General features: G+C 41.1%; 45 protein-coding genes and 10 pseudogenes. 24 read left to right on the top strand and 31 right to left on the bottom strand.

The window, feature by feature from the left end; genetic code table 11:
• A pseudogene (locus FTU95_RS12635) lies at positions 1-110 on the top strand (IS5/IS1182 family transposase); the annotation flags it as partial.
• 156 nt (positions 111-266) lie between these two features.
• On the opposite strand, the pseudogene FTU95_RS12640 reads toward FTU95_RS12635, so the two are convergent.
• A pseudogene (locus tag FTU95_RS12640) lies at positions 267-487 on the bottom strand (IS1 family transposase); the annotation flags it as partial.
• A gap of 65 nt (positions 488-552) precedes the next feature.
• Between FTU95_RS12640 and FTU95_RS12645 the strand changes: the two are divergent.
• Positions 553-684 (top strand): diguanylate cyclase domain-containing protein, encoded by a 132-nt coding sequence (locus FTU95_RS12645; protein ID WP_289845708.1) that lies wholly within the window; start codon positions 553-555, stop codon positions 682-684.
• 17 nt (positions 685-701) lie between these two features.
• On the opposite strand, the gene FTU95_RS12650 is transcribed toward FTU95_RS12645, so the two are convergent.
• The 4 genes from FTU95_RS12650 to FTU95_RS12665 all read right to left on the bottom strand — a co-directional run bounded on the left by FTU95_RS12650 (position 702) and on the right by FTU95_RS12665 (position 10,745).
• Positions 702-1,934 carry an ATP-binding protein gene (locus FTU95_RS12650; protein WP_159139014.1) on the bottom strand — a complete coding sequence of 411 codons (1,233 nt, stop codon included), beginning with the start codon at positions 1,932-1,934 and terminating at the stop codon, positions 702-704.
• Between the two features lie 624 nt (positions 1,935-2,558).
• Positions 2,559-4,214, bottom strand: a complete 1,656-nt coding sequence (locus FTU95_RS12655) for an HNH endonuclease signature motif containing protein (RefSeq protein ID WP_180076388.1) — start codon at positions 4,212-4,214, stop codon at positions 2,559-2,561.
• A 793-nt stretch (positions 4,215-5,007) separates the two neighbouring features.
• On the bottom strand, positions 5,008-10,077 hold the full coding sequence (locus FTU95_RS12660) for a tyrosine-type recombinase/integrase (protein WP_180076389.1): 5,070 nt from the start codon (positions 10,075-10,077) through the stop codon (positions 5,008-5,010).
• On the bottom strand, positions 10,074-10,745 hold the full coding sequence (locus FTU95_RS12665) for a hypothetical protein (protein WP_180076390.1): 672 nt from the start codon (positions 10,743-10,745) through the stop codon (positions 10,074-10,076). Before FTU95_RS12665 ends, FTU95_RS12660 begins: the two co-directional genes overlap by 4 nt.
• Positions 10,746-10,938: 193 nt before the next feature.
• On the opposite strand from FTU95_RS12665, the pseudogene FTU95_RS12670 reads away from it, so the two are divergent.
• Positions 10,939-11,346, top strand: a pseudogene (locus FTU95_RS12670) (IS3 family transposase); the annotation flags it as partial.
• Between the two features lie 197 nt (positions 11,347-11,543).
• Here FTU95_RS12670 and FTU95_RS12675 read toward each other — a convergent pair.
• From FTU95_RS12675 to FTU95_RS12700, 6 genes are all read right to left on the bottom strand, one after another.
• Positions 11,544-14,984: a pyruvate carboxylase gene (locus tag FTU95_RS12675; RefSeq protein WP_218944672.1), complete on the bottom strand. Its 3,441-nt coding sequence runs from the start codon at positions 14,982-14,984 to the stop codon at positions 11,544-11,546.
• A gap of 131 nt (positions 14,985-15,115) precedes the next feature.
• A complete protein-coding gene (locus FTU95_RS12680) occupies positions 15,116-16,378 on the bottom strand; it encodes a carbohydrate porin (RefSeq protein ID WP_100535579.1) in 1,263 nt (420 codons plus the stop codon).
• Between the two features lie 161 nt (positions 16,379-16,539).
• Entirely contained in the window at positions 16,540-17,544 is a 1,005-nt protein-coding gene (locus FTU95_RS12685; protein WP_100535580.1) for a transketolase family protein, read from the bottom strand.
• A gap of 13 nt (positions 17,545-17,557) precedes the next feature.
• Positions 17,558-18,403, bottom strand: a complete 846-nt coding sequence (locus FTU95_RS12690) for a transketolase (RefSeq protein WP_100535581.1) — start codon at positions 18,401-18,403, stop codon at positions 17,558-17,560.
• A 15-nt stretch (positions 18,404-18,418) separates the two neighbouring features.
• A complete protein-coding gene (locus FTU95_RS12695) occupies positions 18,419-19,717 on the bottom strand; it encodes an MFS transporter (protein ID WP_180051107.1) in 1,299 nt (432 codons plus the stop codon).
• A gap of 76 nt (positions 19,718-19,793) precedes the next feature.
• Positions 19,794-20,543, bottom strand: coding sequence for an SDR family NAD(P)-dependent oxidoreductase (locus FTU95_RS12700; RefSeq protein WP_159516666.1), 750 nt, complete (start codon positions 20,541-20,543; stop codon positions 19,794-19,796).
• Between the two features lie 180 nt (positions 20,544-20,723).
• Between FTU95_RS12700 and FTU95_RS12705 the strand changes: the two genes are divergently transcribed.
• The 6 genes and pseudogenes from FTU95_RS12705 to FTU95_RS12730 form a co-directional block, all read left to right on the top strand.
• On the top strand, positions 20,724-21,611 hold the full coding sequence (locus tag FTU95_RS12705; RefSeq protein WP_159516677.1) for a LysR substrate-binding domain-containing protein: 888 nt from the start codon (positions 20,724-20,726) through the stop codon (positions 21,609-21,611).
• A gap of 1 nt (position 21,612) precedes the next feature.
• Positions 21,613-21,726: pseudogene (locus FTU95_RS12710) on the top strand (IS6 family transposase); the annotation flags it as partial.
• 106 nt (positions 21,727-21,832) lie between these two features.
• A complete protein-coding gene (locus FTU95_RS12715; protein WP_000364662.1) occupies positions 21,833-22,261 on the top strand; it encodes a transposase in 429 nt (142 codons plus the stop codon).
• Positions 22,258-22,593: an IS66 family insertion sequence element accessory protein TnpB gene (tnpB, locus tag FTU95_RS12720; RefSeq protein WP_000618090.1), complete on the top strand. Its 336-nt coding sequence runs from the start codon at positions 22,258-22,260 to the stop codon at positions 22,591-22,593. The genes FTU95_RS12715 and tnpB overlap by 4 nt, the downstream gene beginning before the upstream one ends.
• Positions 22,594-22,667: 74 nt before the next feature.
• Positions 22,668-24,314, top strand: a complete 1,647-nt coding sequence (locus FTU95_RS12725; protein ID WP_180076391.1) for an IS66 family transposase — start codon at positions 22,668-22,670, stop codon at positions 24,312-24,314.
• A 338-nt stretch (positions 24,315-24,652) separates the two neighbouring features.
• A pseudogene (locus FTU95_RS12730) lies at positions 24,653-25,274 on the top strand (potassium channel family protein); the annotation flags it as partial.
• 103 nt (positions 25,275-25,377) lie between these two features.
• Here the strand turns inward: FTU95_RS12730 and FTU95_RS12735 are convergent.
• The 16 genes and pseudogenes from FTU95_RS12735 to FTU95_RS12805 form a co-directional block, all read right to left on the bottom strand.
• The gene (locus tag FTU95_RS12735) at positions 25,378-26,457 is read right to left on the bottom strand and encodes an ArsO family NAD(P)H-dependent flavin-containing monooxygenase (protein WP_005093691.1); all 1,080 of its coding nucleotides are present in this window, start codon (positions 26,455-26,457) and stop codon (positions 25,378-25,380) included.
• A gap of 94 nt (positions 26,458-26,551) precedes the next feature.
• Positions 26,552-27,256, bottom strand: a complete 705-nt coding sequence (gene arsH, locus FTU95_RS12740) for an arsenical resistance protein ArsH (RefSeq protein WP_035337425.1) — start codon at positions 27,254-27,256, stop codon at positions 26,552-26,554.
• A 4-nt stretch (positions 27,257-27,260) separates the two neighbouring features.
• Complete coding sequence (arsB, locus tag FTU95_RS12745) at positions 27,261-28,301, bottom strand: ACR3 family arsenite efflux transporter (protein WP_005093695.1); 1,041 nt, start codon at positions 28,299-28,301, stop codon at positions 27,261-27,263.
• A gap of 5 nt (positions 28,302-28,306) precedes the next feature.
• Positions 28,307-28,780, bottom strand: coding sequence for an arsenate reductase ArsC (locus FTU95_RS12750; RefSeq protein WP_074382687.1), 474 nt, complete (start codon positions 28,778-28,780; stop codon positions 28,307-28,309).
• Between the two features lie 6 nt (positions 28,781-28,786).
• Positions 28,787-29,107, bottom strand: a complete 321-nt coding sequence (locus tag FTU95_RS12755) for a metalloregulator ArsR/SmtB family transcription factor (protein WP_005093699.1) — start codon at positions 29,105-29,107, stop codon at positions 28,787-28,789.
• Between the two features lie 192 nt (positions 29,108-29,299).
• Entirely contained in the window at positions 29,300-29,491 is a 192-nt protein-coding gene (locus FTU95_RS15175) for a thioredoxin family protein (RefSeq protein ID WP_354666952.1), read from the bottom strand.
• Positions 29,489-29,950: pseudogene (locus tag FTU95_RS12760) on the bottom strand (permease); the annotation flags it as partial. The pseudogene FTU95_RS12760 and the gene FTU95_RS15175, both read right to left, overlap by 3 nt.
• Before the next feature lie 286 nt (positions 29,951-30,236).
• Entirely contained in the window at positions 30,237-30,671 is a 435-nt protein-coding gene (arsC, locus tag FTU95_RS12765; protein WP_005093706.1) for an arsenate reductase (glutaredoxin), read from the bottom strand.
• Positions 30,672-30,850: 179 nt separating this feature from the next.
• On the bottom strand, positions 30,851-33,727 hold the full coding sequence (locus tag FTU95_RS12770; RefSeq protein WP_159516668.1) for a type I restriction endonuclease subunit R: 2,877 nt from the start codon (positions 33,725-33,727) through the stop codon (positions 30,851-30,853).
• Positions 33,728-33,755: 28 nt separating this feature from the next.
• The gene (locus FTU95_RS12775; RefSeq protein WP_159516669.1) at positions 33,756-34,667 is read right to left on the bottom strand and encodes a DUF5655 domain-containing protein; all 912 of its coding nucleotides are present in this window, start codon (positions 34,665-34,667) and stop codon (positions 33,756-33,758) included.
• Positions 34,668-34,684: 17 nt separating this feature from the next.
• Complete coding sequence (locus tag FTU95_RS12780; RefSeq protein WP_159516670.1) at positions 34,685-35,536, bottom strand: HNH endonuclease; 852 nt, start codon at positions 35,534-35,536, stop codon at positions 34,685-34,687.
• Positions 35,537-35,546: 10 nt separating this feature from the next.
• The gene (locus tag FTU95_RS12785) at positions 35,547-36,680 is read right to left on the bottom strand and encodes a restriction endonuclease subunit S (RefSeq protein WP_159516671.1); all 1,134 of its coding nucleotides are present in this window, start codon (positions 36,678-36,680) and stop codon (positions 35,547-35,549) included.
• Entirely contained in the window at positions 36,680-38,248 is a 1,569-nt protein-coding gene (locus tag FTU95_RS12790) for a type I restriction-modification system subunit M (RefSeq protein ID WP_159516672.1), read from the bottom strand. Before FTU95_RS12790 ends, FTU95_RS12785 begins: the two co-directional genes overlap by 1 nt.
• Positions 38,249-38,537: 289 nt before the next feature.
• Positions 38,538-40,100 carry a sensor domain-containing diguanylate cyclase gene (locus FTU95_RS12795; RefSeq protein WP_257220141.1) on the bottom strand — a complete coding sequence of 521 codons (1,563 nt, stop codon included), beginning with the start codon at positions 40,098-40,100 and terminating at the stop codon, positions 38,538-38,540.
• A 133-nt stretch (positions 40,101-40,233) separates the two neighbouring features.
• Entirely contained in the window at positions 40,234-41,133 is a 900-nt protein-coding gene (locus tag FTU95_RS12800) for a ParB/RepB/Spo0J family partition protein (protein ID WP_005093722.1), read from the bottom strand.
• 18 nt (positions 41,134-41,151) lie between these two features.
• Positions 41,152-41,937, bottom strand: coding sequence for a ParA family protein (locus tag FTU95_RS12805; protein ID WP_035337428.1), 786 nt, complete (start codon positions 41,935-41,937; stop codon positions 41,152-41,154).
• A gap of 903 nt (positions 41,938-42,840) precedes the next feature.
• On the opposite strand from FTU95_RS12805, the gene FTU95_RS12810 reads away from it, so the two are divergent.
• The 3 genes and pseudogenes from FTU95_RS12810 to bioD form a co-directional block, all read left to right on the top strand.
• Entirely contained in the window at positions 42,841-44,010 is a 1,170-nt protein-coding gene (locus FTU95_RS12810) for a replication initiation protein (RefSeq protein WP_005093725.1), read from the top strand.
• A 445-nt stretch (positions 44,011-44,455) separates the two neighbouring features.
• Positions 44,456-44,644: pseudogene (locus FTU95_RS15060) on the top strand (hypothetical protein); the annotation flags it as partial.
• Positions 44,645-45,096: 452 nt separating this feature from the next.
• A pseudogene (gene bioD / locus FTU95_RS12815) lies at positions 45,097-45,543 on the top strand (dethiobiotin synthase); the annotation flags it as partial.
• Here the strand turns inward: bioD and FTU95_RS12820 are convergent.
• Together FTU95_RS12820 and FTU95_RS12825 are read right to left on the bottom strand one after the other, a co-directional pair.
• Positions 45,521-46,903: an ATP-binding protein gene (locus FTU95_RS12820; RefSeq protein WP_159516674.1), complete on the bottom strand. Its 1,383-nt coding sequence runs from the start codon at positions 46,901-46,903 to the stop codon at positions 45,521-45,523. The pseudogene bioD and the gene FTU95_RS12820 sit on opposite strands and share 23 nt — an antisense overlap.
• Positions 46,896-47,570: a response regulator transcription factor gene (locus FTU95_RS12825; protein WP_005093734.1), complete on the bottom strand. Its 675-nt coding sequence runs from the start codon at positions 47,568-47,570 to the stop codon at positions 46,896-46,898. The genes FTU95_RS12820 and FTU95_RS12825 overlap by 8 nt, the downstream gene beginning before the upstream one ends.
• A 108-nt stretch (positions 47,571-47,678) precedes the next feature.
• Between FTU95_RS12825 and dsbD the strand changes: the two genes are divergently transcribed.
• The 4 genes and pseudogenes from dsbD to FTU95_RS15115 all read left to right on the top strand — a co-directional run bounded on the left by dsbD (position 47,679) and on the right by FTU95_RS15115 (position 51,597).
• Positions 47,679-49,616 (top strand): protein-disulfide reductase DsbD, encoded by a 1,938-nt coding sequence (gene dsbD, locus FTU95_RS12830; protein ID WP_053579074.1) that lies wholly within the window; start codon positions 47,679-47,681, stop codon positions 49,614-49,616.
• Positions 49,613-50,461, top strand: a complete 849-nt coding sequence (locus tag FTU95_RS12835; RefSeq protein ID WP_016659405.1) for a TlpA disulfide reductase family protein — start codon at positions 49,613-49,615, stop codon at positions 50,459-50,461. The genes dsbD and FTU95_RS12835 overlap by 4 nt, the downstream gene beginning before the upstream one ends.
• A 19-nt stretch (positions 50,462-50,480) precedes the next feature.
• Positions 50,481-51,221 carry a thiol:disulfide interchange protein DsbG gene (dsbG, locus tag FTU95_RS12840; protein WP_016659404.1) on the top strand — a complete coding sequence of 247 codons (741 nt, stop codon included), beginning with the start codon at positions 50,481-50,483 and terminating at the stop codon, positions 51,219-51,221.
• A gap of 64 nt (positions 51,222-51,285) precedes the next feature.
• Positions 51,286-51,597, top strand: a pseudogene (locus FTU95_RS15115) (DUF202 domain-containing protein).
• An 8-nt stretch (positions 51,598-51,605) separates the two neighbouring features.
• On the opposite strand, the gene FTU95_RS12850 reads toward FTU95_RS15115, so the two are convergent.
• A complete protein-coding gene (locus FTU95_RS12850) occupies positions 51,606-51,914 on the bottom strand; it encodes a metalloregulator ArsR/SmtB family transcription factor (RefSeq protein ID WP_005247061.1) in 309 nt (102 codons plus the stop codon).
• Between the two features lie 120 nt (positions 51,915-52,034).
• Between FTU95_RS12850 and FTU95_RS12855 the strand changes: the two genes are divergently transcribed.
• The 8 genes from FTU95_RS12855 to FTU95_RS12890 all read left to right on the top strand — a co-directional run bounded on the left by FTU95_RS12855 (position 52,035) and on the right by FTU95_RS12890 (position 57,021).
• Positions 52,035-52,451: a YeeE/YedE family protein gene (locus FTU95_RS12855; RefSeq protein WP_016659403.1), complete on the top strand. Its 417-nt coding sequence runs from the start codon at positions 52,035-52,037 to the stop codon at positions 52,449-52,451.
• Between the two features lies 1 nt (position 52,452).
• Positions 52,453-52,869 carry a DUF6691 family protein gene (locus FTU95_RS12860; protein ID WP_053579073.1) on the top strand — a complete coding sequence of 139 codons (417 nt, stop codon included), beginning with the start codon at positions 52,453-52,455 and terminating at the stop codon, positions 52,867-52,869.
• Between the two features lie 2 nt (positions 52,870-52,871).
• The gene (locus FTU95_RS12865; RefSeq protein ID WP_053579072.1) at positions 52,872-53,744 is read left to right on the top strand and encodes an MBL fold metallo-hydrolase; all 873 of its coding nucleotides are present in this window, start codon (positions 52,872-52,874) and stop codon (positions 53,742-53,744) included.
• A 68-nt stretch (positions 53,745-53,812) separates the two neighbouring features.
• Positions 53,813-54,595 (top strand): sulfite exporter TauE/SafE family protein, encoded by a 783-nt coding sequence (locus FTU95_RS12870; RefSeq protein ID WP_074382697.1) that lies wholly within the window; start codon positions 53,813-53,815, stop codon positions 54,593-54,595.
• A gap of 99 nt (positions 54,596-54,694) precedes the next feature.
• Positions 54,695-55,090 (top strand): rhodanese-like domain-containing protein, encoded by a 396-nt coding sequence (locus FTU95_RS12875; RefSeq protein ID WP_035337430.1) that lies wholly within the window; start codon positions 54,695-54,697, stop codon positions 55,088-55,090.
• A gap of 49 nt (positions 55,091-55,139) precedes the next feature.
• Complete coding sequence (locus tag FTU95_RS12880; RefSeq protein WP_005093752.1) at positions 55,140-55,475, top strand: carboxymuconolactone decarboxylase family protein; 336 nt, start codon at positions 55,140-55,142, stop codon at positions 55,473-55,475.
• Between the two features lie 28 nt (positions 55,476-55,503).
• Entirely contained in the window at positions 55,504-56,124 is a 621-nt protein-coding gene (locus FTU95_RS12885) for a class I SAM-dependent methyltransferase (RefSeq protein WP_005093755.1), read from the top strand.
• A 207-nt stretch (positions 56,125-56,331) separates the two neighbouring features.
• Positions 56,332-57,021, top strand: coding sequence for a GntR family transcriptional regulator (locus tag FTU95_RS12890; protein WP_005093757.1), 690 nt, complete (start codon positions 56,332-56,334; stop codon positions 57,019-57,021).
• 43 nt (positions 57,022-57,064) lie between these two features.
• Here FTU95_RS12890 and FTU95_RS12895 read toward each other — a convergent pair.
• Positions 57,065-57,171, bottom strand: a pseudogene (locus tag FTU95_RS12895) (IS5/IS1182 family transposase); the annotation flags it as partial.

Here is a 57,171-nt window from a genome sequence, read left to right on the forward strand (position 1 = left end):
TCAGAGGAATAGCAACACGATATGATAAGCTAAAGTGTAGCTATGAGGGGGCAGTTGTATTAGCTTGTATATTTATTTGGCTACCTTTATCGGGTAAATTCTATACTTGAAATGTCAACAGACCCTAATATTTAAAATTTTATCATTTGGTATATATTCTTGATTCTTATTAGGTTTTTCCTATAGATTCTAAAGAGAATTTTTTTAGATTTTTTCTTAAAATTTGTTTGAATTGAAGTGGTGGTGTTTCAAAAAGTATGCTGGGATTAAATGCAGCCATTATTGATGTGGAAGAAGGTTAAATCGAAAGCCTTAAAGTGGTTTTCTAACTTTTTCGAAAAATTACAGCTTCTCCTAAATCCACGCCTGAGCCGATGCCTGATTCTGCAATTATTACCTTCAATACCTACAGTAAAGAACTTACCAATCGATTGCTTATAATTTTAAAAGCAGTGACAAAACTGTCCCATAAATTACTCGAAATTCGCCTCCGACAAACCCGGTACGGTTCACTTACGAAAAAAGATTGAAGGGCACCTTTTTGTTCATCAGATTCGAGTGACTGCAAGTTTTGGGGCCGCCAAAATAGATGCAGAGTCCCAGTTAATGAGTGCTTTAGAAACCGCAGATCAACGTTTATACCAAGCTAAAAATAATGGCCGAAACAGAGTGTGTTTTAACTAACCTAAGTAGACTCCACTTTACTTATTTTCAGACAGCAACCAATCAAGAGCGTTCATTTTTACAATACCATTATAATTGGCTTCAGTCCCGATCGTGTCTAAGGTAAGTAAATACTTGGGATATGAATCAGAAATTTTCTGTAATGGACGTAACTCTCGGCTTAGTGTCTCCTCATTGAGGGTTTCTAATGCCACCTGATAATAAGTTAAATTCTGTAAAGTATCGACAGCAACAAAATCAATTTCATATTCATCAATCCGCCCTACATAGACCGTATAACCTCGTCTGACAAGCTCAAGATAAATCACATTTTCTAAGATATGACCTTGATCAGCATTAGCATCAGGCAACATAATGCGGCGCAATCCAACATCAACTAAATAGTATTTTTCAGAGGATTGTAATAACTCACGCCCACGTACTTTAAACTGTGCGGCGCTATAAAATAGCAAACTGTCCTGTAAGCCCCGAATATAGCGCTTCACTGTTTCAAATGAGATTTTAACCCCGCTTGAAACAAAGGTATTTTTAATTTTATTGATGGAAATGGGTGAGCCTGTCACGCTTGCCAAATATCTTGCGACACGCTCGAGAGAGTTAATATCGGCAGTATTTAAACGGGGAATAACATCTTTAAACATTACACTGGCATAGACTGCTTGCAAGTAATCATAGGTTTCCTGCTGGCTGGTCATGGCAAGCGTATAGGGGAAACTACTTCGCGTGTACATAGCATACAAATCACGATTGGATAATTGTTGGATGATCGGATTATTTTCAATATGCCACTGTTTAAACTCTTGGAATGACAAGGGTAAAACATGTTGCTCGATATAGCGTCCTGTGAGTAAAGTCGCAAGTTCTCCACTCAGAAAGAATGCATTTGAACCTGTAATATATAAATCGATATAATCCCGAACATATAAAGAGTCGACTACTTTTTCAAAATTGGTAACATGTTGTATTTCATCTAAAAAAACATAGTTTTTCTTGCTTTCATCAACTTTTGACAATACATAATCATGTAGTTTACGGTAATCGGTGAGTTCTTCAAATTCCATAAATTCAAAGTTGATGACAATGATGTTTTCGGCTTGTACCCCCTGTGCTTTTAGGTCTTGTTGAAACATCGCCAGCAAGGTGGATTTTCCAGAGCGACGTACACCCGAAAGCACTTTAATGACATCACGGTTTTGCCATGTATTCAGAAATTTTAAGTAGCTATCACGTCGAATATTAGTTTTTCTCATTGTTTCCACTTAAACTCTAAAGTTTTAATTAATTCTATCAAAGTTTAGATACTAAGTTAAAATATATTTAATTAAAAGGAAAGTTTCTAGTTCATGTGAAATATTTAAAATTCTAAACTGCTGTTATAGCAGTTTAGAGACGCTAATCACGACAAGCTCCAAGATACCAGGTCTACTCTTTAGACGAAATTTGATAGGTTTTCATCGATGAGATAATCCAAATTCTGTCTTTTTGATTATTTTCTATGTCATGTTATGTCATTGCTGCTACGACTTATTTGTCATATAAATTGAGTGAAAAGTAAATGGAATTACTATGTTAACTAGAGTGGAACTCATTTTTGTGGTGCTGATGGTGTCAGGCTTAATCTTGATTGCTTATGAAATGCTAAAAGGTTTATTCTAGGGCATCTACACATGATTTTTGATCAAAAAAAATGCCCAGAGAGGGATCAATGGGCAAAACTAAGGACCTTGACGGTCATTCAGAAACTACAGCTAGCTTCTAGCTATGATTCTGCACTTAATTAAAAAAAGCTACACTGGCTGAATATATCAAAAGTTAAATCATGTGATTTATCATTAATTAACACACTTGAGAAAATGAGTTCATCACTCTGCTGATTAATACAGTAATTCACCAAACAAATCCGCTCTAATCTCTTCCAGGCTCAGATCTGATTTCATTCTATTACAGAGTGGATGAACCAGCAGACCATTCTCTAGCACCCCTTGGCCACCTGCGGCTTTGGCAATCCGATGATCCGATTCAGTAGAATCGAGATAGATTAATCCATCACAAATGGGGCAAAAGTTATGATTACCCACCAGAAAATTGTGCTTAAGCAAATTTTTGGTTAATGCTGAAAAGGCCTTGGGCTTTGATCGAGAGATCGGGCTAATCGATTCAACATATCCGACTACATGCTCTACAACCCCATCATCATAATTACCCAAAAATCTTTCAGAATAAAACTCATTAAAGTTGATGTACTTGAAAGCCTTTGACATCGACAAAATAAAGGTGTTCAGGCATTCTTCATCTTCAAAATCGACATCCATTTCCAGGCTTAAACAGATAAAGGCTTTATAAACGATTTGTAGCCGATCATAGCCTTTAATCCCACTGCCGAACTTACCGACCGTTTCAGTGGTCGCCACTGGAAAATTGGCAATCAAGAACTCAATACTACGGCGGACACGTGTAAACTCTTTAAAGCTAATGGTTCGATGGTGAATCTGCATCAGGCTTTCATGAATTTCAAACACAATAGCAAACCATGCCAGAAAGGAAGTAATCTGAAAACGCTGGTCCTTATAAAAATATAAGAACGGATGTAAGCCCAAACTCGGAACCCCAGTATTTTTTACAGGAGTGGCCATTCTGCAAAGGACCGTAAACAGATGTGACATGATCTTTTCAACGCGTTCACCCTGATTCAGGCTCATGATATTATGAATCTGATCACCCGCGATGATATTCATGAGCTCATTGACCAAGCCAATTTTTTTGCCATGACTCATTTCAGTATCTAATAATATGGTAGAGAAAAGCAGCTGATGGATCTTCTCCCCCAACTCGATCAGCGAATTTAAACGTGTATATTGGAGCTCTTCCAAGTTAGATTTATTGTCATTGATATAACAACAGGCATAGATCGCATAATAGGCGTCACTCCCGCGACTTCTGAGATGATATTCCTCATATTTATCTAGACGTTTAGTATCTGAGTTAATCGATTGAAATACCCGTCGCGCATCTTCTGGAGTCCCCAGTACCTGCCGGAAACTGATTTTAATATCGCCTAATTTCGATTTTTTTTCTGCAAATTCGGCATCAGTACAAATTTTTTGAAAATCAGCAAGATCTCCTAAATAATTGCGGAGGTAACGAATATCTTGTTTTTGTTGATCATTGAAATTAGGTGCTTGAGGGACTTGCTCATCCGCAAAATATCTATTGATCCATGCATAAATACAGGAAAGACGATGTGCCCCATCAATAATGTAAATATTGCCGTGTATATCTTTCCAATACAAAATGCATAAATTGATGTTTTGATCTTCTGTGCAATCCTCAATAAAGTTTGCAATTTCTTGCACGCTCCAACATTCCGTAGAACGCTGGTTATCCGCCTTAAATAAACATTTGATGATTGGATGCTTTTCAAAATCAGTCAGTGCAACTTCAAAATTGTCACGCTGCATTGAAGGTGACATTTCTTCTGGCAACATGACTTTACGCTGAATAATATTGGTCAATAATCGTGTTGGACCCATTTTTATTTTCTCCAGACAACACTGTCCTACTTTCGCTCAAGTACGAAATTTGAAAGTGTATATAGTTCGATTTGGTTAAAGCGATGAATTAAATGACCGTCAATATTCAGTCAGCGCTAACAAAAGAGACCTAAGAGAAATGGGGGGATTAGATAATAAAATCTTCATGTTTAGTACCTGTAGTTTAGAGTTGACTATCTACAACCATCTTTTCCACGAGATGGAGGTAGACCAAACAGGGGTGGAAATACCGCACTACAGAAGACGGCCAGTCATAGACTGCCCTGCCTGGCCTACCATAATGGCAAACTAAGCATAATAAGCACAAAAAACCGCTAAAGCGGTTTTAATGCTTCTGTAGTAATTTTCAGGTTTCCACGCCCGATTACAGATTTTGCTGTAATGTAATTATCATATGGGTATCTTTTTCTTTGGTCAAACCGAATTAGAATTTTTTTATTCATTTTTAAATAAAAAAATATAAATCGATAACATATGGATCAAATTGAAAGCAAAGAACAAATCAAAGTCGCTGATTCCTAGGCCCCTTAGGTTGAACGATATATGCTTAGGCTATTTGCACAAGGAAGGATGCTATACGGCTTCTAGCAGCATATTAAATGCAAGGTATGATGTAGTCAGGTAAATGATATTTATGCACACGTAGCTGTCTTGAACAAATTCACAGAATTTGGCTGCACTTATACCCAAATTGTCACTTGAATTTAGCTCAATTAGGGTAGCGCTGTCTTTCAAAACTTTATGTAATAAAGCGTGCGTAAGTCATATTTACTTAAATTCTGATATGATCTCTAATCACCAAATATCGTACACTCAACCATGCTAGTACCCATCGCACGGCGCTTAATGACGCTTGTTGAGACATAATTCTAAAATAATCATATTTATTATGTTTCATCACTATCGGAAAAAACTGATGTTCTGTAAGGATTGAAAGCATAGGTTCATCCTCTGCCGTAAAATGCATCAATACTTTTGTTACATTACTTTCATACAACCATTTTTTTATTAACCAATTGTAAGTTTCTGATTGGTTTTGTTCTAAATAATCAAATCGCTCTAAAATCTCTTGTGCGAAATTAAAATCTACAGCCCTTAGTAATTCAGGCAAACGTGCTAATTTTCCTTGTGTCAAGAATGGATGTCTTCCTATATTTGAACCACGTTTACCTGAAGGAATGTTTGACATCGTAATTAAAGCTCTCTTCCAGGGCTCAATATCTAATTGTGGCTGCCCCTGTCCAGAAATAAGATACCGCTCAATATCTTCAATCTTTTGAAACAGTTCGTGTTTAATTACTTTACCCGTCGAATTCCCTCTTTTTTGAGCATAGATTACCCACCTCTGACTTTCTATTTTTTTGAGCACATATTTTTCGATGGTATCTCTCAACTCATATTTTAGATTACCATTGTGTTGGTTAATCGCTTGGAAATGCCTGAATAAATTACTCCGACTCATGACTCGCTTAAAAAATGCAGTATGTAAATTGGGTTGCTGTTGTTGCATGCTATAGGCATAAGTAGCTAGAAATAAGATATGAATATAATGCTTTAATGTTGTCGATTCATGTAAATGTCCAAGCACTCGACTAATCGCCTTAATCCCTTGCCCAACCTGTCCTTCATTGCCTACTAGCGTATTAAATTGCTCATTCGATGGCATCCAAGTTTGTAGCCATGGCAGTTCTATCGTCAGCGCTTTAAAATCCACCACTGTTTGCAAACACTTTAAAGTATATGCACTTGCAAACGTATGTCTTAAATGATGTAAGCTGAGATCAACATCTCCAGTGACTTTCTTTAATATTTGAGATATTTGATCAAAAAAAGTCCTATGCTCACTGTTCTCATCGGAAATTAATATTGAATCTTTTTTATTCTTATAAATATCATCTAATCCCTTTTTAATCGTCTGGCTTAATAAATTCATCGGAACAACACGTTCTGATCCAAGTGTTTTTAACTGATGCTCACCATAAGGACGAATTCTGAGCATATCCTCATCAATATCTAAGGGCCGTAAATGAAGCGCCTCTGAACGGCGTACACCCATCGCCGCAGATAAACGAAAATGACGCTGAATCTCTAGACGTAAAGCAGCATCATTCACCCCAGACTCTACAGATTGTAAGATTTGAACGATCTGCTGCACTTCATTTTTTGAAAAGACTTTAGCACTTGCTTGATGTGCTGCACGCTTGTGTAACTTTATCCGATCATCATTTAACTGAATTAAAAAATCCCTAAAGCGATTCCACGCTGCGAGATGCTTGCGGTGTGGAAAATGCTCTTGCGTCAACTCCATCCATTTTTGAAATACATCTTCATTAATCTGGCTATCTTTTGTTAAATCTTCTGAAAACCCCAATATACCTGCACTGACGATAGCTAAATGTAGATGAATCATATTTCGATTCTGTAGACTTAACTCTTCTGCATCACAGCGTAAAATCAACCATTGCACAAAGCATGTTAATAAATTGACTGAGTAGCGATTCGTTTTATTACTAGCAAGCTGTTTAAGCCAAATGCTTGATCTAGATTCACCTTTTAGTTGCTGAATCATCGCTAAAATATCAGACAAATGTAGTTGCTCATCGTCTATTTCTATTTCACTTTCTGGCTCAGTGCTATCTAAATTTGTGGTTAATTTTTCATATTCGAATAAGCGTAATAATTCATTTATTGAAAGATCTTCAGTCAGGACTTGGCCTGATATATAACCTGCAATCAACGGAGTGCTATTTAACATCACATTTTGCTGTAAAGCTTTCAACCATTGAGCTAACGATAGAGTTGACTTAACCCCTATTTGTTTTAAATATGTATTAAAACACTTTTGCCAAGCCGTTCTTTGTTGATTTCTTGGCTGTGCTAAAATCTCTTCTAATCGGGGCTGTAGATACTGTCGGTCTACTAAAATTAACGTCGAGACATAAGGACTTAACATTACTGTACGGCGTATCTTTGTCACAGATCTATCATTATTCACTGTCAGTTCAACGAGCCGACTATTCCCCATAGCGACTATATGTTGATCAGAAGCAATAAACTCCAACATCGCTTGTAAATGGCTCACTCTGCACAGTTGTGAATACATGGAGAGTACAACCAGCAAACGTCCTATTTCAACATCACAATTTTGATGTTCAGGTAAATGTTCTAAATCCTTCTGAATATGATCAAGTAAGTTTTGTTCTATATAACACCATGTACTAAAACTATTTTCAGATGTCAGCCATGTACGATGAGCCTTTTGAGGTAACTGAACGAATAAAGGAATTTTCGCTTCATCGCGAATATAAGCACAATATGCTTTAATCGCTTGAGGCAAATCAATATTTTTATTTTTAGCTAAATTTGAGGCTAATAGATGGCCAAGCTCTAAAGCTACTTGTGGCTCAGGATTTTCCTCAAAAATCAGCTGATAATAGGACTTATAGTCTGGGTTTTTCAGCCATTCTTTTACATCATTTTCTGAAAACTCTATTCTAAGCTTTGTCTCTACTTGTACTGTTTTAGTCTCTTGAGTTAAAACAAATGTAGGAACATTCTTGATTTTTAAAAAATCAAAATCTTCAATACACTCGAAACCTAATTGTTTTTGCAAGTTTTCTTGTACATCAAGCCACTGTTGTTTAAAGGCTGATACAGGAAATACGGATAATATATCCCATGGATGACGACCCCGTATCCAGTGCCCAAGTCCAGCGTCCTTGAACCTCCCAGGTAACTGATTACGATCAGAGCGAACCAACTTCCGTGCCCAATTTCTAATTAAATCTTCAATCTGATGAGGATCATACAGTTGCACAGCATAAGATGATAAATCAACACGTAGCTCAATTTGCTCCCCCAACATTCCCATCAAACCACGTAAACTTTGAATTTGTTTGATCAATGCTGGAGTCAATGGCACATAACGATCAGTTGATTCATTTTGATGATGCTTATCTTGAATCAAGGCCCAGCCTTGCTGACTGATCCACTTTGGAAAGGGTTGTTTAATCCCTCGACCAGCTGTGGCAAGATTTATCCATAATTCCGTATATGACATTAAGTACTTAAAGAACATCTGCCAATCTTTCTGTTCATTGGCTTGATATATATAATTTTTTATTCGTGCAATTTCATTTTGTATTTCAATAATCTTTATTCCAATTGGGCTACCCACCCGCTTATTGGAAGAGTATATATATTCAGGAATATTAATTTTTATCGTTCTTAAACAAGCAGCCCAGAGTTGCTCAAGTTGCCTCTGTTCAAAAGAGGCATAATGAATCAAGTTATCATAATTTCGACCTGATGCATTCGTCACTGCTTTAACGACAGCTAAATCACCTTGGCTATGATCATATAACAACCGTGGAAGAATATCTCGAATGCTTTTGAGGCTGATTTCTAGCTCTTTAGGTACACGGTTAATCAGTTCACTCGCGTCACGTTCAACTGCAATATGCTGTCTTGTAATCCCAAGATTTTTGACTTGACTCACCAAATCATTGAGTTCAATCGGTAAAATCAAATGTAACTCGTTGGTCCATGGCACGTGAAATTTAGATTTTTTTGGCTTTTTTTTGAGTATTGGTGTCCCAGCTAAAATACTCAATACATATGCAGATAAAGTATGATCATACTTAATAGTAATATTATTATGACCAGTAATATTATTATGACCAGTATTTTGACTAAAACTTGGCGCTTTAAATTCACCCACCGGACGTCCGGTGAGCAAGCTTAATATCAAAGCTAATTTTGCGCGTAACATCATGCTGGTATCTGTATGAGATGGTTGACAGAGTCTAAATACTTCTTGAATTGAATTTAAGGACAATCGCGATTTGGTCCAAACTAAACCAACATTTGCAGCTTCAATATGTTGAGAAGTCGACTTAGATGCATAAAACCCTCGAAGTAAATCGGATTGTTCTGCCAAAAAAAATCTAAACAAGGGCTCCAATGGTGTTTCATCTTCTTCAATCTCATCATGCTCAAATACATCTGAGACTAGACCACGATGAATTTCATCTACATCTTCTAAAGGTTGAATAGCAATACTTAATGAACCATATCGTTGCAGGATCAATTTTTTGTGCTTTATCCCTATACGGTGTAAAAACTCTCGACGTTTTTTGTTATTTTTTAGCCGATTATTTCGCCAGATTTGTGATAAAAATAGCTTTAATGCATAATAAATTTTATTTAATTGTTCATCATTATTATGAACAGACATTAACTGAATCAGTTGCTTCGGTGAATTTTGAAGCAGTGAAGCTTTTACATCTTCTAAAATCTGTGTATTACCAGCATCACCTAATAGCCTAATCGCTAAAAAGGCATTGTACACACGAGATCCTTTTTGGTCTTTCAGCTTTATGCTTCCATCACCCTTTAAATAACTACTATAAAGCTCAAGAGCATGTACCTTGTCTTGAAAATGAAAAATTTGCTCTAAAAACCAAATAATTACAGTATCAAAACTCTCATTATTATGATTTTCTCCTGCTTGAATCAATAGCAAATCACAAATTCCACTGTCTCCAGTGTATGGACGTAATGGCGTGGGTGTATGTCTGTTTCTATCTATTGTTTCTGAGAAAAAATGTGCATATTTCTTAGAATCCTGCAATCTACTAATGATCTTTAACGTATTAAGCTCATCACGAAATTCTGGTAATTCATTATCACCAATCAAAGTGAAAATTCGCTGACAAATGACAACGATACCGGCTAAGCTATAATGTGCACGTAATAAAAATAATGCTCGGAGGAGTTTTTGTTCTTCTATAGGGGTATTCTGGTTTATCCATTCTAGCAGTTGCTTAAAATAAATATTCATAGCCTACTCCTAAGACGATAAATCCATGCTTTTCCAAAGTCTGTTAAAGCTAAAGCAACTTCTGCCGTTGGCGCCAAACGAACAATTTGCTGCTGATATTTTTGATAAAGTTCCTCCAGTCGAGGTAAAAATACAGAAAAGTTAGCTAAATGAAAATATGGTTGCACAGACTTGCCCAGCTCTTTCACTTTAATTCTTTCTAATGGCAAAAGCTTCTGGGCGATATAACCAGCTAAAACATTTTCGATTAAAAAATTACCACTCACCACCGGTGATGCCCAATTAACCAATTCTTGAACAAAGGAAATCGGCAGCTTTTTCAAAAAATGCTGTGTATTTAAAAATAAAATCATTTCTTCTGGATCTAAACTCTTTAGTCGAAGTTGGCCTGCAACCACCATCTTGTCCTGTGCTTTATCCACTTTAGCCCAGTGTCTTCTTTTCACACTATCCTTTAGAGTTTTTACCTTACATAAGTCCCTATCGACAGCAAGCAGTAACTTACGATATATCGCGAGCAGTAGTAATGCTTGATTTTTAATTTTTTCTGAAAACTCCCGGCTCATTTCCTCATTGAGTAACATCATTTTCAAAACTAAAACTGGGCATGGTTTTTCAAACCTGCCTTCAGAAATTGTTAATGCATCAATGAGCAATGGTGTCATCATTTTTTTCTGCACAGGTAAGTTATTTTTAGCGTCACAATAGTAGAATAACACAGTCCCAAAATTAACAAAATTAAATCAAATAAATTTTATATTTAATAAAAAAGTATTTGATTTATATAATTTATTTACTAACTTTATTTTTACACCAATCTAAGATATTTAGCTTATCATGTCAGCCTATTTGCAACAGTGCCAACAAATCGTTGGCTATAGCTTAAATGAGCGTATGACGTCACAGCTTGTTTGTAATGCACTGAGTATGGCTATTGGCAATCATGAGCCAACTGAAGGCTTGATCGTTCATTCAGATAGGGGTAGTCAATATTGCAGTCATGAATATCGGAATATACTTGAAAAATATGGATTTCAGGGTTCAATGACTAAACGCGGTGATTGTTACGATAATGCACCGATTGAGAGCTTTTGGGGAATATTAAAAAATGAATTGGTTCATCATCGCAACTATCAAACAAGAGAGGAAGCTAAAGCAGATATTACAAAATACATAGAGCTATTTTATAATCAGCAGAGAGTTCAGAAAGGACTGGATTTTAAAACACCAAATCAAACAGCAGAGGACTTTTTTAAATTGGCTGCATAGAATCTCCCAAGTCGAAGTGTCCTGTTTTTTCAGCACACATCAAAATGGGTAACTTCCTATTTTTCAAGAGCTATGTCCGATCAAGTCTGAATTAATACATCTAATCAACAGATTTTTCGATCTCTAAGAACTTTTTAAGGGAACATCATCGACTCAAATCTCTATTTGCAACAGTGCCAAAATTATAACTAAATCTTTTAATTTAATATTAAAACTAAATCCATATTTTTAACCTGATTACCCACACCCATTAAAACTTCCTGAACCACACAGTCCTGATCAGCTTTAATCACAATCTCCATTTTCATTGCTTCAATGGTAAATAAGGTTTCACCTTTCCTGACAGACTGACCAAGTTTTACAGGTACTGTACTAATCATGCCCGGCATCGAAGCACCGATATGTTTTGTATTCTTCGGGTCTGCCTTTGAATGAGCCGTCGATTCTTTTTGGCTTGCCTGTTTAATCTGAACCAGACGTAACTGGCCGTTCAGCTCTACAAACAGATCAATCACTCCATCCTTGGCTTCTGAGCGGCCCAACAGTTTTATTTCGAGTACTTTACCGCGTTCAAGTTCGATTTCGACTGGACTTTGCTCTTTTAGACCATAAAAGAACGCTGAAGATGGAATACTTGAGACCGTGCCATATTTCATTTCGTGCTGCATAAAGTCGGTAAAGACTTTTGGATACATCAGGTATGACGCCAATTCTTGTTCAGTGACTAGTTTCCCAAACATATTCTCAAGCATTGCTTTTTTACCCGCCAGATCGGCTGGTGGCATAACTGCACCAAGACGGTCATTTAACGGGGCTGCACCTTTTAATACCTTGTTCTGTAACTTTTCTGGAAAACCATGTACTGGTATGCCTAGCTCCCCCTTAAACAGGGAAACCACCGACTCAGGGAAATCAATTTCAAGTTCAGAATCTTCAATATCTTGTGGACTAAGATTGTTCGATACCATATATAAGGCCATATCACCCACCACTTTAGAGGTTGGAGTGACTTTAACAATGTCACCGAACAATAAGTTAACTTGTGCATAGGCATCAGATACTTCCGTCCAGCGCTCTTCAATACCCATTGAACGAGCTTGTTCACGCAAGTTAGTATATTGTCCACCCGGCATTTCATGATGATAGACATCAGCTGTACCAGCACGCATATCCGCCTCAAACGGCTTATAGATATGGCGCACACCTTCCCAGTATGTCGAAAGCTGTTGCAGGTTGTTAGGGTTAAGTCCTGTGTCCCGATCTGTATTTTGTAAGGCCGCAACCACAGAGCCCATGCTTGGTTGTGAAGTGAGACCGCTCATGGCATCCATGGCAGTATCAACAGCATCTACGCCTGCCTCAATTGCTGACAAAATACTGGCTGCTGCAATACCACTGGTGTCATGGGTATGAAAATGAACTGGCAGTCCGGTTTCTTCTTTCAATGCTTTGACCAGCTCACGTGCTGCGGCTGGTTTGCATATCCCCGCCATATCTTTAATAGCCAGGATATTGGCTCCTGCCTTTTGTAGCTGCTTTGCCATATCAACATAGTAGTTGAGGTTATATCTGCGGTTATTGTCAAAGATATCGCTGGTATAACAGATTGCTGTTTCACACAACATGCCCGACTCTCGAACCGCATCAATAGCAACCCGCATGTTATCAACTGCATTTAGCGAATCGAATACACGAAATAAATCGATTCCACCTTGTGCTGCCTGTGCAATAAAGTGGTGAACCACATTATCTGGATAGTTGGTATAACCCACGGCATTAGATGAGCGAAGCAACATTTGAAATAAAATGTTCGGCACTGCTTCACGAAGTCTAGCTAAACGTTCCCACGGATCTTCTTTTAAAAAACGCATCGACACATCAAAGGTTGCGCCCCCCCAGCACTCTAGTGAAAATAGCTCACTGGCCATCTGGGAGTAATAAGGTGCAATAGCCAACATATCTGCGGTCCGCATTCGTGTTGCAAATAAGGACTGGTGGGCATCACGCATAGTGGTATCAGTAACCAATACACGCTTTTGATCTAGCATCCAATTTGAGAACCCTTCTGCACCCAGTAATTTAAACTGGTCTCGGGTTCCGCTTGGAATATTCTGATTCAAGTTAAATATTGGTAACTGTGCTGGAGCTGGAACTGTCTCAGGAAGCGGACGTCCTTTAAGTTCAGGTTGCCCATTGACGGTAATGTCACCTAAAAACTCTAATAACTTTGTCGCACGGTCCTGCTTAGGTTTAAGGTTAAATAATTCAGGAGTGGTATCAATAAATCGGGTAGTACAGGTACCTTGTGTAAATAGAGGATGTGTCACCACATTTTCTAGAAATGCCAAATTATTTGAAACACCACGAATACGAAACTCTTGTAATGCTCGTAGCATACGGGCATTAGCTTCATCCGCACTTGCACCACGAACCGTTACCTTAGCCAGTAATGAATCATAATAAGGCGTAATGACTGCACCAGTATAGGCAGTACCACTGTCTACCCGTACCCCAAAACCAGTTGCGCTACGAAATGCGGTCAAACGTCCATAGTCCGGCATAAAGCCATTTTTAGGGTCTTCGGTGGTGAGACGGCATTGTAATGCATGGCCTAACAGTTTAATTTGCTCCTGGGGTGGAATAAAACTGCTACCATCTCCAATCGCGGCACCTTCAGTCACCCGAATTTGTGCTTTAACAATATCAATGCCAGTAATTTCTTCTGTGACTGTATGCTCCACCTGAATACGCGGGTTAACTTCAATAAAATAGAAGTTTTCTGTTTCAGCATCCATTAAGAACTCGACCGTACCGGCGTGAGTATAATTTACTGCGCGAGCCAATCTTAAAGCGGCCTCACATATTTTATTACGTTGGGCTTCGGACAAATAAGGTGCAGGCGCACGCTCAACCACCTTCTGATTACGTCGTTGGACAGTGCAATCTCGTTCAAATAGATGCACAATATTGCTATGGGTATCACCTAATATCTGCACTTCTACATGACGGGCATGGCGAATCAGTTTCTCTAGATAAACTTCGTCATTGCCAAACGCAGATTTGGCTTCACGACGTGCAACAGTAATTGCATCTTCGAGTTCCTTCTCATGTTCAACCACGCGCATGCCACGACCTCCACCGCCCCAGCTCGCTTTGAGCATGAGTGGATAGCCTACCTCAGCTGCCAGTAACTGACAGTCTTCAATGCATTCAGGTAGTGCTGCTGTAGCAGGAATAACTGGCACACATGCAACCATTGCAACCTTACGGGCCATCACTTTATTGCCTAACTGACGCATTACTTCTGGTTTTGGACCGATAAAGCGAATGCCAGCTTGGCTACAAGCCTCTGCAAACTCAGGGTTTTCAGACAGGAAGCCATAACCTGGGTGGATAGCATCTACCCCTGCCTCAACTGCAATACGGATAATATCTTCAATATCCAGATAGGCAGCGATTGGTTTTTTCCCTGCCCCTACCTGATAAGCTTCATCCGATTTAAAGCGATGCAGGGCAAATTTATCTTCTTCTGCATAAATTGCAACTGTACGGATGCCCATTTCTGAGGCAGCACGCATGACTCGAATCGCGATCTCGCCACGATTAGCAATAAGTATTTTCTGGATAGGCTTAATCATTTATATACCCATTTATTTCGTAATATATTCATAATCTTATTAAAGATATTCGTAGTTTGGCGCTAAATATTTTTTTAGCTAGTAAAGGAAAAGTTCGTATTTCAAAAGCTGAAATAACAATTCATTAATTTTTAAAAAATAATTTTCGAACTGAAGCCTAGTACTAAAGCGTTATTTATATAATTGGTTGCACCTGGATGGATGATGTACTGCATATTTGGTCGTAGCATTAACCATTTAACAGGGAAGTAGGAGTAATTAATTTCGAAATTATATTCAGCATCTTCATTAATATTTGAATAGTTTGCACGGAATCGGTCGCTAACACTTATTCTGTTTATTGCTAATCCAAAAATATCATTTGCATGGGTATCTAAAAGACCAATATATTTCAAACCAACTTGTTGCATATTTCCAATTTTATTCGTAGTTTTATTATGGAAACTGAAGTTCATGAATCCATATAATCCTTGATTTGGTAAATTCCTAGACGATAACTGCTGTTCTACTCCTCCCCATACTCCATATGTATTATCTTCAGACTCTCCTGTTACGATGTCCTTTTGATTATCGGCCTCATCAGAAGTATTATAAAATGCTCCTATACGATATATTCCAGGCAAGTCATTAACTGCGTTTTTAGGCTGCCATACCAACTCGACAGGAATATTAAAACCGTCTGCATCTTTTGTATCTAGATTCCATCCTTCGTTTTCTTCCAAGTTTTTTGGGTTATATTCGAATACACCAAATTGAATAAAAGCTTCAGGATTAAAACTATATTTAGACATTACTGCCCACTGGCTTACAGGTGCATTAATCCATTTATTGCCTTGCCATTTCCCCATTTGTGCACCACAAAAAGAATTATTTTGAAAGTCACAAGACATCACATTGAAATAGGTTCCCATGGCAAAACGCCCAACTCGAATACTGGTAACTGCGTTACTGAAATTCTTTTCAATCGACAGTTCTGCAAGCCTTGTACCCGAATTACCCCGACCATAATTTGCCTGTACATTGGCCAATTGCGGTGCTTGCGGATCGGAAATCTGCTCTACTGATACACTTTGCCCTTGTCTTGCCATAATTAATACTCTGACACTCACCCCGTCTACATTTATCAATTTTTCTAAATCTAAAGTTGAACCGAGTGAAAACTGGCTAACATATGTTGGGTCTTGTCGTGGGGCATATCCACCATCTGCTAAATAAGCAATATCGAGATTGGAACTAGCATCAAATTTGATTCCTTTATCTGCTAAAGCTGTTCGTTTGCCATCCCAATCCCCTGTTAAATTTGTCCGATTTACATCAAATAAGTTCTCAGCAAAACAAGCTGTATTTGTTCCAATAAGTACACTAATAAGACATAAAAAATTACTTTTTTTCATTGCACAATCCCTGCAAATTTTGAATATAAGTTTCCCTAAACAGCTAATTGAATAAGCTATTTTGAATGATTAAATTGGATTAAAAGTGGTGTGATAAAATTGCAGCATGGCGGGACTCCTGTCATACACCATGCTCAATTCACTAACAGAGTTGGACTCTCTTAGGTTAAGTGATTTTTAATTTTTGCTTTAACGGCTTCTGTAGAAATACCATAACGATCATGTAGTGTTGGTAATGCGCCTGCATCTAAAAATGCATCAGGTAAACCAATCATATCAAAACGTGGATGTTGCCCATTTCTTAATAGCAAGGTTCCAACTGCTTCACCTAAGCCTCCAACCACAGAATGATTCTCAGCAGTTAAAACTGGACGACCTCCTTTAGCTACTTCGTCTAAAATGGTCTGTTCATCTAATGGTTTAATCGTAGGTACATGTAATACAGAAACCTCTACCCCTTCTTTTTCTAGCTCTTCCGCTGCCTCAAGCGCACGCATGGTCAGTAATCCGGTAGAAATAATCAATAGGTCTTTACCAGGCTTAATGACTTGGGCCTTACCCAATTTAAATTGGTAGTTATATTTATCCAGTACCAATGGAACTTGACCACGCAACAAGCGCATATAAACAGGACCTTGATGAGCAGCAATCTGCGGAATAGCCTGTTCAATTTCCAAGGCATCACATGGATCAATGATCATTAGATTTGGCATTCCACGGAAAATGGCAATGTCTTCTGTTGCTTGGTGACTTGGTCCATATCCTGTAGTTAAACCAGGAAGGGCTGCTACAATTTTCACATTTAGATTATCTTCGGCAATCGCCATACAGATAAAATCGTAAGCTCGGCGTGAAGCAAAAACAGCATAAGTCGTGGCAAAAGGAACGAAACCTTCTCGAGCTAATCCAGCAGCAGCGCTCATCAAGAGTTGTTCGGCCATTCCCATTTGAAAGAACTTGTCTGGATTTTGATTCGCGAAAATATGTAAATCTGTATATTTGGATAGATCTGCTGATAATCCAACAATATCATCACGCTCTTTCGCTAGTGCATTTAAAGCATGTCCAAATGGTGCAGACTTGGTTGGTTGCCCTTCTGCAGCAATAGAAGCAATCATGGCAGACGTTTTTAATTTTTTCTTAGGAGAGTTCGCTAATTGGCTCATGGATCTAGACTCCTTATTTGCCGTAATGGGTTAATATATTTAAAGCTTCATCCCATTCACGTTCATCCACGCGAATAAAATGTGTTTTTTCACGGCTTTCTAAAAATGAAACACCTTTACCCATTTTGGTATCGCAAATAATGACCCTTGGGCATGTTCCTTCGTGACTTTTCGCTTGATCGAAAGCATCAAGTAAAGCTTCCATATTGTTGCCATCTACGCGTTGGGTATACCAACCAAAAGACTGCCAACGATCTACAATCGGTTCAAAAGCTAGAATTTCACTTGAATGCCCATCGGCTTGCTGATTATTCACATCAATAATTGCGATGAGATTATCTAATTTCCAATGTGAAGCTGACATGACAGCTTCCCATGTCGAGCCCTCATTCAGCTCACCGTCTGATAGGAAGTTATAAACAAAAGATTCTGATTTCTTTTGCTTTAATCCGAGGCAAGCACCTACCGCAATGCCTAAACCATGACCCAATGAACCACCTGTGATTTCCATACCAGGGGTATACGTTGCCATGCCTGACATAGGTAAACGACTGTCATCAGAACCATAAGTTTCTAGTTCTTGAAGTGGAATAACTTTTGCTTCGATCAAAGCTGCATATAAAGCAATTGCATAATGACCTATTGAAAGATAAAAGCGATCTCGTCCTTCCCACTCAGGATTCTCAGGCTGATATTTCATTGCATGAAAATAAGAAACTGCAAGTAGATCAGCTGCACCTAAGGCCTGCCCAACATAACCTTGGCCCTGTACTTGTCCCATACGTAACGCATGTTGACGAATGTTATAGGCACGTTGCTGTAGTTCAGCAATACGAGCTTCTTTATTAATATTTGACATGATTAACTTCTCTTATTAACGATTAACAAGTTTTGCTGGAACGCGCGTTACCAGTGTGGCACCGACAAGTAAAACTGCTGTGATTAAGAACATACCTATGGCATTAGAACCTGTATTAGTCGTAATCCAGCCGATGAGAAATGGAGAACAAAATCCAGCGAGATTGGCAAAACTATTGATTCCAGCAATACCAGCAGCGGCTGAAACACCACCTAAAAAGTTGGTTGGCAACATCCAAAACAAAGAAGATGCAGTGAGTACACCCGATGCCGCAATACATAAACAAATCAGCGATAGGGTTAGATTTGAGGCAAACAATGTTGCGAAGGTCAGTGCAATTGCACCAGCACACATAGGAATAATTAAATGCCAGCGACGCTCTCTAAAGTGATCTCCGCTACGGCCTGCTAACAGCATTACAACTATGGCACACATATAAGGCAGGCTGGTCAACAAGCCAATATGCCAGTTGTCACTAATACCCGAGTTACGAATTAATGTCGGCAACCAGAAAGTAATTGCATATTGTCCCATTACGACACAAAAGTAGATTCCAGCAAGTAACCACAAGCGTTTATCACTAATGAAGTCTTTAATACTGCTATGCCCTTCTTTCTGCTGATTATCTTGTGAAATTTCTTGTTGAACTAAATTCTTTTCAGCACTTGTTAACCAATGTGCATCTTGAACAGAATCTTTAAGAACTGCGAGGACTAACAAACCAACAACCACTGTAGGTATAGCTTCAAGTACAAACATCCATTGCCAACCATGCCACCCTTGCACATTGTTCATTTGGTCCATGATTAAGCCAGATAGAGGCCCACCGATCATTCCTGAAATTGGAATCGCAATAAACCAAAGCACAGTCATACGGGCCCGACGATAAGAGGGGAACCAATATGTAAGATAAAGTAATAGACCTGGCGCTAATCCAGCTTCAGCAACACCAAGTAAGAAGCGTAAGGTATAGAATTGCCACTCTGTTTCAACAAATGCAAAACAGCCTGACAAAATACCCCATGTAATCATGATGCGAGCAATCCATCGTCTGGCGCCTACTTTGTGTAATACAATATTGCTGGGTACTTCACATAAGAAATATCCAATAAAGAAAATACCTGCACCGAGGCCGTATACAGCTTCACTAAACTGTAAATCACTCATCATTTGAAGTTTGGCAAAGCCAACATTTACGCGATCTAGGTAGGCACAAAAATAACAAAGCATTAAAAATGGCATCAGCCGAAATGCAATTTTCCGATATGCTGATTTACGAATAGCATCCGTATTAGATGAAAGTACAGTATCCATCATGCGAGTCCCTTTACACTTGGCCACAATATCCTCTCGTGACCATGATGTTATTTTAAATGTTTAACACTGAACTTTAGTGAATAAGCATGCCGCCATTTACATCTAACGTTATACCCGTTAGATAAGTAGATAAATCACTGGCTAAAAAGAGTGCAGCATTTGCAACATCTTGGGCTTTGCCTAAACGCCCAAGTGGAATTCCAGCCAGAATGTCATGACGTCGGTCATCATTCATCAGTCCGCCAGTAATATCGGTATGTATAAGACCTGGCGTAAGTGAGTTCACACGAATGTTATCTGCACCAAATTCACGTGCCATTGCTTTTGCCAACCCTAGAACCCCAGCTTTAGCAGCACTGTAATGAGGGCCACCAAAAATACCACCGCCACGTTGTGCTGAAACTGAAGATAAGCAAACAATACTTCCACTACCATTTTCTTTCATAGATGGAATCACGGCTTGCGACATAATGAGTGTGCCACGTAGGCTAACATCTAAAATTCGATCGTAATCATTACGTTTAATATCAAGTGTTTTTACAGGTTGGGTAATACCTGCATTATTGACCAAAATATCTATCTTTCCATATTGCTGAAGTGCTTGCTGAACAGCTGCATGTGCCTGCTCTTCATTGGCTACATTTGCAGCAAGACCCAAATGCCCTTCACCTAGTGCTTTTGCTGCATTCTGACTTTGGACAAGATCTAAATCTACAATAATGACTTTTGCACCGTGTTGCGCAAAGATTTCTGCTGTTGCACGCCCGATACCACGCTCAGATGCAGCACCTGTGATTAACGCTACTTTTCCTTGTAATAACATTTGTCGTTCTTCCTCATTCATTTATTTTCTTCCTAATTAGTCTCGCTGTTTTTATAAGTCGCAGCAATAAGGTTAAACTCAACTAGACATGAATAAAATTCATGTCTGTGATATTTTAGGTAGTGATTTAAAATAAAAATGGATTTTTATAGCATGAGTAGTGAAAAAAATTACAATCAGGTGCCTGCAATTAAAACCTTACAAGCTTTTGAACAAACTGCTCGATTAGGAAATGTGGCAAAAGCAGCAGAGGTTTTAAGTCTCACACCATCTGCTGTCAGTCATCAAATAGCAAAATTAGAAGAAATGATTGGTCAAAGTTTATTTATAAGAGGCGCACGAGGAGTTACTTTAACGCCTTCAGGTGAGCGTTATTATCAAGATGTAACGACTATCCTGCATAATTTGATGTTAGCAACTGAACAAGCATCAGATAAAAGCCCAAAAGATAGCTTATATATCCATTCTTCTCCTAGCTTTGGACTTCTGTGGCTATTGCCAAGATTGGAATCATTTAAAGAACAATATCCTCTTATTCAGGTGAATTTATCTTGCTCTTATGAAAACCTTCATTTTACGCGTGATAAAATTGATATTGATATTCGTCATGGTATTCCCAATTGGACAGGTGTCGAAATTAGAACCGTTCGAAGTGAAAAACTAGAAGTTCTTGCCTCCCCTAAACTACTTGAACGTAGTCCAGTAACTAAGCCTAAAGATTTATTAAAAAAAGAATTAATTTTATCAAAGTCTACTCTCGTGACATGGCCCCAATGGTTTGCTCACCAAGGATTAAGTGTTCCTGAATTTCCTTATACTTTTAGTTTTGATCGCTCTTACATGTCACTTGAAGCAGCCACACATGGACTCGGATTCGTCCTTGAAAGCAATTTACTTACCCAAAATTATTTAGAGTCAGGAAAACTTGTCAAAGTCTTCCCTGATGACTTATCCGTGCCCATATCCGCACACCACTTAGTTTATCCACGTACCCATGAGAACATTCTCAAAGTGAACCATTTTTTAAACTGGATTAATGAAGAAATTAACAAAAGTAGTGAATGGTAAAACTTTTAAAAGTATTGAAGTCATGCGTGCACTACGTAAAGGACAACCATCGTCATTCTATTATGGTCAGCCTCAGGGTGAAGTGTGTCTAATCAACAGGGTTTCCGGTCTCTAAGCACTTTTTAAAGGGAACATCATCGGTAAGCGTCCGCTGAACCCCACTTTTTCTAACTCATTAATACCGCGATAGTGTCCACTTAAATTTAAGTGGACACCTATTTATGGATTTAAAGACAGTTATAGACAGTGCACCAACGCTAAAAAAGCCCCGTCGAACCTTCACAGCTGAATTTAAACATCAACTTATTCAGCAATGCCAGCAGCCAGATACATCAGTGGCCAAGGTAGCAATGCAACATCAGATCAATGCCAATCTGCTACATAAATGGATTCGTCAGTCCAGATCAATGCCCCCTGCATTAAAAACCCCATCCATTCCACAGACTGACTTTCTTCCGGTCATTCTTCACCCGACGCCAGTCAAACAAGAAGCACCTCTACCACCTGTGCCAGAGAAGAAAGCTGTCGCTCATATCAGGATTCCATTACATGAGGCACCAAGTTCCGCAAGGGATCAGATGATCGAGATCGACTGGCCGGTGGAGTCAGTAACTGAATTACTGTTGCTGATCCAGGGTTTGACTCAATGATTCGTATTGATGAGATCTGGTTGTCTACCCAGCCGATGGACATGCGTGCAGGGATGGATACAGCCATGGCTCAGGTGCTGAGAGCCTTTGGCTACATCAAACCGCATTGCGCTTACCTGTTCTGTAATAAGCGTGGCCATCGTATGAAAGTGCTGGTGCATGATGGACTGGGTATCTGGCTGTGTGCCCGGCGGCTGGAACAGGGGAAATTCCACTGGGCTAAAGTTCACCAGGGTGAAAGTATGGCGATCAGCCCGGAGCAGTTACAGGCACTGATCCAGGGTTTGCCCTGGCAAAGAATCGGACTGCAGCAAGTGGTAACAATGCTCTAAACCAGGCTCATCCATTCTGCTATTCTCCAAACGTTCTATTTCCTCTGCATCATGACCTCAGGCATACTGCGGTCATGAATACGCTGCCTGATTTAAGCCAACTGACCCATGAACAACTGCTGGAATTTACCAGACAGTTGGCGATGCAGCATCAGTCTCTGGCACAATCTAAACAACAACTGGAACAATCAAATCAGCAATTAGATGCCAGAGTTCAACATCTTGAAGTCACCAATCAGCAATTAGATTCTAAAGTTCAACATCTTTCTATTCTCAATCAAAAATACGAGCATGAGCTTGCACTATTTAAACAGCATAAATTCGGCAGTAAAAACGAACATCTCACCGCAAAACAAATCCATCTCTGGGATGAAGCGGTTGAAGAAGATATTGCAGCGGTTGATCTGGAACTGGAACGGCTAAATGCAGATAAAACCAATGCAGCTGCACAGAAAGCCCCAGTCAACAAACCTAAACGTCGGCTGTTGCCAGATCATCTACACACCCTCCGTATTGAGCATGAACCTGCATCAACCCAATGTGCTTGTGGCTGTACCTTGCGTCGTATCGGTGAAGATGTCAGTGAAAAACTGAATTTCAGACCGGCACAGTTCTATAAGGAACAGCATGTGCGTGGTAAATGGGTCTGTGATCAGTGTGACACTCTGACTCAGCAAGCGATGCCAGCCTATGTGATTGATAAAGGCATTGCTTCACCTGAATTGCTTAGCCATGTGCTGGTGTCAAAGTATGCCGATCATTTGCCTTTGTACCGTCAACGTCAAATCTTTCTACGCGCAGGTGTTGATCTGTCTAGATCAACGTTATCTGACTGGATTGGCCGCTGTGGGGTGGAACTGGAACCTCTGGCCAATGCCTTAAAACAGGTGGTACTGCAACAGCAGGTGATCCATGCAGATGAAACACCGGTGACGGTCATGCAGATGGGTGAAAATGAGAAAAAGCCCAAAAAAGGTTATGTCTGGGCCTATGCCACCACACAGTACAATCCAGTTCAGGCAGTGATCTATGACTTTCAAGATAGCCGTTCTGGCCAGCATGCTGAAGACTTCCTGAAAGGCTGGCAGGGTCATTTGGTCTGTGATGATTACAGTGGTTATAAAGCACGCTTTAGATCAGGTCAGGTCATTGAGGTGGGCTGCATGGCACATGCACGTCGTAAATTCCATGAACTACATGTGACCAAGAAAAGTCAGGTCGCTGAACAGGCATTAGTGCTGATTCAGAAATTATATGCGATAGAAGCAGAACTCAGGAAAAAGACCGATGGTACGGCAGAACAGCGCCGCGAATACCGACAACAGCATAGTCAACCGGTGATGCAACAACTGTATGAATGGCTCAACCAACATTATCTGACGGTGCCATCGAGTTCTCCAACCGCCAAGGCCATCAATTACACTCTGAAGCGTTGGCCAGCTTTAAGCCGCTATCTGGATGATGGCAATCTACCTATAGATAATAATTGGGTGGAAAACCAGATGCGACCTTGGGCGTTGGGACGTAAGAATTGGCTATTTGCAGGTTCGCTGCGCAGCGGTCAGCGAGCAGCCAATATCATGACATTAATCCAGTCAGCAAAGCTGAATGGGCTGGATCCGTATGCCTATTTAAGTGATGTTCTGAAAAGGTTGCCGACACATAAAGTGACCCAAATAGAAGAATTACTGCCACACCGCTGGAAATCCAACTCAAATTAAAAAATAGGCATGGGGTTCAGCGGACGCTTACCATCATCGACTCAAATCTCTATTTGCAACAGTGCCTCTCCGACAATCTTGGTACAGTTCAACTTGATGATATATAAATTTTTACCATATGGTAAATTTTTATTTTAAATTAAATTTATTGAAACCAAAATCTAGGTGACTTTTATAAAATAAAAAATCTAAAAAAAGTGACCAAAACAACATTAAATGATCTAAATTGATCAAAACTTTAATTCATAAAGACTCATATACTACCTTTTAAATCATATGCTTATAATTATTATCACTTGATGTAATGAATCTCGGTGACCTTGCCAAGGTTGGGAAATATTAATTTCTTTGTACATCTGGATTTACGCTACCTGCGAATCCTTCGATTATTCAGATTACTCAAATTAACCCGTTATTTTGTCTCCCTGCAGATTTTATTGTGGGTGATCAAGCGCGAAAAAGGCTCATTTCAGGCAGTTATTTTTATCCTGCTGATCATGATCATCATTGCGGCGGCTGGGGTATATGTGGTTGAAAACAAGGCACAACCGGAAGTCTTTAGCTCCATCCCTGCGTCCATGTGGTGGGCGGTGGTGACGCTGACCACAGTCGGCTATGGCGATGTGACACCAATCACCCCCTTAGGCCGCTTTCTGGGGGCTTTAATTACCATTTTAGGGGTAGGTCTGGCAGCACTTCCTGCGGGTATTCTGGCCAATGAGCTGAGACAACGCAAACACAAGCTGGAATTAAGATTTCGTGAACTGCTTGATGACGCAGAAATTGACTTGATTGAAGATCAAGAAAAAATTGAAACTTTACGTAAAGAAGTCGGGCTGAGCACAGAGCAAATGCAGGATATCCTGTTAGAGCTTATTCATGAGCGCAAGAAAGAACAACTCGAGCAGGAAAAAAACAAGTTTCTTCTGCCCGCATTGTGGGCATAAGTTACCTGATTAAAAGGTAGCCAGATCATCGCGAGCATCAGACCATAGGATATGATACTTGTTGCAGGCAGATGCTATTCACTCAATTTTTTCGTTTGAAGCAGGATCAAGTCATTTCAATCTAAAAACGCAGCGATTTCATCGGCCACTGCCCTGGATGTCCGGGAAACTCCGACCAGCGTCGCCGAAGCAGCACCGGTCCATTCCCCATAACCGACCAGCCATAAATTCGGCAGCTGAACCGAGCGGCCATCCTTCACTGCGATGGTCTGGTCCTGCTGGATAATCCCGAGGCTGCTAAGATGATTCAGCGCCGCCTTAAATCCGGTACACCAGATCACTGCATCCACTTGCGCGGTGCTGCCATCTTCCCACATCACGCCATGTTCGGTAAAAGCCGAAAATGGACGCTTGCTCTGTAAAACGCCTCGCTCACGTGCCTCTTTGACTGAATCAATCATGACAATATCGCCCAGACCACCAATGGGCTGCTCGATCTTTCTACCTTGCTGCTGGGCTTTCAAACGCTCGGTCGCCCTTAAGAACAGGACACGGCCATCAACATCATCTGCCAGAAATTGCGGCGGTGTCTGGGTGATCCAAAGCGTTTCAGCTACCTGGGAAACCTCGGCCAGGATTTGCGCACCGGAGTTGCCACTACCCACGATCATGACTTTCTTGTTTTTAAATAACTCAGCATTTTTATAATCTGCTGAATGAAGTTGTATACCCTGAAAATGCTCACGACCTGCATACTCGGGAATAAATGGTTGGCTCCATGTCCCTGTAGCGCTTACCACCGCTTTGGCTTTCCAGGATTGTTCCCCGGCATAGACCTCTAAATATGTCCCTTTGTTTTCCACGCGCTCCACATGCACCGGACGAACTACAGGAAAGTGATAGCGCTGCTCATAGGCGGTCAAATAATCGATCACCTCATTGCGGGTCGGATAGGTCTGTTCGGTCGCCGGCATCATCCAGCCCGACAGCGAACTCCAGCTATTCGGGGAGAAAAGACGCAAGGACTCCCAGGCATGCTGCCAGGCACCTCCAGGCTGAGGCTGATCATCCAGGATGATAAACGGAATATTCTTGCGCTTTAAGAAATAAGCCGTGGACAAACCGGCCTGTCCAGCACCGATGATGATCACATCTGTTTCGATCTGTTTTATGTCCAAAGCCTTTTCCCCTTGCATTTTTCTGTCGTTCTTGATGCAGCATCCCGCTTTTTCAGCGGGTTTCTGCTGATTTCTCTGATTGACCGGACAGCCTGATCAAGCAAATTCAGTCTTACAAACTGCGCTGATTTACCCGTTTGGAAAGCTCTTCAGCCGATTCCTTGCGTTCTGAATAACGATCTGTCAGGTATTTGCTTTGACCACGAGTCAGCAAGGTAAATTTATACAGTTCTTCCATCACATCCACAATCCGGTCATAGAATGCTGATGGCTTCATTCGTCCATCTTCTTCAAATTCCAGGAATGCTTTTGGAATTGAAGACTGATTTGGAATCGTGATCATCCGCATCCAACGCCCCAAAACACGCATCTGGTTCAGACTGTTAAAGGACTGTGATCCCCCACTGACTTGCATCAAGGCAAGGGTTTTTCCTTGAGTGGCACGAATTGCGCCCCCTGCCAGTGGAATCCAGTCAATCTGGGATTTAAAGATGGAACTCATAGAACCATGTCGTTCCGGTGAACACCACACCATGCCTTCTGACCATGCTAAAAGTTCATGCAACTCTTTTACTTTTGGATGCTCAGTATCCGCATCTTCAGGTAAAGGAAGCCCTTTAGGATGAAAGATTTTTACTTCTGCCCCAAAATATTCAAGGATTCGACCAGCTTCAAGAACTGCAAGGCGACTGTAAGAACGTTCCCGATTAGACCCATAGAGCAGTAAAATCCGAGGAGGATGAGCTAGTTCTTTGGCTTGGACTTTTTCAAAGGTGGGTTGTTCAATAAGATTTGGATCTACGTTAGGCAGGTTCATCATATCAAGCCTCTTTAAAATATTTCTTTCTTAGCCACAGTGAAACACTCACTAAAGCAATTAACACAGGTACTTCAACCAATGGCCCAATAATCGTGGTAAAAGCAACCGGCGAAGCAATACCAAAAGTTGCAATGGCGACTGCAAGTGATAATTCAAAATTATTTCCAGCCGCAGTAAATGAGATTGCAGCAGTTTTTGGATAATCATTGCCCATCCATTTACTCATAAAGAAGCTAATAAAGAACATGGCCACAAAGTAAATGATTAAAGGAATCGCGATGCGTAAAACTTCCAGTGGAAGACTCACAACATCACCCCCTTTTAAGCTAAACATGGCCAAAATCGTAAACAGCAAAGCCATTAAACTCAGCGGGCTGATTTTTGGAATGAACCTGGTTTGATACCATTCCACGCCTTTTTGTTTCACCAAAATTAAGCGCGTTAAGAAACCCAATAAGAACGGAATTCCAAGATAAATCAGAACAGCATGGGTAATGGTCCAGAAGCTAACATTGATCACTTGAGCTTCAATACCAAAATATGGCGGAAGGAAGGTCAGGAATAACCAGGCGTAGGTACTGAAGAATAAAATCTGGAAAATACTGTTAAACGCCACCAATGCTGCAACATATTGGTTATCACCACAGGCCAGACCATTCCACACCAGTACCATGGCGATACATCGAGCTAAACCAATCAGGATCACGCCTGTCATATACTCTGGATAGCTATGCAAAAAAATCACAGCCAACGCAAACATCAGTACCGGAGCAATCAACCAGTTTTGAATTAAAGATAGCGTCAGGGTTTTTTTATCCTTAAACACTTGTGGCAAGGTCGCATAATCCACTTTTGCCAGGGGTGGATACATCATCAGAATCAGACCAATCGCGATTGGAATATTGACTGAATTAATACTGAATTGATCCAGAGCAACCGATGCTTGAGGAAAAAAGTTTCCTATTGCGATGCCTAACGCCATGGCAATAAAAATCCACAGCGTCAGGTTGCGATCTAAAAAGGACATGCGTTTTTCAGACATGTGACTTACTCAACATTCGAAATTTGATTAATCGCTGCAATCAATTGTGAGCGAGAAAGTTCATCTACGTTCAGTTTAAACAAAGTATCCAGGCGACGATTGATATGTTCAACAGTGTTCATAAAGGCTTGCATTTTTTCTTCTTTATCCACCTCTAAATGTGACGGATCAGACAGGCCCCAGTGCGCCTTGATCGCTCCGCCAAGATAAAGAGGACACGCTTCCTGTGCAGCCGCATCACAGACGGTAATCACCACGTCTGGCTGATACTGTTCACAGGCATCAATCGTCTTGCTGGATAAGCCTTTAGTCGACAAGCCCAGATTGTGCAGGGTTTCAAGCGTCAAGGGATGCACCTGACCGGAAGGTTTGCTGCCAGCACTGTAAGCGACCCAGCCTTCTGGCGCACGGCTATTGAACAACACTTCAGATAGAATGCTGCGGCAACTGTTCCCCGTGCATAAAAACAAAAATTTCATGAAAACTTACTCGCAATGGCTCTGAATCGATAGAGCGGAAGAATCAAATAAAACCGGAACGTCACTACGTTTCAGTACGTCCAGAATTTCAAAGCACCAGGCCGGTAATTGCGGATTGAGGCTGTAGTACACCCACTGGCTTTGCCGACGATCGTTGAGCAGACCGCAAGACCGCAACAAGGCCAAATGCCGTGAAATTTTTGGTTGGCTTAACTGCAGTTTATCGGTCAGATCACAGACGCATTGCTCTTTATTTTCCGCAATCAGCAGGACAATACTGAGACGTGTTTCATCAGATAAACATTTAAAAAACTGAACGTGGTCCATAGCTGCTCCCCTTCTATTATGCAAATATATACATATCCATATATATAGTAAATAGTACAAGTGAAAAATTATATCTGGATCAGGATATCACAGCCAGAAAGCGCTGGATTTAACAGTTTCCCTCTTCTTCCAATATAGAAAAACCAGCGACTTGAACCACTGGTTTTCTTCGCTACAACTTTAATTTTGAAGTTATTTATTTTTCTCGATCAGTTCCGCGATAGCCTGAGCTTCCAGAATTTTACCACTCGATACGATTTTACTGTCAATCATCAGACCCGGTGTGCTTAACAGTCCGGTTTCGGCAATCTGCATCATATCCGTGACATACTCAATGTCCGCTTTGACACCGGTGCTTTTCACTGCTTCTTCAGTTGCAGCCAACAGGGCCTTTTTCCAGTTAAAAATACTGGCCAATAAAATAATCGAAGCCAGATCGACTAAGGGAGATGAAATCAGAAAGGAAAAGGTCACCCCCACAGGCAGTCCGGCACGGGTAAAACCGATAAACAGCGGAATGGAAGAACAGGAACAAAATGGGGTAATGGTGCCGAGCAAGGCCCCCATGATATTGGCTTTGATCCCGGTCATGCGTCCCAGAATCTGCCGGGTGCGTTCAGGCGGAAAATTACTCTGGATATACGACAGGCTATAGATCAGGACTGAGAGCAGAATAAAGATCTTAAAAACATCATAAATAAAGAAGTGAATACTGCCACCGAGCCGGGTCACCACCGATAAACCGAAGACATTTTCGACCAGCCAGCGCACGCCTTCCGAGAGCCAGGTCATTTTAAGCAGCACATCATTCAGCCAGGCAAAAATCGCGATTATGCTTTCCATTTAAAGCTCCTGGTTTTAGGGGGATGAGATCAGGTCGATGCACTCATCGGCAGATTTTTGAACCATTGACCTGCGCAACAGTTTCCAGTCGGTAGCCTGTGTAAGATTTGAAAAATGGTACTCTCTGTCAAAACCTGATACGGGGAAACTGCCTGCTGATGATCCAATTCCTTTATCCTTCAAGAACCTATTTCATTCAGTATGTAAATGATATGGATCATCGTCCATGTGTTTTTCAGATAAAAAAGCTCCAATCAAGTTGAAGCTTTTTCGTAGGGGGGACACTTTATTTTACCCGATTGCCCTGTTGATCCACGATGATTTCACCGTCTTCTTTGGCAAAGGCTTTTAATTGTGGCGAAGGCAGAATATCCAGTACCACTTCCGATGGGCGGCATAATCGGGTTCCAAGCTCGGTAACCACCAACGGGCGGTTGATCAGGATCGGATGTTGCAGCATGGCATCAAGCAGTTTCTCATCGCTCCAGCCGGCATCATCTAGATTCAGCTCGGTATAGGGATCGACATTTTTACGGAGCGCATCTCTTACCGATAAACCTGCATCAGAAATCAGTTGAATCAGCTCATCACGAGAAGGAGGCGTAACTAGATATTCGATCACTTCAGGCTCAATTCCCGCATTGCGAATTAAAGCCAGCGTATTGCGTGAGGTACCACAGGCTGGATTATGATAAATTTGGACTTTTGGCATTTGATCCATGAGCTTTACTCTTATCAATGAATCATAGCTTTATATATGAATATACGCATATTCGCAATATAAAATATATGTGTTTTTCAGATGTAACCTGATATGAGAAGTCCAAAATCATTTGAAGCAGTTTCAAAATGAATAGTCTCTTCTAGCTCTAGATTATTGGATCACTTCACAGGCTGCTGTTAAAACCCCACATAAAACTTTTCAATCAGCTTTCGGGTCTTGACCAGCAGATTACTCAACACATTTTCCCGTTCAAACAGCTTCACTTTAAAGTTCAGCAAGTCTTTCAATTCTTCCTTACGTGGTAAACGTTTGGTGAACTCGTAATGTTCCAGAACTTGCTTCATTGCTTCTGGTTTCAGGTTTTCTTCTGTACAGAGGTACTGATAGGCCTGTTCTTTTTCAGCATCCCAGAACTGAGCAAAGGCCGTTTGTACGCTCTGGCCATTGATCATCTTGGGCAGGTTTTCTTCAATAAACTTCTGGATCAGCGCCTGCTTGTCATACAGGGTGATTTCATTGCCAATCAGGTCATAGACCTGAGCTTCATACTTCTTACGTTTGTCTTCATCATCACTATTCACAGCCAGTTGTAGCAGGTTGATGATATAACCAACATTGATCCGGTCACTGTGCAGTAAGTCCAGCTGAAAATCGACATCGTCCAGTACCGATACTTTTTCTTTTTTAGTGGTCTTGCGTACATCACGACATAGATCGGCATACTTGGACGCAAAGTTGGCAAAATGCTGTTTATCCAGTGCAGTCTGGTCCTGATCATATTCAATAAAGGTTTGCAGCTGGGCGTTGTAACGCATCACTTCTCGAAAGGCTTTAATGAACGCCAGCTGCTGATCTTCAGTGATGAGTTCGTCGACACTTTGATAATCAGGGGTAATATTTAGTAGCTTCTGTACTGCCACTTCATAGTCCTGCTGAATTTCTTCATAACTTGGCACCAGTACCACTTTTTGCGCTTCTTTATTGGAAAATAATGCCAGTGCTTCATCAGTGGCGCGTTTCAGGTTACGGAAACAGATGATGTTGCCGAAAGGTTTTTTGTCGTTAAAGACGCGGTTGGTTCGCGAGAAGGCCTGAATCAGGCCATGGTATTTCAGGTTCTTGTCGACATACAGGGTATTTAAGGGCTTGGAATCAAAACCGGTCAGAAACATATTCACCACAAGCAGGATATCAATCTGTTTCTTTTTGACCCGATCGGCAATGTCGCGGTAATAGGCATAGAACTGGTCGCCAGAATTGTAGTTGGTCTTAAACTGCTGGTTGTACTTGGCGATATAACGGTCCAGCTTGTCGCGACTGGACGGATTGATCTGGCTGGGAATATCGGCTGCTTCTTCATGGATCAGCCCGTTTTGCTCATCTACTGGGACTGCTTCATTGGCGGCATAGGAGAAAATCGTCGCAATCGTCAGCGGTTTGAACAGTCGGCCCTGCTCTTCATCCTGTTGCTGTTTCTCGGCCTGAACCTTTTCAAACACTTCATAGTACTGGGTCAGGGTATCGACCGAACTGACACAGAACATCGCGGTAAATTCACCATTGCGAGTTTTGGTCGGATGCGTATCGACAATATAGCGCGCAATCATTTCCAGGCGCTGTGGATTGTCGTAGAGCTCCCGGGTATCAATGCCTTCGACATCATCGTCATAGTCGAGGTTGTGCTGCATGCCCTTGGCCGTGTATTTACCCCGGTAATCAATCTGGAACTGCAACACGTTACGATCCCGGATCGCATCGACAATCACATACTGGTGCAGACACTGATTAAACAGATAATCCGTGGTGAGTTTGAGGCCGGCTTTAGACTGACTGTTTTCCTCAAAAATCGGCGTTCCGGTAAAACCAAACATCTGCGCATTGCTGAAGAACTTCTTGATATTCTGATGGGTCTCACCAAACTGGCTGCGGTGACATTCATCAAAGATAAACACCACTTTCTGGTCTTTGAGATAATCGATGTATTCCAGATAGCGATCCGTGCTGATGGCGCGATTGAGCTTTTGAATGGTGGTGACAATCAGTTTGTCATGGCGTTGATCCAGCTGCTTGACCAGAGTATGCGTGCTATCGGTGCTGTCGACACTTTCGGCTTTAAAGGCATTAAATTCGCGTGAGGTTTGCGTGTCCAGATCATTACGATCCACTACAAACAGGACTTTTTCCACATCCGGCATTTGCATGATGATCTGGCTGGCTTTAAACGAGGTCAGGGTTTTGCCTGAACCGGTGGTATGCCAGATATAGCCGTTCTGATCGGAGTTTTGCACATGCTGCACGATTTTCTGCACTGCATAAATCTGATAGGGACGTAGCACCATCAGGCTTTTCGTGGTTTCTAGCAGCACCATGTATTGGGTCAGCATTTGGGTCAGATGCTGCTGATTGAGAAAAGCTTCGGCAAAGTCGACAATTTCATTGATGTGTTTGTTATTGACATCGGCCCATGGAAAGGCAAACTCGATGCCTGTGGTGCCGTTAGAATAATAACGGGTATTGGCACCATTACTGATCACAAACAGCTGGATAAAACCAAACAGACCTTGTCCAGCCCAATACGCTTCACGGATATAACGTTGGGTTTGGTTAAAGGCTTCGGCAATTTCCATGCCACGCTTTTTCAGCTCGATCTGAACCAGTGGCAGACCATTGACCAACAGAGTCACATCAAAACGGCTGGTTCTGCCATTATAGTCGCGGTGATCAATGGTGATTTGATTGGTCACCTGATAGATGTTTTTGCTGGGGTCATCTGACAGGAAAAAGATGTGCTTACTTGAACCGTCATCAAATTTGACCGGGAACAGATCACGCAAATTCTTGGCCCGTTCAAATACCGTTCCGGTATTCAAAAAGCTGATGACCTGTTTCCATTCAGTTTCAGACAGTGGTGCAAGTCCATTAGCGCGTTCAATTTGAGTTTTCAGGTTAGACAGTAGCTGGCGTTCGTCCTTGAGCGTGACTGAGGCATAACTTAATTGCTGCAGCTGGCCAATCAGTTCGTTTTCAAGTTGGTATTCGCTTTGTACTGTCATTTCCTTCCCCTCTAAAATCTTAAATTATTCACTTCAATGTCTGTTTAATTAAACTCAAGATATATTCTAAATTTTCTGTATCTGACACGATCACCTCACAATCGCCATTGCCCCAATGTCCAATATTGGTCACATCTTTCGCGAGCTGTTTCGGGTCATCCAGTTGATTAAAAGGCATATTCAACCATATACGAATTTGCTTTGTCCCAATACTCATATAGACATAGTTGCGCTTACCCTTACGGAAGGCGATATACATTTTCTTAGGATGGATATCTAAATCGGTAGTTAAGCCCAGAATTGAGTCCCTGAATTGCTCATATAGCTCTTTGATGTCATCGGACTTATCCGCCAAGTGATAGGCTTCATCATATTGCTGAATTTCTTTGGCAATCTTTTGAATGTCTTCAGACTCAACCTTTTGCACTTGCTTTATTGAAGGCGCTGATTTGGCTTTCTGCAATGGATTGACAGAAACAATTCCACCCTGATAACGTTTGATTTCCCACAGCTCAATACCTAAATCTTTAAAGTTGGTGGACTGCTTTTGATAGTCGGTAAAGCTCGGTGAAACAAAGATGATTCGGCTTTGTGACCAGTCGACATCGTGACGTTTAAGCTGTTTGCTCTGGCTCTCGTTGTACTCCACGATAAAATCTGCCTTATAGTCGAGCATCAGATTCAGATAAGAAACGCCTTGATCAATCACGCTATAATTGCGTTCACGCTTGTATTCGATAATTACGAAGGCCTGACTTTCGGGATCGAAAGCCAGTGTATCAATACGGTTATTTTTAATGGTGAATTCAGACTTGATGAATTCCAGACCTGTAAAACTGTAAAGATTGTTTTCAAACAGGGTTTGAATTTCTCTTTCCAAACGAAAAGGATCTTCTGTAAGTTCTACTAATGACTGTGCTTGGGTTTGATAAAGCTGCATTAAAAATCTCGAATTATTTATTCTGCAAATGTTTGTCTAAGTGGATTACTCAAAGAAACGCTATATAAGAGTTTTAATCTCTTAATTGTCATTGGAATACCATTTTCGGTTTTATGGAGCATGGCATGACAGTTCGGGCATACAGGTCGAAGATCCTCTTTAGGATCTACTTCATACTCTTCGCCAATCGTGTGCAAAGGCTTAAGATGATGTATGTGGATGAAATCTTTAGCAAATGAGCCATACATATGTTCAAAGCTTAAGCCACAGACATAACAGCGTGTTCCATGAATTTCTATACATTTAGCCCTTGCTTCAGGATTACGCTCATATTTATTCACTAAAACCGTTTGCTTAGCTCCTTCAGGAAAGGTTTCATTTTCTAAACCTGCTTCATCGGGATAGTCGGTATTCACACTATCAGTTTTAAACTCATTAAAAATGTGAGTTAAAAAAATGCGGATTGGATCATTTGAAGCTTTATCTCGATCTGTGCGACGGCCTTGAATAGGAGCATCAGGAATTAAGTTTTCCTGTCTGAAATATTCAAAAGACAAAGTGGATTTATCCACTTTGTTTAACTTTTCAAAAATAGAGTATCCACCTAGATAACTTTCAATTTTCTTTTTATCCGACCAAAATACTTTCTGCGCTACTGGGTATTCTGAGTTTTCCGCATGCCCCAGAACTTTGAATTGATACATCACCTTTGAGATGGGTTGGGTCACATATACATGAACAATATCATTGATTTGTAACCCTTTACCTTCACTAGTGGCTGAATTCTTCCAATAAATCTGCGGCAAAGCATCATAAGCTGCTTCTAAATCAAACTCAGCATAATTCACGGTTACTAGCCAATTTGCCATAACTTTCCCCCTAGACAAACATCTGCTGCAACAAGCCTTTTTTCCACTGTTTCGCTTGTTCAATTTGCTGTGCCACAACTTCAATTTTTTGGTCAATGGCAGATAAGAAATTGGCGATTTTGGTTTGTTCTTCAAGGCAAGGAAATGGAAAAATTTCATTAGAAACAATGTCAGAATTTAGATTAACTTGAGTCCCTGACTGTCCATACTGATACCAATTCTTTTCAATGTACTCTAAATAATAATAGGTATATTCATGCCAAGCTTTTAGTTCACTGAATACAACGAAACCATCATGAATGCAGACATCAAAACCTGTATAAATTGGTTTACCAATCGTTGCACAGATACTCATAATAATATTACCTTTAGGAATAAATCTGCTTTTTTGAATTCCTTCATTTGATAAATATTGCTCTGTTTCTACGAGTATTTTTTTACTTTTCGAAACATCTGAAATGCGTACCCAACCTACTTTTGATTCTTCATCAAACCATTTGGCATCTGTAATTGGTCTAGGTGAAGCACCTCTTTTAATATTAGCAATTTCACCAATTATTTTTTCCTCCCACTCCCCAAACTCACTCCCATCATCTGCTTTAAAACGAATTTGCTGACTAAACAGCTTTTGCATCATGCCTTGTTTGTGTTGGCTCAGCAGCTCATGTTTTTGGGTGAGTTGGCTAATCTTTTCATCCACTGCGGAAAGAAAAGAAGCAATTTTGGTTTGTTCTTCTTTGGATGGGAGATAAATATCAACATTATTAATCGAGGTTGTATTTAAACTAGGCACACCAGTTGCTTCATTTAATCCAAGCCAGTTCACTTGCAAAGCGTGTTGATAAATGAATAAAGGATAAATATTCTGCTTAATTTCTGAATAAAAAAGAGTATCTACTGTCCAAAATTTTTCATTTACATATTTTGGTTGATCAATTGTACCTTTACGACCGATAAGAATACTTTCACCATCGTATAGGTATTGATTGACATAACGCATCACACCGCCTGTGCCGTAAACAGGTATTTCTCCATCCTCAAGTAATTTATGATCTTTACCATATTTAATAGTAAGTACATCTTTATATTTTTGCGCAGACCAATCCCCATCAAATTCTTTAAATCTTAACTTAGGCGCAGCCATTACTTCACCTCCGCAAAAGGTGAAACAATGCCTAGCTCTTTGCAAAAATCTGCAATGATGGCATCGGTTTTTTGGCTGTCGTGTTCCAAAGCTTGAAGCTGTTGGGCAATCGCATCTAAATCAATCTCGGCTTCCGCTTCAAAAGTATCCACATAACGCGGAATATTCAGGTTGTAATCGTTATCTTTCACTTCCTGCAAGGTCGCCACATGCGCATACTTTTCAATATTTTCACGCTGTTCAAATGCCGCAACAATCTTATCCAAATGCTCAGGCAATAACTTGTTTTGATTCTTCTGCTTTTCAAAATCATTGCTGGCATCAATAAACAGAATATTGCCGCTCTGCTCACGGTTTTTCTTCAACACCAAAATACAGGTCGGAATAGACGTGCCATAGAATATATTGGCGGGTAGACCAATAATCGCATCCACCACGTTCAACTGTTCAATCAAATACTGACGAATCACGCCCTCGCTCGAACCACGGAACAAGACGCCATGCGGTAACACCACCGCCATAGTGCCGTTGTCATCCAGTTGATACAGCATGTGCTGTACAAAAGCCATATCGGCTTTAGAACTTGGCGCCAGTTTGCCATACGCAGCAAAACGTTCATCTTGTAAAAATAACGGATCGGCAGACCATTTTGCAGAAAATGGCGGATTCGCCACCACCGCATCAAACTTTTTATCTAAATGTTGCGGACGGGTTAAAGTGTTTTCCTGCTTGATGTCGAACTTGGCAAAATGCACATCATGCAGAATCATGTTCATGCGCGCCAAGTTGTAAGTGGTACGGTTCATCTCCTGACCATAAATCATATCCACATCTTTGACTTCACGTTTTACCCGCAGCAACAAAGAACCTGAACCGCAAGTCGGGTCATAGACTGAACGTAAACGCTCCTTGCCTTGGGTGACAATCTTGGCCAGTAAAGTCGATACGGTTTGCGGGGTATAGAACTCACCAGCTTTCTTGCCCGCACCTGAGGCAAACTCACCAATCAGGTATTCGTAGGCATCCCCCAGTACATCGGCTTCGGTATTGGAAATATCAAAATCAATATCATCCAGATGACTGAGGACTTTCGCCACCAGTGCATTACGGTCGCTGGCATTGTTGCCGAGCTTGGTCGAATTCAGATCCAGATCTTCAAACAGATTGGCAAAGTCATCGGCAGAATCGGTACCTAAGGTACTTTGCTCAATCGATTTTAAGGTCGCAGTTAAATCATCCAGAATGAATTCGCCCTGACGGCCACGCTCAGCCAGGGTATGGAATAGTTGTTTTGGTGTGAGCGCATAACCGACTTCAGCAATGGCATTCTTTTTGATTTCTTTGATATAAGGCACATGCTCAGGATTGCTTTCATCCAGCTCAAGAAAGCTGACTTCTTCGCCATCCAGCAATTCATTAGCAAAATTAACCGACTTTTCCGACAAATACTTAAAGAAAATAAAACCCAGAATGTAATCACGGAATTCATCTGCCCCCATGGTGCCGCGCAAAGTATTGGCAATATTCCAGAGTTGTTTTTGTAGCTGTTGCAGTTGCACCTGGGTCATTGTTATAGAATTCCAAATAAGTAAATCATTAATAAAATGATTTTACCTAAAATTCTAAAACATGCAGCAGTAAAAAGGTGGAAAAGGACATGAATTGTCGTGCTTAATTCACTTTATTTATCCATTAAAGCTCCCCAGACAGACCAATATGCCAAATTTTACCAGTGCATGCTCGGGCACAGACTGAAGCTGATCTCGATTAAAGCTCATGTAACTCCGCAAGGTCACTGTGCTGAACATGCTTGAGCAGAAAAAGATTTAAAAAATCAAGCCTGTTTGTGCCGACATTTTACTTGGCTAATTTTTGCGTCATACGAACACAGTTCCGCCCATTATTTTTCGCTTCATACAGCTTATTATCTGCCATTTTAAAAACCTGTTTGACGCTTACTGAATCTCTCGGCCAGAATGCGATACCCACGGAAATGGTAACTTCTTTGATTCCTTCAATTTGACTCACTTGCATACTCGTTCTGAGACGTGCTGCTGCATTGAAAGCAACACGAATATCGGAGGTCATCATCAATACGATAAACTCTTCCCCACCAGTGCGACAGCAGAGATCATGACTTCTGAAATTTTTCTGCATTAAAAAAGCCAATCGCTTTAAAACCTCATCTCCGCGGTCATGTCCATAGCTATCGTTGATCTTTTTAAAGAAATCAATATCGATAGCGAGTACCGCAAAATGAGTACCCGTACTGATTAATTCATCCAGAAGATATTGCATGCCACGACGGTTATAAAGGCCAGTCAAGGGGTCAATATTGATATGTTGGCGTAATTCTGAGATCTTGTTATTAAATGTTTTGGAGCTCAAAAGTAGCGAGGCCCTAAACTTGAATACCTCAAAATACCAGGGATCAACCTGACTGATTTTATCCTGAATATCATTTCGATTTAACATACTGGCCATTTTCGCCAAACGATTCAGCGGCGAAGAAATAAATAGCGACATCCGCCAGACGATAAAGAAAATAAACAGATAAAAGATAAATATGCCAATAGAAACTTTTAAAATTAATTCATTGGCCTGTTTAAGAAGTTCATCCGTAGGTTGCTGTGAAACCACAATCCAGTTCACACTGGGAACATGTGCAAAACCGGCCAGGTTATCAATCCCCAAGCTATTCGTTAGACGGACGGATCCTTTCTTGTTTTCATTGATATAGTCAAGACCAGTATTATTTACAATTTTTTCGCCAATCCGACTCGAATCTGGATGGAAGATAATACGGTTCTGCTGATCAATCACATACATATAACTTTTTTTGAAATCAAATTGATTGAACAGCATTTCACTGATTAAATTATTCTTCTGCAGATAAATCGTACCGCTGATAAAGCCCTTATAATTTTGATTCACATCGTAAATAGGCTGTGATATCAACACAACCAGATTTTTTTTGCTTGACCAATAGGGTGCCGAAATATACGCCTTTTTGCTTTTAAGTGATCCAACAATACCCGCTGTATTATAGGGCGTGTGGAATTTTAGGTCTAATGATACTGGTGCATAAGCAAGTATCTGATTTTGCTGGCCCACCATAAAAACACTGTTAAAGTTATTCGACTGGTTTTTGAGCCGTTTGACTTCAGCCTGTCGCAGTGGCGTATTGTAAAAGTTTTGCCCTAATTGCTGAGCACTATACTGCAACTCCTGCAACATATTACTGACATCACGATTCACCCCCATCGCAATCTTGGCTGCGTATTTTTCATTTATAGAGAGTGAATTCTGAATTAGTTGCTGTTTAACCACATAATTCAGAATAAACAGGCTAATCACAAATAAAAAGGAAACGCTGAGGATCGTTGAAATCAGAATCAGCTTGCGTAAATTCAGATTCAAAGATAAAAGTATTTTATATAACAACTGAGCCCCCAGGTACCTTAGGTTGTATTACTCTATTTAATGTAACTTGAAATCCTCTCCGACCTAAATTGAAAAAAGCGCTGTAGCAAGTTGCTACAGCGCTTTAATTTTATTTTTTCAGCATTTTTTTCAGCAAATTTTCCAGCTCTTGTAAATTTTGCTCATCAAATTCACTCATTTTTAATGACACTTTTAAAATGTTGTGATCAAACTTGATATTCCCTGCGACTTTTCCATCATATTCAATTTTATGCACGATTGACGTTTTAATTGGCTCTTTGTTTTCTTTCGACTTTAAAATTTTTTCTGCCAATAAGGCCAGTTTTGTTTGCTCAACTTCTTTTTTCAGTAATTTCGCCCAAGCTTCTAGCAGTGCTTTTTTAGCATTACTGTAATTCTCTTCATAATCTGAAAGAAACTTTTTCACAGCTGTGGCGGCAGTGCGTGCCAACAATGTCGGTTGTTGTTCTAAATCGGCAATCAGTTCTTTCGGTAATTTTTCGAAAGATAGATATTTATACATATCCTCTCGATTCATGCCTAATGATTTTGCCAGCTTTTGCTTGTTCTTTTTTAATTTCTCATCCAGAGAACTCAGACCGACATAAATTTCATAATCTGTTAAGTCTTCCCGTTTTAAATTCTCAGCCAAGGTTAACAGTGCAACTTCTTCATCTGATGCATCGATGACAATCACTTCAATGGTGTTTTTATTGAGAATTTGATGCGCTTTCAAGCGTCGTTCACCTGCAATTAACTCATATTTGTCCTGTACTCGCCGAACTGCAATCGGCTGCAATAATCCAATCTCCTCAATCGAGGCTGCTAAATCTTCAATATCTTGCTGATTGAATATTTTTCGTGGCTGATTGGGACTAGGTTGAATGTCTGTAATTTGGACATTACGACGTAATTCTTTCACATCGTTGACATGCTCTTGCTGAGCTTGTTGATGCTTTTGAGTATTTTGCTGAAGACGTTGTGCCAACAATTCTTTTGTACTTACCATAGGATTCTCAGAGTGCCTTTATTCAACACGATTGATGATTTCTTTCGCTAAATCTTGGAACGCTTTACGAACTTTAGAATTTTTATCTACGCGCAACAATGGCTGTTGTAAAATTGCTGCTTGATTGACTTTCGTACTCATTGGAATGGTCGTTTTTAACAATTCGCCGACCTGGCTTAAAGCTTCATCTCGTATCAGTTTACAGACGTTTTGACGTTCATCATGTTTAATCAGCAAAGCACCTAACAGTTTCAATTCGGGATTGACCCGTCTTATTTTACTTAAATGGTTAATTAAGTCAGTGACACCATATAGGCCATATTGTGAACCGGATTCAATCGGCACCATAACATGGGTAGATGCAGCCAAGGCATTACTGGTCAGAAGTTTTAGGCTTGGAGGACAGTCAATCAGGATGAAATCATATAATCCGTTTAATAATTCCAACTTGTTAGAGAGCTCTTCAGAGGGTCTTGGGGCATCATCTTTAAGTTGGTCTTCTGTTTTACCTAAAGTAAGTGAACCATAAATTAAAGAAACATTTTTAAAATTGGTTTCTTCTTGTAAGGCATCAGACAATAGGTTCAAATCACCTACCAGTAATTCAGCAGAAGTGGTTTCAACCTCACTCGGATGTCTTAATCCGATATGTAAACTTGCATTGGCTTGTGGATCTAAATCAATCACCAATACTTTATGCCCCAAGTCTGCTAGCTCTGCAGCCAGATGAACAACCGTGGTGGTCTTCCCGCAACCACCTTTATGGTTTGCTACAGCAATAATTTTAGTCGATTTATTTGTCATATCAGACCCCATTCGAATGATCCTAATATAGTGGAACTTGTAGCAACTTGCTACACTTTATTTGAATGATATTAAAGTACGAATCAATATCGGCTAACAAAGAAAACAAATTAAAGTTTTATATAAAATATAGCTAGCTAATTATAATTAGTATTAATTAATATAATTAAGTAATTATAATTAGGACAATTTTTCCCTTTTTAAAACAATATCTTACGTCTTTAAAGGTGGAAGGTTTGTCACCGAAAAGTGGAAGGTTTGTCACTGAAAGGTGGAAGACTTGTCACTGAAAGGTGGAAGACTTGTCACTGAAAGGTGGAAGAGCTGTCACTGAAAGGTGGAAGACTTGTCACTATGGTGGAAGACTTGTCACTGGTTTAAAAAAAAACATGAAATTAAGTTATAAAAATATTTAAATTCAAAACTTTAATCTGTTGATAAGTATCATGATCTGACTTTAAAGGTGGAAGACTTGTCACGCTTATTTTTATACTTGTGGATAAGTTATGTTTTCCCTTTAAAAATTGCAAAAAAAAGTCCGATTTAGTACTTGATTCTCTCTAAAGGTGGAAGCTTTGTCACTGAAAAGTGCTAAACCAAATGATTTTTTCACTTATAACGGTATTTTTGGCCACAAAAAAATGCAAAGAAAACGATTTAAGCTCTTCTCAGTTGATAAAAGTGGAAAGCTTGTCACTAATAAGTGGAAATTTTTTCAAAGTTTCCACCTTTGGGTTAAGGATTAGGCTAAATCTAAAAAAATGATGACATGCTTTCCACTCTTGATCTTTAGCACATCCTTTTAAAGGGATAAGCACTTAAAGTGAATCTGTAAGGTGAAGATGTTGAATGTTATTCCACTTTTATGTATAAATAGGGGGAATAACTTTTAATTTTTCACTTATGAGCGATTTTAACGAAAAACAAGAAATAGAATATTTACCTTATTGTATCGGCAATATTCGACAGAATGGAGTGGTGAGTACCAGTAACCGCTTAATTCGCCCTATTGAATTGTCTTCTAATGAATATAAGGCACTGCTTTATGCAATGGCGGTTGCAAACTATGGTGAAAAAAATAACCAAGATCGTGAAATTACCGAGAAAACCTATATCTATCTGCATAAAGAAGATTTGGGGGAATTGTTAGGACTCAATAAGAAGAATTCCATTAATGTGGCTATTGACCGGATTTATAGGGAACTTTCATCTCGGGTTGCTCATTTTGTAATTGAAGAGCCTGTAGATGACGTCAAGCGTAAAGTAAAAAAAGTCCATTCTGTGGTACCGATTATCCGGGAACTGCGCTGGGAAGATGATGCCAAAAATGCCTTACAGATTCGCTTTACCAGTGAAGTGCTGCCTTACTTCACCCGTCTGGCCAGTGGGAATTTTACCACTTACCAGTTGAAAGATTTATTTGCTTTAGACTCTGTCACAAGTATGAGTCTATATTCTTATATTGTTAAAAATGAATTTAAGTATGCGAATCTCGACACCTATGAAGTTGAACTCACCTTAGAGAATTTAAAAGCGTTGATTGACATCGGTGAAAAAAAATATGACCGTTGGGTAGATTTTAGGCGTTATATTCTGGATAAAATTGTTGAAGAAATTAATACTAAAACCAGTTTGCAGCTAGAATATGACACTATTAAGAAAGGCCGTCCTATTGTGGGTGTGCGGTTTAAAATTATGAGTGGAGATACTGAAGCGGCTCTCCCGCAATTTAACGAAAAGACTCAAATCTATTTGGATGTAGATTTTGATGATAATGCCATCGTGAAAGAGTTGGGGGCAAAGTTTGATATGACCGTACGTTCCTGGTATATCTATGCCAATGATCCGAATTATACGCAGTTCAGCAAGTGGTTTAAGATCGAAGGCTGTTTAACCGATTCTCAGGCGAATGTTATTGTGAACGATATTATGTTTCAAATGGATTTTGCTGTGGCCGGTGCATCCATGAATGATTTCAAGAAAGAGATGAAATATAAGCTCAAAAATGATCCGACTTTTGTTCAGGAAAATCGCGAGCGTTTGAATGAGATTTTTGGTAAAGAAATTATTTAAAAAGTGTAGCAAATTGCTACAGCGCATTGAAAAACATTCCGAGTGAATGATTTTTTTTTGCATGTCTGACATTTTTCGCAAATAACTAGAATATTTCTGGTACATCTTTTTAGTGAGATTAGCGGGCGCTCATTGGGAAAATGTCGCAGTTCGGACTTGCTACATCTTGTCTAAAATACAAGTGAAAATACCTAAATTCTGAATATCTAAAAAGTGTAGTAAGTTGCTACACTTTTTTCTTGGGGTCAAAAACTTACTATTATTCACGCCATAATCCCACGAAAAACTATGTCTTTTGCCACCTTCTTACGATGGCATGATTGAAAATTTTAGGCGAAATCACTGGATTAATGAGTTCGTGATTTGGACTGTCATAATCATGCCCAGGTGCAACAGCTACAAAAAATCTGGAATATTGCCAATACCTTGACTGGCATCATAGAGGGAGAATTTGAAGCCAGAGACGATAAAAAATGTACTGGAATATTACGAGTTCTCCAAGCATTTGTTGCGCAAGGAAGAACTTAAAGACTCGCCAAATTATAAGGTGAAGCTATTTGAACGGGATAATGTGTTTAAACATCTGCTGATTAGAACACAGCAGTTGATTGAAAAGTTTTATGTGGAGTTTTAAAAACAGCCCGTGATGTGATCCGGGACAGGATGGGATCATGTTACAGCAGTGAATGATTATCTGGAGGCATCTCAGTTCATGGATTTAACTGAAGGTATCAGCGCTTATGTCAGTTGAAAGACTCCTTCGATTTACAGGAATTTTGCCAGCCATATAGTGTCTAAAAGCAATCGATTGACTTATGCCAACGGAAAAAGAAAGTAAATAGTAACAGCTCAAAGAGGCATGATGCCTCCTTATTTATTTTGTATGCTAAATAGCCTAAGTATGGCAGGCCATTACTCAAATAGAAGAAAAGATTTTAGCAGTGATTCAGTGCAATGACCGGGATTTATCATATAGAACGGAGCAAAAAGGGACTTGTGAAAGCGTACCAGTAATCACTTCTATTTTTTTGAGCTTATTTAACAACATCCTCAATTATTTTTTAAATTAAGTTGCACTCAGGTGGCAAGCTGACCATGCCAGAAATCTTTAGCTATCCGGCCTCACCGCATCTGGCATCTGAACTGGATCGGCGTTCAATCGATTTCGAAAAAATTCAGCAGGCAGCCACTATACTGGCCGAGCGTTATGACCGGGTTCTGCTTGAAGGAGCGGGTGGATTAATGGTGCCGCTGACCCGGGACATGCTGACGATCAATTATATTGCAGCGCATCACTACCCTGTCATTCTGGTGACTTCAGGCCGTCTGGGCAGTATTAATCATACTCTACTGAGTCTGGAGCTACTCAAACAACGTGAAGTCACGCTTTATGCTGTGGCATTTAACCATGCTGATGACCACCAGGATCAAACGATTGCGATGGATACCATTCAATATTTAAAGGAGTATCTGACCCGGTATTTTCCAACAGCCGTATGGCTGGATATCCCTAAGCTTGCATGTCAAGCTTAGACACGCCGTACTTTATTTCAATGCTGAGCCCACCATAGGGTCGACGGGCATTGAAAGAGAGCTGATAGCCATATTGTTTTAACAGGTTAGCAGTTAATGCCAGTCCTAAACCATGGCCATGCTGCTGAGCAGATTTGCGCCAGAAGCGTTGTCCTAAATGTTGAATATCTTCTGCTGTAAGTTGCTGGCCATTATCTTCAATCACCAGGCAACCAGACTGCATGGAAATCCAAATCTGTTCAGCCTGTGCATGCAGCAGTGCATTCTCAAGCAGATTTTTCAGTACGGTATACAGCACAAATTCAGGTAGCTGAATTTCGCCTAGACTTTCCCAGTTCACCTGTATTTTTTTGTTCATTTCTGGATAGCGTGTACCTAAGTCTGCAAGAACTTTCTCAAGTGTGGGGCGAAGCCAGATGGCCTCAGTCATTTCCTGGAGACTGTTTTCTGATTGGGTCAGCAATAAAAGCTGCTCGAGTAATAGTGTATAACGCCGGATACTCTCATTGGCCTGCTGCAAATTGTGCTGAATGGATTCAGGCAGGTTCTGCTGCTGACCGATCAGCTGTGCCAGTTGTACATGGGTTTTAATTGCGGTCAGGGGACTGCGTAATTCATGTGCAGCATAGGCACTAAAGGCTTTCTCCTGTTGCAGACTGTCATTGAGTTTCTGAATCAACTGCGTGGAATTGTTGACAAAAGGCTGTACTTCTTGGGGAATGCTTGCAGGCTTGAGCTGCATTAAAAAATCTGCCGCCTCTGAATAGCTAAGGTTTTTCTGGTTCAGGTATTGACTGAGCTGATCCAAAGACCGGAACTGTCTGCGGATAATAAAGATGATCAGGGCAATACAGATTAGCAGTGAGAAGACCAAGGGAACCAGTACGGACTGTAGAATCTGCTGTAGTAAGGTATCCCTCAAGAACATACGTTCTGCCGCCACCACCTGAATATCACCACGACGCAGGACATAACTGCGCCATTCCGTATCACCCTGCTGCCAGGTGCTGAATCCTTCTGGTCGCTGGCTTAAATTTTGGGGGGCACCGCGTGTTTTGGCAATGACCTGATTATCTAACGAGATGTCAGAGCTAAAAAGAGAGACTTCACAGGCAATTAACTGGTTTGCATCATCATTCTTGGCTAATTTGGATAAGGTTGCATCCCCCAGACTATCCAGCGGTAGCTGCTGAATCAGCCGGGCAACCATTTGCGCAGATGCCGATAGGCGTTGATCCAGCGTGTCTTGTAAACGTTGTTTCAGGTCAATATACAGCCATGAAAATACCGCACTCCACAGCACAATAAACACGGCCAAAAGACTCATGGCCAAACGCCATTTCAAGCTGTGCTTAAACATGACGATGCTCAAACGGTTTGAAAATATAGCCCACACCACGAACGGTCTGAATCAAGTCTGGATGTAGTTTTTGTCTCAGGTGATAAATGTGTACATTCAGGGCATTGCTCTCGATAGCGTCCTGAAAACCATAGAGCTTGTCAATAAGCTGTTCATTTTTCAGGATCTGGTTGGGGTGGCTCATCAGGGTTTCCAGCAGGCTGAATTCACGGCGAGATAAACTCACGGCCTGGTCTTGGTAGGTCACAGTCTGGGTATCCCGATTCAGAACCAGGTCATCAAATTGCAGTGTATTCGAGGCAAAGCCGCGGTGGCGACGGGTGAGGGCATGAATCCGGGCAATCAGTTCCTCCAGCTCAAAGGGTTTGGTCAGGTAGTCATCGGCACCGGCATTCAGGGCCTGAACACACTGATCGGTCCGCAGCCGTGCCGTCAATACCAGTACCGGGAGATCAATCTGGTCACGTCGCCAGCTGTGCAGCAAGTCCAGGCCATCCTGATCCGGCAGGCCTAAATCCAGTAAACACAAATCGACAGCACTATGCCGGATAAAATAATCTGCAGCACGTGCGTGACTGACATGCTCCACTGAAATATTCAGATAGTTCAGAGCAGCACAAATGCTCTGTGCGATATAGGGATCATCCTCAACCAATACAATAAACATAGAACATCCTGATCAAACTGCCATTATTTTATAAATGATTTGGGCTGTTAATGTTGTCTTAATTTTAGTTTTTCAATAATGCAGTCCTAACAGGAGGAGATCAGCTGGATGTTGAAGTGGATATTGGGTGCCGTGATCGGCGGTGGAATCATGACGGGAACTGCACATGCAGACTTTTTACCACCGGATCAGGCTTTTCAGTTTCAGGTGGTTTCTACAAGTCAGGATCAGGCAGAGCTTAGCTGGAAAATCGCAGAGGGTTATTATCTGTATCATGACCAGCTTAAAGTGTCTCATCAGCAGACCCCAGTCAAGTTGGCATTGCCCAAACCTGAAGACAAAGATGATCCCAATTTCGGTTTGACTCAGGTGCATTATGGGCAAGTCAAAACCAATATGAATGTCCAGCCCAACCAGCAGTTTGCGGTGCAGTGGCAGGGCTGTGCAGAAAGCGGTTTATGTTATCCGGTGCAACGCACCACAGTAAAAACTGATGCAGATGGTTTATTTCCAGCGCAAAACTTGAGCAAGCCTCAAAAGCTGCTGGCCAGCACTACACAGCCAGAAGCAAACGAAAAGATTTTGACTACTCAGAAAGATGAGCTCCAAGCTATAGGGCAAACTCAAAGTACAGATCAAGCACTGGCTGAAGAAAAGGTGGAGAAAGTGCAAGTCGCTGCAGTTTCCGACCCTGTCGTGCAGCCTGAGGTGGAATTAACAGAGAAAAACGACCAGCTTATTACAGACCCTAAAAATCAAACTTCATCAGCAGGCATGAATGACCAGTGGAACAATGACCAGTATTTTTTAAGTTTGCTGTCGAAACAAGGTCTGTTGATTAATGCTCTGATTTTTCTCGGGCTTGGCATTCTGCTGGCATTTTTACCGTGTTCTTTACCTTTAATTCCAATTTTAACGGGAATTCTGGTTCAGCAGCACCGGGGCTACCGTGCTGCACTGATTGCGCTGGTCTTTGTTTTGGGTATGGCACTGGTCTATGCGGTCATAGGACTTGCTGTGGCACAGCTCGGTTACAGTTTTCAGCGCTGGTTTCAAAGTCCGATATTCATCAGTATTTTCAGCATTCTGTTTGTTTTGTTCGCGCTTAATCTGTTCGGAGCATTTCAGCTGTCCTTACCTCAAGGCATGTTACAGCGGCTGGATCAATGGCAGCAAAAGCAGAAGGGTGGCACGCTGATTGGTGCTGGTCTCATGGGCATGATCGCGGCACTGATTGTCGGGCCATGTATGAGTGCACCGTTGGCCGGTGCCTTAATCTATGTGTCTCAGCTTAATCAACCGATTTTGGGTGCCAGCTATCTGTTTGTCTTAGGCCTTGGGCTGGGCTTGCCACTATTTATCGCAGCTGTATTTGGGTCCCATCTTTTACCCAAACCTGGCATCTGGATGGATCGCCTGAAGTTTAGTTTTGGCTTTGTCATGCTGGCCCTGGCCTTGTATTTTGCCCGCCCCCTATTGCCCGGCATTTTATACCTGAGCCTTTTGGGTGTAGTACTGATCACCTGTTCAGGCTACTTCTTGTTCAAGATGCTGCCCCATGTGCATCGGTCTGTATCGAAAATAGTCCTGATGCTGCTCAGTGGTTTACTGGTCTTTGCAGGAGGCATGCAGCTCTATCATGTCTGGAGTCAGGTACAGGTCGCCCATGTGGAATCACGGCTTGAATGGCAGAAGGTCAGTACAGCCGCAGAATTGCAACAGGTTTTAGCCAAACATCCTGCACAGCCAGTGGTAATTGATGTGTATGCGGACTGGTGTGTGGCCTGTCAACCGATTGAAAAGGAAGTGATTCCACGTAGTGATGTCCAGACGGCTTTACAAAATGTGGTTCGTATCAAATTAGACCTGACCCACTATCATCCAAGTCAGGATGAGCTGCTAAAAGAATGGCAAATCCTCGGTCCACCCACCTTTATATTTTTAAATGCAGCGCATCAGGAGCAGCGTGAGTTGCGCTTGACCGGAAGCTTTAGTGCGGCACATTTACTAGGCACATTGCAGCAACTACAAGGGGAGCAACTATGATGATTTCCAGTGATGCGCTGCATCTGGGACCTTTGATGTTGCCCTGGACACTCATGATTGTTGCCACTGGCTTGATGCTGTTATCTGCCGTCCTGTTTGGATTAGCCAGAAAGTATTCATGGTCTAAACAGCTGCTTGGACAAAGTCAGGATTTGCTCTGGAGCAGTTTTCTGCTAGGGATGCTGGGTGCACGTCTTGTTTTCGTTCTACTCAATGCCGAGCTGTATTTTGTAGCCCCCATCGACATACTGAAAATCCAGGACAAAGGTTTTCATTTATGGGGCGGGGTGCTGATAGGTACTTTATGGTATGTCATTCGCAACAGACAGTTGCAGACCCGATTCAAAGCCATCTTGCTGATCATCTTTGTACTCTGGGTCGGGCTTGGGCTCGCGTTCAAATCCAGTCTAAAAACTGAAGCAGCGTTTCCTGATCTAGCCTTTGCTGGACTAGAACAGGAACGTCTGGGTACAGATAAGATTCCACTCAGCCAATTCATTGGCCAGCCCACGGTAATTAATTTGTGGGCGAGCTGGTGTCCGCCGTGTCATCGCGAAATGCCGGTATTGGCCAAAGCAGCCAAGCAGCATCCTCAAGTGAATTTTGTCATGCTGAATCAGGGTGAGGAGGTAGCCACCGTAAATGCCTATTTAAGAAAACATCAGTTTCAATTTAAACATGTCCTGCTGGACCCATATGGTGAACTGCCACAGCAGCTGAATAGTTTTGGCCTGCCAACGACGCTGTTTTTTAATGCTCAAGGCCAGCTGGTCGAGCGGCATATGGGGGAACTCAGTCCGGCCATGTTGCAGCAATATTTAAACAGAATTTCAGATCAACCTTAAAAAAACGGAAGGACTTAGTATGAACAGAATTTACCGGGTACTGGGTGCAGGCATGTTCCTGATCATGAGCATGCACACGCAGGCGAATATTAAACAGAATATTGAAAAACAGGGTTTTGTGTTTGTAAAACAGATTCCGGCACCGCAAGGAATGACCGGTTGGGTGGGGCATGAAGACCAGTACTCCAATACAGTATTTATCTCCAACGATGACAAATATTATATCAAGGGCGAACTGTTTGATGCGCAAGGGAAAAGCCTGTCCAATGAGCAGATTGAAAAGCATATGAAAAAAGCGGTATTGGATGATGTCTGGAAAACCCTGGAAAAATCGACCTGGATTCAGGATGGCAAGCCGGATGCACCACGAGTGGTTTATGTCTTTTCCGATCCGAATTGTCCATATTGCTATAAATTCTGGCAGGCGGCTCGGCCTTGGGTCGAATCAGGCAAGGTACAGCTGCGTCATATTCAGGTCGGTGTGATCCGTGAAGAAAGCCGTGGTCAGGTGGCAACATTGTTAATGTCGAAAAATCCAGCAGCAGTTTTTAATGATATAAACAAGAATAAAGGCAAAAAGCAGCTCAAGAAAATGGCAAAGATTCCTGCAGAAATTGCTGCAAAAATTGATGCCAACCAGGCCCTAATGGGGAAATACGGCTTTTTCTCCACACCGTCGATGGCCTGGAAAAATAACCAGGGTGAATTTAAATCTACTCAAGGCCTGGCGATGGACGTCAAAGAAATTTTTGAACAATAAGATCGGATGAGATATGTCCACTTTGGATCATCCACGGGTATTGTTTGCTTTGGAATGAACCGCTCTGGCAGGGAACCGGAATGGTCTGACATTAATTGCATTTGGTTTTGTGATTGAAAAATCCAACCGGCTATTGTAATTAGTCGATCATGAACGTTATGCATAAAAAATAGCCTATGCACAGTGGATGGGGATTGCGGTGATTGTGTTTTGCATGTTGGTGAATATCGCCTCAATCCTGCAATATCGAGGGGGATGGACATCACTGGGACCGCCGGAATTTATTGAAGGTTATTATACCCAGCATCCTGTATGGCTAAACCTGTTTACTGCTTTTAGCGGGCTGCTTCTGATCATTTCTTTTTGGTTGCATTAAGAGGAGGGCTAGGCGCAATACAGCTCGTACAGCTTTTGCATCAGGCTCAAGACCTTGGGATCACTCAGACGATAGAAAATCTGCTTGCCCTCACGTCGGGTGCCAACCATGTTGGCCTTACGCAATACAGTCAGCTGTTGTGAAAGTGTAGGTTGATGAATGTCAGTAGATTCTTCAATTTCCTGAACATTCATTTCCCCATCGACCAGGACACATAAGATTTTCAGACGATCAGGATTGGCCAAAACTTTTAGGCATTGGCTGACGAAATCGACTTGAGAAAAATCAATTTTGGCATTTTCAGCAATCATATCCATAAATGTCCTCACAACTTTTGATGTAGCCCGTGCAGTTTACATAATTTACCATAAAACTGCTTGATTAATATTTTTTATTATATAATATAAAAAAGTATATTGTATAGGGATTAATTCATCATGCATGACTTCCTCATCGCATTTATTGGCGGCTTAATGCTCGGGCTTTCCGTAGTTGGTTATCTTTACGTCAATGGCCGTATTGCAGGAATCAGTGGTTTGATTGGGCAAGTATTAAACTCAAAAACCATGTTTAAAACGCCTGCAATCTGGTTTTTATTAGGCTTGATCCTCACACCGTTTATTTATGGTCTGTTTGTACAACCTGAAATCGAATTGAATGCCAGCCCACTGATGATGATTGTGGCAGGTCTGCTAGTGGGCTTTGGGACACGCTTAGGTTCGGGCTGTACCAGTGGTCACGGAATTTGTGGCATCAGTCGCCTGTCTAAGCGTTCTATCATCGCGACCATGACTTTCATGTTTGCAGGTTTTGTCGCTGTTTATATTATCCGTCATATCACAGGAGCATTCTAAAATGAAAAATGTGTTTGCCTTTTTATTTGGTGCGCTGTTCTCTGTGGGATTGATGGTATCAGGCATGTCCAATCCGGAAAAAGTACTCGATTTCCTGGATCTGTTTGGCGATTGGGATGCCAGTCTGGCCTTTGTCATGATGGGCGCGATTGCGGTGGCCTTTATTCCCTTCCAGAAAGCATTACGTACGGCGCAACCGAAAACAGTATTTAATGACCCTATTGATTTACCTAAAAATAATCAGATAGATAAAAAACTGATCACAGGTGCGGTTTTATTTGGTGCAGGTTGGGGCATTGCCGGCATCTGTCCGGCGCCAAGTTTCACCTTGATCGGTTTGGGCCACTATCAAGTGCTCTATTTTATTGTAGCAATGCTGGTGGGTGTATGGATTCACCGTAAATGGTCAGGAGCTTAACGATGTCAAACTTACCTATAGTAAAAGATTTTTTTCACGAAGATACCAATACCTTCAGTTATGTTGTACGTGATCCTGCAACCAAAGCCTGCGCCATTATTGATAGCGTTCTGGATTACGATCCGGCATCAGCAAGTACCTCAACTATTCATGCCGATAAAATTATTGCCTATATTAAAGAGCAGGGTTTAACGGTCGAGTGGATTCTGGAAACCCATGTCCATGCTGATCATCTGACTGCAGCGCAATACCTCAAAGCTGAGTTAGGTGGCAAGATTGCCATGAGCCAGAAAATTGGTATTGTTCAGCAAACTTTTGGCGCGATTTATCATCTGGATATTAAACAATGGAATGCCCAGCAGCTCTTTGATTATTTATTTGAAGATCATGAGTCGTTCCAAATCGGAACATTGAAAGCCTATAACATTCCAACACCGGGACATACGCCTGCTTGCCTGAGTTATGTGATTGGTGATGCGGTTTTTGTGGGTGATACCCTGTTTATGCCAGATTATGGTACAGCACGTTGTGACTTTCCGCGTGGCAGTGCAGAACAGCTTTATGATTCGGTACAAAGCCTGTTTCAGTTGCCAGAAGATACCCGGGTCTTTTTATGTCATGACTATTTGCCTGAAACACGTGAATCCTATGTGTGTGAATCTGATATACAGACACAAAAGACACAGAATATTCATATTCATCAGGGAATCAGTAAAGCTGAATTTGCTCAGATGCGCAACCAGCGGGATTCAGGACTGAGTATGCCTAAACTGATTCTACCGGCGATTCAGATCAATATGAAAGCAGGGCAGTTTCCTGAGCCAGAGCAAAATGGTGTTTCTTACCTCAAGCTTCCTCTTAACTACTTCAAATAAGCTTGTGTCGTGATTCAACAAAAAGTTCAACCTTTATTGAATCATTTTTGTGGATAAGGGAGAGGGCGATGTGGGCATTAATACTGGAAGGATTGGCGATTGGTGGCTTGCTGGGTCTAACCGGTGCTGGTGGCGGCATTCTGGCTGTACCGGCACTGATGGCGAGTCAGGGTTGGACGGTAGCTCAGGCTGCGCCGGTGGGCTTGCTGGCAGTCACGCTGTCGGCCTTGGTTGGAACGTTCGAAGGTTTATTCAAGCGTATTGTACGTTATCGCGCTGCGCTCTGGATCGCGCTGATCAGTATTCCTTCAGCCCGTTATGGCGTGCATCTGGCTGATATCGTTTCTCCAGTCTGGCTGACGCTGGCTTTCAGTCTGGTCATGCTGATTGTTGCTTACCGGATCTTCTTTAATAAAGTCCATGATCATGGTAATGCACCGTGCAAGGTCAATCAAACGACCGGTCGTCTGATCTGGAATGTGAAAACGGCCTCCTTTCTGGCTGGTATTGGTGTAGTGGCAGGTTTATTAACGGGTCTGCTTGGCGTTGGGGGTGGTTTTGTTATTGTTCCAGCCCTGCGTAAATTCACCGATCTCGATATGCGCAGCATCGTGGCGACCTCTCTCATGATTATTTTCCTGATTGGTGGGGTCAGCATTTCTGCACACGTACTGGAGGGCTTTCAATATCCTGTTTCGGTCACACTGGCCTTTGTCCTGGCCTGTATTGTCGGGATGTTCATTGGACGCAGTCTGATGCATCGGATTGACAGTAACAAGGTACAGAAAATATTTGCCACAACCGTGGTTGGGGTAGCTATGTATTTAATCTATTCAGCGCTCATGGGCTAAAACAGACGATTAAGTACCTAAACTAAAGCGCTTTAATCTCCCTGAGCATCGTTTATGCAATGTGAATATCGTTTTAATGGCCGAGGAAGAATGAAAATGATGAAAACTGCAGAGCAATTGATCCGGAATGCAAAAAGCCGGATTCAGGAAGTCAGCGTAAATGAATTGTTTGAGGCGATGCAAAACCATAAAACCATACTGATTGATGTTCGGGAACCAGATGAATTCCAAGCAGCAGCGATAGACCGGGCGGTGAATTATCCACGTGGTATTTTGGAAATGCGAATTCACCAGCATCCCTTAGCCAGTCATCATTGTGATACCCAGCAGGCACTGGAACATCTTAAAGATCAGCCGATTTATTTGATTTGTGGTACGGGTGGACGTTCAGCACTGGCAACCGATACCTTACAGAATATGGGTTTTACCCAGGTCAAGTCGGTTCAGGGTGGTTACCAGGCCTGGCTGGAACAGGGCTATCCGGTAGAAAAATAAGCTATTGAATATATAAATGAATGCTGATTTCTTTATTTGAGGTGAAGCAATGAAATACAAAGAATTAACCCAGAACATTTCGGGCAGTTTAAGAACTTTAAGTCAGGATTCGCCTGATTTAATGAAAAGTTTTAACCAATTGTCACAGACTGCTATGCGTGATGGCGTGATTGATCCGAAAACCAAGGAGTTAATTGCCTTGGCGATTGGTGTGGCGGCACGTTGTGATGGTTGTATCGGTTTTCATGTTCGAACCTTAGTCAAAATGGGCATGACCCTACGGGAACTGGAAGAAGTTTTAGGCGTTGCCGTCTATATGGGTGGAGGACCTTCATTGATGTATGCCGCAAATGCCCTAGAGGCATTTAAAGAGTTTTCCAGCTGATTGAATCGTTTAGTAAATGGAGGCTGAAATGAGTCAGCACTGGAATGAATTGTATGCCCGGACGCAAGATCTGTATGGCACAGCAGCAAATCTTTTCATTCAGCAAATTTCGGACAAAATCCGAATAGAGGGTAAAACACTGGCAATTGCTGAAGGTGAAGGACGGAATATCTTATACCTGGCTGAGCGGGCAAGACAGCAGGGTTACCCTTTTTCAGCGGAAGTCTGGGATTATTCTGATGTTGCTTTGACGCATCTGTCCAGCAAGGCTGAAGCCCAAGGGATAAAAGTTGAACTTAAACATGTTGATTTAACAGTAGCTCAATGGCCATCGGAGTTTTATCAAAATGTGATCTGTGTATTTGGTCATTTCGATATAGAAACACAAAAACAGGTTTTAGAAGGCATAAGAAAATCCTTGCTCAACGGTGGGTGGTTTATTGGTGAGCTATATTCAAAGGAACAGATCGACTATAAAACCGGTGGTCCTTCAAATGTCGAATATTTATACGATCCTCGTTGCATTCTAGAAGTCTTCGGACAGGACCACATCCATCACTTTTATGTCGGGGAGCAAGAAAGGCAGGAGGGAAAATTACATTGTGGTAAATGCCATGTTATTCAATTTGCGATACAAGTGAGGAAGTAGAGCATAAGTGAATTTAATACATTTTGCTGACGATAAGGTCCTGCATTCTCATCATCAATATTTTTAGGGGGGATTACCATTACCGTAAAAATTCTCATTAAGACTAGGGAATGTATCTTTTTACTGATCTGTACCTTTTTTAATTTTCCTCTGTTCTTTAATTTAGTACCATCAATATAACTTACGCTGACGAGCTGGATTCACTGAATGAAGTATATGGAAATCAGAGATTTGATTGAGGCTGAATTGAAAAAATACAGTTCTAATCAAATGATTCCATCGGAACGTTACTTGGCATTAAAGTTTAACTGTTCAAGGGAAACAGTGCGTAAGGCTTATGAACAGCTTCGTGCCGAAGATAAAATTTACAAACGGCAAAATCTCGGCTGGTTTGTGAGTAATAAAAAAATTCAATACTATCCAAACTCAATTGAAAATTTTCGTTCTTATATGAAGGCACAGGGTTTTAATGCCAGAACAGAACTGATCTCGACCAGACAGCTGGAGCGATTTGATCACAGTGATGTTTTTAGTGAAGCAACGAGAAGACTCGGCTTTATTGAAATTATCCGTTTACGTTATGCTGATGATGTCCCGGTACTCCTTGAATACAATTATCTGCCTGTTGCGCTATTTCCAGATGTGCTGAATTATGACGTGATTACTTCGGTCCAAGATGTCATTAAAAATCACTTTGATTATGATTATACGAGTAGTCAGTTAAAAATTAAAAATACCGGTGTCTCTCATTTTGAGAGCCAATATTTAGGAATTCCTATAAGCCAAACAGCAACTTACATTGAACGTATTTCAAAATCAAACGATCTGGTGATTGAATATGACATCGAAATCTGGTCTCAGGACAAAATTGAAATGACCCTAGATATTCACGCATAAGCTTATATTTATCTCCAATCCATTAGATCTCTTGCGAAAGTCATTATTGCAAGTTTATCCGGTTTACGAGTGCAGCAATTAAGTTAATGCGTAAACCGAATCTTTTCCGTCTATTTCGATAGCGTTCACTTAATATTCTAAATGTTTTCA

The organism is Acinetobacter sp. YH12208, assembly GCF_013418055.1.
Taxonomy (GTDB): Bacteria; Pseudomonadota; Gammaproteobacteria; order Pseudomonadales; family Moraxellaceae; genus Acinetobacter; species Acinetobacter pseudolwoffii.

Coding starts and splice junctions, on each gene's coding strand:
- FTU95_RS12650 (WP_159139014.1), bottom strand. CDS start 1,934: ATGAGAAAAACTAATATTCGACGTGATAGCTACTTAAAATTTCTGAAT.
- FTU95_RS12655 (WP_180076388.1), bottom strand. CDS start 4,214: ATGGGTCCAACACGATTATTGACCAATATTATTCAGCGTAAAGTCATG.
- FTU95_RS12660 (WP_180076389.1), bottom strand. CDS start 10,077: ATGAATATTTATTTTAAGCAACTGCTAGAATGGATAAACCAGAATACC.
- FTU95_RS12665 (WP_180076390.1), bottom strand. CDS start 10,745: ATGATGACACCATTGCTCATTGATGCATTAACAATTTCTGAAGGCAGG.
- FTU95_RS12675 (WP_218944672.1), bottom strand. CDS start 14,984: ATGATTAAGCCTATCCAGAAAATACTTATTGCTAATCGTGGCGAGATC.
- FTU95_RS12680 (WP_100535579.1), bottom strand. CDS start 16,378: ATGAAAAAAAGTAATTTTTTATGTCTTATTAGTGTACTTATTGGAACA.
- FTU95_RS12685 (WP_100535580.1), bottom strand. CDS start 17,544: ATGAGCCAATTAGCGAACTCTCCTAAGAAAAAATTAAAAACGTCTGCC.
- FTU95_RS12690 (WP_100535581.1), bottom strand. CDS start 18,403: ATGTCAAATATTAATAAAGAAGCTCGTATTGCTGAACTACAGCAACGT.
- FTU95_RS12695 (WP_180051107.1), bottom strand. CDS start 19,717: ATGGATACTGTACTTTCATCTAATACGGATGCTATTCGTAAATCAGCA.
- FTU95_RS12700 (WP_159516666.1), bottom strand. CDS start 20,543: ATGTTATTACAAGGAAAAGTAGCGTTAATCACAGGTGCTGCATCTGAG.
- FTU95_RS12715 (WP_000364662.1), top strand. CDS start 21,833: ATGGATTTAAAGACAGTTATAGACAGTGCACCAACGCTAAAAAAGCCC.
- tnpB (WP_000618090.1), top strand. CDS start 22,258: ATGATTCGTATTGATGAGATCTGGTTGTCTACCCAGCCGATGGACATG.
- FTU95_RS12725 (WP_180076391.1), top strand. CDS start 22,668: ATGAATACGCTGCCTGATTTAAGCCAACTGACCCATGAACAACTGCTG.
- FTU95_RS12735 (WP_005093691.1), bottom strand. CDS start 26,457: ATGCAAGGGGAAAAGGCTTTGGACATAAAACAGATCGAAACAGATGTG.
- arsH (WP_035337425.1), bottom strand. CDS start 27,256: ATGAACCTGCCTAACGTAGATCCAAATCTTATTGAACAACCCACCTTT.
- arsB (WP_005093695.1), bottom strand. CDS start 28,301: ATGTCTGAAAAACGCATGTCCTTTTTAGATCGCAACCTGACGCTGTGG.
- FTU95_RS12750 (WP_074382687.1), bottom strand. CDS start 28,780: ATGAAATTTTTGTTTTTATGCACGGGGAACAGTTGCCGCAGCATTCTA.
- FTU95_RS12755 (WP_005093699.1), bottom strand. CDS start 29,107: ATGGACCACGTTCAGTTTTTTAAATGTTTATCTGATGAAACACGTCTC.
- arsC (WP_005093706.1), bottom strand. CDS start 30,671: ATGGATCAAATGCCAAAAGTCCAAATTTATCATAATCCAGCCTGTGGT.
- FTU95_RS12770 (WP_159516668.1), bottom strand. CDS start 33,727: ATGACAGTACAAAGCGAATACCAACTTGAAAACGAACTGATTGGCCAG.
- FTU95_RS12775 (WP_159516669.1), bottom strand. CDS start 34,667: ATGCAGCTTTATCAAACCCAAGCACAGTCATTAGTAGAACTTACAGAA.
- FTU95_RS12780 (WP_159516670.1), bottom strand. CDS start 35,536: ATGGCAAATTGGCTAGTAACCGTGAATTATGCTGAGTTTGATTTAGAA.
- FTU95_RS12785 (WP_159516671.1), bottom strand. CDS start 36,680: ATGGCTGCGCCTAAGTTAAGATTTAAAGAATTTGATGGGGATTGGTCT.
- FTU95_RS12790 (WP_159516672.1), bottom strand. CDS start 38,248: ATGACCCAGGTGCAACTGCAACAGCTACAAAAACAACTCTGGAATATT.
- FTU95_RS12800 (WP_005093722.1), bottom strand. CDS start 41,133: ATGGTAAGTACAAAAGAATTGTTGGCACAACGTCTTCAGCAAAATACT.
- FTU95_RS12805 (WP_035337428.1), bottom strand. CDS start 41,937: ATGACAAATAAATCGACTAAAATTATTGCTGTAGCAAACCATAAAGGT.
- FTU95_RS12810 (WP_005093725.1), top strand. CDS start 42,841: ATGAGCGATTTTAACGAAAAACAAGAAATAGAATATTTACCTTATTGT.
- FTU95_RS12820 (WP_159516674.1), bottom strand. CDS start 46,903: ATGTTTAAGCACAGCTTGAAATGGCGTTTGGCCATGAGTCTTTTGGCC.
- FTU95_RS12825 (WP_005093734.1), bottom strand. CDS start 47,570: ATGTTTATTGTATTGGTTGAGGATGATCCCTATATCGCACAGAGCATT.
- dsbD (WP_053579074.1), top strand. CDS start 47,679: ATGTTGAAGTGGATATTGGGTGCCGTGATCGGCGGTGGAATCATGACG.
- FTU95_RS12835 (WP_016659405.1), top strand. CDS start 49,613: ATGATGATTTCCAGTGATGCGCTGCATCTGGGACCTTTGATGTTGCCC.
- dsbG (WP_016659404.1), top strand. CDS start 50,481: ATGAACAGAATTTACCGGGTACTGGGTGCAGGCATGTTCCTGATCATG.
- FTU95_RS12850 (WP_005247061.1), bottom strand. CDS start 51,914: ATGGATATGATTGCTGAAAATGCCAAAATTGATTTTTCTCAAGTCGAT.
- FTU95_RS12855 (WP_016659403.1), top strand. CDS start 52,035: ATGCATGACTTCCTCATCGCATTTATTGGCGGCTTAATGCTCGGGCTT.
- FTU95_RS12860 (WP_053579073.1), top strand. CDS start 52,453: ATGAAAAATGTGTTTGCCTTTTTATTTGGTGCGCTGTTCTCTGTGGGA.
- FTU95_RS12865 (WP_053579072.1), top strand. CDS start 52,872: ATGTCAAACTTACCTATAGTAAAAGATTTTTTTCACGAAGATACCAAT.
- FTU95_RS12870 (WP_074382697.1), top strand. CDS start 53,813: ATGTGGGCATTAATACTGGAAGGATTGGCGATTGGTGGCTTGCTGGGT.
- FTU95_RS12875 (WP_035337430.1), top strand. CDS start 54,695: ATGAAAACTGCAGAGCAATTGATCCGGAATGCAAAAAGCCGGATTCAG.
- FTU95_RS12880 (WP_005093752.1), top strand. CDS start 55,140: ATGAAATACAAAGAATTAACCCAGAACATTTCGGGCAGTTTAAGAACT.
- FTU95_RS12885 (WP_005093755.1), top strand. CDS start 55,504: ATGAGTCAGCACTGGAATGAATTGTATGCCCGGACGCAAGATCTGTAT.
- FTU95_RS12890 (WP_005093757.1), top strand. CDS start 56,332: ATGAAGTATATGGAAATCAGAGATTTGATTGAGGCTGAATTGAAAAAA.